Genomic DNA, 57671 nt, shown 5'->3' on the forward strand with positions numbered 1-57671 from the left:
TGGAACGCGGCGATTTCTGTCAACCTCTGGGGCGTTATCTACGGCTGCGAGACTTTTGTGCCTCGGCTCCGCAGCAATGGGCATGGCGGAGTCATCAATGTGGCGTCGGCAGCGAGCTTTGGCTCGGCCCCTCGGATGGCGGCTTACAACGTGAGCAAGGCCGGGGTGCTCGCTCTGTCGGAGACATTGGCGGCCGAACTGAGCGGTACTGACATCAACGTCACAGTGCTTTGCCCCACCTTCGTGAAGACGAACATCGTCAACAATCCTCAAATCGACGAGGCGGCTGCAAGACTCGCGGCCAACCTGATGAAATGGACCGGCATTTCGCCACAGCACGTTGCTCGAACGACGTTGAACGCGCACGATCGCGGACAAATTTATGTAGTACCCCAACTCGATGCCAAAGTCTTGTGGCAACTCAAGAGAGCCCTACCCGGCCCCTTTACTCGCACGCTGGGCCTCGTGGAGCGCATGGCCTCATGGAACGATTCAGCCGAGTAGAGGAGCAGGGAAAATGGCTTTCGCATACAGTGACATGCTCGAGACAATCAAAAACAAGCAATGGGCTCTTGCCGATATCGATTGGAACGCCCCTGGCGCGGAACTGATCACCGATGAACAGCGTCCCAAACTCAAGCAATTCATGTCCGACGTGGTGTGGATTGAGCATGTTGGAGCACGTGCCTTCGCCGCGATGGCTCCAAAGGCGCCATTCGAAGCGCTCGGAGACATTTACCGTTACTTTCACGCCGAGGAGCAGCGTCACGCCAATGCCGAACTTGCCTTGATGCGTCGCTGGGGCATGCTCGAGGAAGGCGAGAAACCGGTCCCGAACAAGAATATTCGGCTGGTCATCGAATGGCTGGACCGTTATGCGGAAGCCCTGCCCCTGACCGTCATCGGGGCCGCGATTCCGGCACTGGAGACTGCGCTCGATGGAGCGCTGCTGAAGTTTCTCCTCGATGAGGTTGACGACCCTGTGTGCGGGGAGGTGTTCAACAAGGTCAACAGCGACGAATCAAGGCATCTCGCGGTTGGCTTCCAGGTCTTGAATGACCTGGGCGCCAGCCCGATGCGAATCCACGCCATTCAAACTGCGGGTGCTCTTGTCGACCCGCGCATTCTCACCGGCGCGTTGCTGTATATCCCGCTCCTGACGCGCATGTTGATGAATCTCAACGCTATGGGTCTGTCCGAGGAGAAGTTATACAACGCAGTGACGCGGTATGCCAATGTCGGCGATCGCAGTGAGCATACGCGGAGGGTGCCCGGCTATCACATCTTGAAGGCGCACATGTCGTCGTCCATCAAGCGGTCCCAGCCTCTGCACTTCGTGTCTCAGCGCCTTGGCAATGCGATCGATGTTTTCCCTGTTCAGATTTTCGGTCGGCCGCCATCCTGGACGGACGAACTGACCTACGAACCGGTTGCCAAATGACAGGCACCACGACGACGTTGATCGTCGGCGCCGGGTTCGCAGGTATCGGTGCGGCGATCAGACTGCTTCAAGAGGGCACGGATGACTTCGTCATCCTGGAACGGTCAGATCGCGTCGGAGGCACCTGGCGAGACAATACTTATCCCGGTGCGGCCTGCGATATTCCCTCGCTTCTCTACTCCTACTCGTTCGAGCCGAATCCGGGCTGGACTCGTACCTACTCGGGGAGCGCTGAGATCCTCGAATATATCGACGATATGGTCGACAAGTACGATCTTGCCCGGTTCATCCAGTTTGATACCGACGTGACTGCCTTGGAATTCGATGAGAGTGCCGGCATCTGGATGGCCGACACGGCAGATGGAAAGCGGTATCACACCCGGTCAGTTGTGATGGCCAGTGGACCACTTGCCAACGCCAGCTTTCCCGATATTCGGGGTATTGACTCGTACGGTGGAAAAAAGATCCACAGCGCTCGATGGGACCATGGCTACGATCTCGGCGGTAAGAGGGTTGCAGTCATCGGGACAGGCGCGAGCGCGGTTCAGATCATTCCCGAGCTCGTAAAGTCGGCTGCCTCGGTCAAAGTCTTCCAGAGAACGCCCGGCTGGGTGTTGCCCAGGGTGAACTTCAGGCATCCGGCCTGGGCGCGTTCGACCTTCACACACCTGCCGGTGAGCGAACAAGCGCTCCGCGACGCGTGGTTTTGGGCCCACGAAGTGATGGCAGTGGGTATGGTCTGGAACACCGCCGCGACGTCCGCGATACAGCTGGCGGCCAAGGCTCATCTCCGTCGGCAGGTGAAAGACTCCTGGTTGAGACGTCAGTTGACGCCCCATTTCAGGCCTGGATGCAAGCGCATGCTCATGACCAGTGATTATTACCCTGCGCTACAGGCGGATAACTGCAAGCTGATCAGCTGGCCGATCGCCACATTGTCACCCAACGGTGTTCGGACCGCCGACGGTGTCGAGCACGAAGTGGACTGTATCGTATTTGCCACTGGCTTCGATGTGGCCAAACGTGGCACCCCGTTCCCGATTAGCGGCCTCGGCGGTCGGAAGCTCGGCGATGAATGGTCTCAGGGGACATTTGCCTTCAAGAGCGTGAGCGTGGCCGGGTATCCGAACTTATTCTTCACTTTCGGACCGAATTCCGGGCCAGGCCACAACTCGGCGCTCGTATATATGGAGGCTGCAATTGACTATATAGTCAAGGCGATCAAGCTCCTTCAGCAAAATGACATCGGCACTTTGGATGTGAGGGAGGATCGTCAGGACCGCTATCACTCCGAAATTCAGCGCCGCCTTCGACGAACGACTTGGAATTCGGGGTGCAGCAGTTGGTATTTGACCGAGGACGGCTACAACGGCACGATGTACCCAGGTTTCGCGACCCAGTTTATGAGAGAACTATCCCGCTTGGATCCTCATGATTACGTGATAACCCGGCGCGACGATACACACGTCGAGCTGACGCAATCACTCTGAATACAAGTTTGCAGGGCTGACCGTCAGAACGGTGAAATACAGGAATGGATCGCAAGTCCGACCGTAATTACGAGATAATTATCATAGGAGCTGGATTTTCCGGCATCGGGTCTGGCATTAGCTTGATGAAGGCGGGATTTACCGACTTCTTGATGGTTGATGACGCCGATGGCGTAGGTGGTACGTGGCACTGGAACACCTACCCGGGTATCGCTGTCGATATACCGTCGTTCAGTTATCAATTCTCATACGAAATGCGGCCCTCTTGGTCGCGCACGTACGCCCACGGCAATGAGCTCAAAGCCTATGCCGAGCGATGTGTTGAAAAGTATCGGCTCTGGGACCATATTCGTTTCAACACAACCATTACCGAGGCTTGTTTCGACGAGAACGCAACACGGTGGCATTTGACCAGTGCCAATGGTGAGGAGTTCACGGCACGCTTCGTGATAAATTGCTCCGGCGTTCTCAGTCGGCCAAAGTGGCCTGAAATCAAGGGGGTGCGAGATTTCGCCGGCGTTACGCTCCACACGGCTAGATGGGACAATGCCAAAGATCTCAGCGGGAAGAGGGTTGCAGTAATCGGTACCGGTGCATCGGCGGTGCAACTGATACCCGAAGTCGCAAAGAAAGCAGAGAGTCTGACGGTATTTCAGCGAACTCCAATTTATTGTCTGCCGAAGCCAGACTTCCCCATACCGACGTGGGGTGGAAGGCTTCTACATTTCCTGCCGGGGGCACAATTGGCGACCCGGACCGCCAGCCAGGCGTTCGTGGAAATCACTTTCCCAATCGCCGCTCACTTTCATACGGTGATACCGTTCGCCGATGTCATGGAGAGCGCCGCAAAGCGGTACATGCGGCGTGAGGTCCATGACCCGACGACGAGAGAACAACTCATTCCGCGCTACTCGTTGGGCTGTAAACGACCCAGCTTCCACAATTCCTATCTCGCAACGTACAACCGGTCCAACGTTTCGCTCGAGACGAGCGGCATAACCCATATCGACCATGCATCCGTCCATACTCGAGACGGCAAAGCTCATCCCATTGACGTCTTGATCCTGGCCACCGGCTTCAAAGTGATGGAGTCGGGCAACATGCCAACTTACGTATTGAAGGGACGCGGCGGGCTGGAGCAGGCTACATGGTGGGACGAGCATCGACTGCAGGCCTTCGAAGGGGTGAGCGTCCCGGGATTTCCGAATCATTTCAACATCTTCGGCCCGTACGGCTACAACGGTTCCTCGTACTTCACGCTCATCGAGGCGCAGAGTCGGCACATCGTCCGGTGTCTTCGTCGCGCGCGGGCGCTGGGTGCTAACTGCGTGGAGGTCAAGAAGGAGGCGAACGACCGTTATTTCGCCGAAGTGCTAAGGCGGCGTCACAGACAGGTTTTCTGGCAGCCGAGCTGTTCCAATGCCAACAGCTACTACTTCGACAGGCACGGTGACGTTCCACTCCGTCCATCAACGACTCTGGAGACCTATTGGCGGAGCCGCACCTTTCGCCTCTCGGACTACCGATTCGAGAATCGGCCCGAAGAGGTGTGTCCCCGGTGACCAGAATGGATGCCCCTGACTGGCAGCCCAGTCTTGCCAGTCATCTCGTCGCGATGTCCTCGCGAACCACGCTGCGGCCACTGGCGCAGCTGATGCCATCAAACGCCTACGGACTTGCGGTGATGGATCGCGTGCTTCGAACAGCGCTCGTAGCCTCACGGCCTCGGCGCGGCGTCACAGTGCGCAAGGTTGACACTGTATTCGCCGGAGGCCCGGTTCGTGGGGACTGGATCACCACGCCTGCCATTAATCCGCATGCCAACCCTTTGCTGTACATCCACGGCGGCGCCTATTCTATGTGCTCGCCGGAGACGCACCGCGGTCTTCTTGGTGAACTCGCCTCGGCGAGCGGGCGCCCCATCTTCGCAGTGAAGTATCGTCTTGCCCCGCGGTATCCCTATCCCGCAGCCGCGGACGATGCGCTGAATGCGTATCGCTGGCTTACCAGCGGAGGGTCCCCGGGTTCTTGTCAGCGCACCGTCGCGGTTGCCGGCGATTCAGCGGGCGGTCAGCTCACGATGGCCACGGCCTTGGGCGCACGTGCAGTTGGATTGCCGCTCCCTGATGCGATGCTGCTGATGTCTCCCGTCCTGGATCTCAGGTGCGAACTTGCCAGAGCGCGTGAAATTCGCCGCCGGGATCCTTTTGCCTCCGCTCAATCAGCGGCGCGCGCTCTTGACCTCTACGTAGGTGGCGCAGATCGCGGAGATCCGCGCCTCAGCGTGCTTGACGCGGACCTCACCTCGATGCCGCCGATCCTCATTCAGGTGGGCGGGAGAGAAATGTTGATCGATGACTCGCGCCGTCTCGCCGAGCGACTTCAATCAGCTGGATCCCACGTCGAGATCCAGGTATACCGGGGACAGATCCATGTATTCCAGGCTATGTTCCGGATTCTTCCCGAAGCCCGAGACGCGATTCATCGAGCGGGACGCTTCCTTGAAGCCTCGGAAGTCAGGTGAAAGTGTCCGAACAGGCAATGCTCCTACACCTACACCACCTCGACCGCCGCAGCGTGAAGTCAGTCGTCTCTGCCTCATGAGCAGCAACTTCGCGACGGCCTGTCGCGCATACGATCCGTCGATCGTGATCATCGGGGCCGGCTTCGCCGGGGTTGCGATGGCCCACCGGCTGAAGAAGGACGGGTTCACGAACTTCACGATCCTGGAAAAGGCTGCAGACATCGGGGGTGTTTGGCGTGACAACACCTATCCGGGAGCGGCCTGCGACGTGCCGTCAGCGTTGTACTCACTCTCGTACAAGCCCAATCCTCGTTGGTCACGGCGATATGCCGAGCAACCCGAGATACTCAAGTACCTCCAACAACTCGTGGAGAGTGGCGGACTGGCCGCGCATCTGCGTACCCAGACCGAAGTTGTCGCAATGACCTTCGATGACCAGCTAGGGCGTTGGACCCTGGTTACGAACTCGAACGAGACAATAACCTGCGATGTCGTCGTCTCGGCCGTGGGTCAGCTCTCCTTGCCCCACGTACCCGTTATTGCCGACGCAGACACCTTCCAGGGGCCGCGCTTTCATTCGGCGCGTTGGGACCGATCGGTTTCGCTTCGCGGCAAGCAAGTAGCCGTCATCGGCACAGGAGCTAGTGCCATCCAATTCGTGCCACACATCGCCCAGGAGGCGGAGCATGTCACGCTATATCAGCGCACGGCTCCGTGGATCTTGCCGAAGTGGGACAGCAGGTATGGAGTCCTTCACGACAGGGTGAGCGAGTTATTGCCGATGGCGCTGCGCCTCGAGCGTTTCGCGGTATGGCTAATTTTCGAGTTGCTCGCTGTGACGCTAGTCGACGCGAAGCCCCTCTCACGCGTCCTCGGTGCGATCGCGCGCCGCCACCTACATCGGCAGGTTGCTAGCCCATCTTTGCGCGAGCAATTGATGCCTTCGGACGCGCCAGGGTGCAAGCGAGTGCTGTTCTCGAATGATTACTATCCAGCAATCGCGAGTGATCGCGTGTCGTTGGTGCCGAAGGCTATCGCAGAGCTCTGCGACAACGGTGTCAAGACCGTGGATGGAGAGTTTCGTCCTGCAGATGTCGTGATCTACGGAACCGGGTTTCGCGCCACCGATTTTCTCGCCCCGATGTCCGTGCGCGGCTCTCGCGGAGTCTCCTTGGCCGAGGTGTGGAAGACCCAGGCGTACGCATATCTGGGCATCACTGTCCCCATGTTCCCGAACCTGTTCCTGCTTTATGGTCCCAACACGAATGTGGGCTCGGGGTCGATCCTCTACATGATCGAGTCACAAGTCCGTCACATCGCAACGCTCATCAAAGCCGTGGCTGCTCATCCGGGTCATGCGATCGATGTCAGGACGGAGAGCGCGCAACGCTACAACACGCGCTTGAGAAGGCGACTACGGAGGTCGGTGTGGGCGCTGTGTGCGAGCTGGTATCGAACCTCGAGCGGGGAAATCCCGACGAACTGGCCGGGGCCTACCTTGGTTTATCGACTCCTTACCCGGAAGCCGCACAGCGGCGATTACGTCTTGAGAAACGTCGGGCGTCTAAAGGTCGGAGACCCTGCAGAACCGAGCCTGGCCGACTAAGGGCACGAGACGCGCACTTAACCGCTAGGCCAATAATGTCTAGATATTGACATCAATGGCATCTTTGTAAAGACTGGTGGACGCCGTCAAAGCGGCCCAGCGTCCAGGAGGAACCATGACGAATCACCTTCTCGCACCTGCGCACCACGTGAAGGAGCGGTTGTCCTCTGTGATCATGGTCCCCGCGCCTCACGCCGTCGACGACAGATGGCGTCGATGGAGCCGGGACTGGCCGGTTCGTGAACTGGCACCGGCACCCGCGGGCAGTGGATTGAAAGCCGTCCGGGGGGATGCCGGACTGCCCTTCGTAGGTCACACGCTCGACTACATCCGATTCGGCTCGGATTTCAGTCGAGAGCGCTACGACCGTCTGGGTTCGGTGTCGTGGATGGGCGCGTTCGGCACCAAGATGGTGGTCATCGCCGGCCCTGACGCCACTCGAGAGGCGTTCACGAGCGAAGCGAAAGCATTCTCTCAGGATGGCTGGTCCTTCCTGATCGACGCCTTCTTCCATCGCGGTTTGATGCTCATGAGCTTCGACGAGCACTTGATGCACCGGCGCATCATGCAGGAGGCGTTTACGCGTCCGCGCCTGACCGGATACGTCGAACAGGTAACGCCATGCGTTCGCTCGGCAGTGCCTGCGTGGCCGGTGGGCCCGTCGGTTCGAATCTACCCACTGTTGAAGGAACTCACCCTCGACATCGCTACCGACGTCTTCATGGGCGGCCGCGGCAAGGACGAGAGCGATGCTGTCAACAAGGCGTTCGTCGCTACGGTCCGGGCGGCGAGTTCCCTTGTGCGTGCTCCGCTTCCGGGAACCAGATTCCGCGCTGGTGTGCAAGGGCGGCGCGTTTTGGAGGACTACTTCTTCCGGCATCTGCCGGCCGCGCGAGCCGGTGAAACGGAGGATCTGTTCGCTGCTCTCTGTCAAGCCACGACCGAAGACGGGGAGCGGTTTTCCGACGAGGATGTGGTGAATCACATGATCTTCTTGATGATGGCGGCCCACGACACCTCGACGATCACCACCACAGCGGTCACCTATTTCCTTGCCAAGTATCCGCAGTGGCAGGAGGCTGCGGCTGCGGAAGCCGCGGCCATCGGTGACGGGTTGCCGGACATCGAGGCCCTGGAGAAGATGACGGTCATCGACCTCGTGATCAAGGAAGCGCTCAGACTGCTTGCACCTGTTCCGCTGGTGATGCGCAAGACGGTTCGAGATGTCGCCATCGATGGATATCACATCCCCTCGAACACGTTATGCGCTATAACGCCTGCCGTGAATCACTTCGATCGAACGATCTGGAGTGATCCGGAGCGGTTCGATCCCTCACGTTTCGACGAGCCTCGGCGCGAAGACCAACACCACCGATTCGCCTGGGTTCCGTTCGGAGGTGGAGCGCACAAGTGCATCGGCATGCAATTCGGGACGCTCGAAGTCAAAGCAATCCTGCACAGGATGCTGCGTTCGTTCACTTGGAAGGTTCCGGAGAACTATCACGTCCGATGGGACAACACCTCGCTGCCCATTCCGGTGGACGGACTTCCGTTGGAGATGAAGCGCCGATGACCGTCGACCACAGCCCCTACCTCGAACCCACGGAGTTTCTTGACTGGCAACAAGATTCGGTACGTGACTTCGTGTCATCGGCGATCCGTGGTGCCTGCGGCGACACCGAGAAGGCCATCGCCATCTTCACCGCGGTCCGTGACTCCATTTGGTACGACCCCTACACGGTGACCGACAACCCGCACGCGTACCGCGCCAGCACCGTCGCGACCGCAGAACGGGCCTACTGCGTCCCGAAGGCCGTGCTCTTGACTGCAGCGTGCCGAGCGGCGGGAATCCCGGCGCGGCTGGGGTTCGCCGACGTCCGAAACCACCTCCAGACCAAGGCATTGCGCGAGCGGATGGGTGGTAGCGACGTTTTCGTCTACCACGGCTACAGTCTCATGTTCCTCAACGGTGCGTGGGTAAAGGCCACCCCGGCGTTCAATCGCGAGCTGTGCGCACGCTTCGGTGTCTCGCCGATCGAATTCGACGGCCGTAGCGACGCGCTACTCCATGGTTTCACCGCTGACGGCACCCAGCACATGGAGTATCTGCGCGACCGGGGAGCCTACGACGATCTACCCCTAGCAGACATCCTGCAAGCACTGAGAACGCATTACGGCACATTCATCGATCAGCCGAACAGCCGTCCCGACCTCTTCGCCTGAAAGGGCACTACACGATGCAAAGCACAATGCAAAATGTTCCGCTCACGGTGTCGGCGATCGTCCAGCATGCGGCAGCCATACACGGTGACAGCGAGGTCGTCACTCCGACCGGAAATGGATATCGGAGAACGCCTTACCGCATTGTGCTGGCGCGAGTGGCTCGCCTTGCCAATGCGCTGCGCAGTCTTGGCGTCACGGCAGACCAACGCGTGGCCACCTTCCAGTGGAGCAACCAGGAACATCTGGAGGCCTACTGTGCGATTCCCTCCATGGGCGCGGTCCTGCACACGCTCAACATTCGTTTGGCCCCAGAGCAACTGGCGTACATCGCCAATCACGCGAGCGATCAGATCGTCCTAGTCGACGCTTCGGTTGCCCCGTTGTTGGCGCGCGCGCTCCCAGCGATGGCGTCGGTGCACACCGTCATCGTCACCGGAGAGGGCGACCTTGCCCCGCTCCAGGGATGCGGGAAGACCGTTCTGCGTTACGAGGAAGTGCTTGCCGGCCAAGAAGAATCATTTGACTGGCCTGAGCTCGACGAGCTGTCCGCCGCGGCCATGTGTTATACGAGCGGTACCACCGGAGATCCCAAAGGCGTCGTCTACAGCCACCGTTCGACGTACCTTCACTCCCTGACCGCCTGCACAGCTAACGCTTTGTCAGTCAGCGAGGCCGACCGTGTGCTGGCCATCGTCCCAATGTTTCACGCCAATGCGTGGGGGCTTATTTACGCAGCGTTGATGTCCGGTGCGGATCTGGTACTGCCTGACCGGTATCTCCAAGCCGAACCGTTGGTGTCGATCATCGAAGACACCAGACCGACCTTGGCCGGTGCAGTGCCGACGATCTGGAACGATGTCGACCGATATCTGGATTCGCACCCTGAGCGGGACATTTCTTCGTTACGGCTGGTCGCGTGCGGGGGGTCTGCTGTTCCGCTTTCGTTGATGCGGGCATTCGAAGAGAAGTACGACGTGCCCATTGTGCAGGCCTGGGGTATGACCGAAACCTCTCCGTTGGCGACCGTTGCACGTCCGGCTCACAGAGCCGACGCGACGCGGCGCTGGGAGCTGCGCGCATCCCAGGGCCGACCGATCTGCGGTGTCGAAATCCGGTTGCGGGACGACGACGGGAAAGACGTGCCGTGGGACGGGCAATCAGTTGGGGAGATCCAGGCGCGCGGTCCCTGGATCACCGGGTCCTATTTCGGAAACAACGATACGGAGAAGTTCGACGAAGGATGGCTGCGTACCGGTGATGTGGGCAAGATCGACGCCGAGGGCTATCTGACACTGACCGACCGCTCGAAAGACGTCATCAAGTCAGGTGGCGAATGGATCTCCTCGGTGGAGCTGGAAAACACGCTGATCGGCCACCCTGCCGTGTACGAAGCGGCGGTAGTCGGCGTCGCGGACGATAAATGGCAGGAAAGGCCGTTGGCGCTTGTCGTCGTCCACCCCGGAACCGACGTTGACATTGACCAACTCCGATCGTTCCTTGCGGACAAAGTCGCCAAATGGTGGATTCCCGAGCGATGGAGCTTCGTGTCCGATATTCCGAGGACGAGCGTCGGAAAGTACGACAAAAAGGTCATCCGTGCGCGCCACTCTGCCGGCGAATACCTCATCGAAATCGAAACGTCATAACGTCAAATCCCTGGAATTCCAACAGTCGGAAGGTAATCATGTCCTCACCAATCTCTCCCTGGATGAATGCCGAATTACTCGAGCTTCGTGACCTCGCTGCGAAGTTCTTCTCGGCCGAATTGGCGCCGCATGCGAACCGCTTTGCAGACCAGCACCACGTCGACCGAGAACTGTGGAACCGAGCAGGCGAGCTGGGCCTGCTCTGCATGTCTATACCTGAGGAATACGGCGGAGGCGGTGGCACTTTCGCGCACGAAGCGGTCGTGCTTGAAGAGCAGGCCCGCATAGGTGACAGCTCATGGGGCGCGGGACTGCACAGCGGAATCGTCGCCCACTACATCCTGCAGTACGCGACTGAAGAGCTGCGCGCGCAGTGGCTTCCCAAGATGGCGTCCGGTGAAATGATCGGGGCGATCGCCATGACAGAACCGGGGACCGGGTCCGATCTGCAGAGCGTCAAGACAAAAGCCCTCCTGGACGGTGACGAGTACGTGATCACCGGCTCCAAGACTTTCATCACCAACGGCCAACAGGCCGACCTCATCATCGTTGTTGCCAAGACAGATCCGAGCCAGGGCGCTGCGGGCATCTCTTTGATCGTTGTCGAGGCTGACCGGGCGGGATTCCGGCGCGGCAAGGTTCTCGACAAAATCGGCCAGCGCGGCCAGGACACCTCCGAGTTGTTCTTCGATGAAGTGAGAGTTCCGCGCTCGCATCTACTGGGCCAGTCTGAGGGACAGGGCTTCATTCAGCTGATGACGCAGCTGCCACAAGAGCGACTCATCGTCGCGGTGGGGGCTGTCGCAGCGATGGAACTTGCCCTGGAGCAGACGCTCAAGTACACGCGTGAGCGGGAGGCGTTCGGTCGGCCTGTCTTTGGCTTTCAGAACACCAAGTTCACGCTGGCTGAAGCCGCGACAGAAACGCGCATCGCACGAGTGTTCCTCGACTACTGCATCGACCTGCACCTTGCGGGTCAACTCGACGTGCAGACCGTCGCCATGGCGAAGTGGTGGACCACTGAGCGAGCGATGAAGGTACTCGATGACTGTATGCAGCTTCACGGCGGATATGGCTACATGACCGAGTACCCCATCTCGAGGTTGTGGGTGGATCAGCGCGTGCAAAAAATCTATGCCGGCACGAACGAGGTGATGAAGGAAATCATCTCGCGTTCCCTATGACTCAGAGGAGTTGCCGCCCGCACGTTAGTCATCTAGAGGAGGAGGACTGATGGCATCGATGGTGGTGCCGTATCGCCACGACATGGGCGGCCACTGCGGATCGGGGGCTCTTCGGGATTTGACCGAATGGGCCGGGATCCGTTGGGGTGATGACACCCCGGACGAAGGCATCGTGTTTGCTCTCGGCGGGGCCCTCGACTTCTCGTATGTTCGCTCGGCCCACCTACGTCCACCGATCTACCTCGTTGGACGCAGCGCGGACCTCGAAGACGAATACTTGACCCGGTTGGGCGCGCGCTTCGAGTGTCGTTCGACAGACGACCCCGATCTCGGGTGGAAATGGGTGACCGAACAGATCGATGCCGGTACGCCGGTCATGGTGTGGACTGACATCGCCGAATTGCCCTATCTGAGAACGCGTCTGAGTATGAGCCGGCACGATGTCGTGATCGTAGGGTACGACGACGACGAGGAACTCGCCTTCGTGGTCGATAACGATCGCGATACACCTCAAGCCGTGCCTTACGAGAATCTACGGAAGGCGCGGGCATCGACGGGATTTCCCGTCCCCACGCGGCACACCACCTACGTAGTCGAGTGGCCCGGCGCGGCACCAGATCTCGGCAATGCTGCCCGGTCGGCCTTCCGTAGGTCCGCGGACGCGATGCAGGGTTCGTGTGTGAGCGCGCCGATCACCGAGGACTCCGATTGTGAAATTCAGGTGCGTGGGCTACCAGGGGTATCGACTTTTGTGGAGGATCTCAAGCGGTGGCCGAAGATCTTTGACGACGACACCCTCGACGGAGCCTTGTTTGCGCTGAGCGCCTTCATCGAAAAAGCCGGAACCGGAGGCGGTCTGTTCCGAGATCTGCAAGCACGTGGATGTCGGCGCGTCGCTGAAGAGTTGAGTTTCGAACCTGCGTTTAAAGCAGCGGAGGCTGCAAAGACCGCATCTGAGTTGTGGACCGCGGTTGCGCACGCCGCTTATGACCGCGGTGCAGATCCGCACCGAAGAGCGAGCGGCGCCGCGTCCGTGGCTGCGCAATTGCCGACAGCCGAACGTCGACTCGCGGAGGCGCTGAGGGAGGCAGGAGATCTACTCCTATGAGTTCTGATTGCTTCGGAGCAAGCCGAACTGGTTGCGACCCAGCAGATTTATTTGAGCGCTTTGAATTGTGTCATAGGAAGGGAGAATCACGATGGCTGTCTTCGCTGATGCGGAAGAGGTTTACCGCTACCTCGCCGGCATCTTTCGACGAGGTTTGGAGAACGAAGACCTTGCGAACAGACTTGCCGGGTCCGGGGTGGTGTTACGGATCCACTACACCGATCCGGATGCGGTAGTAACCGTGGATATGCCGGAGAAGGTCGTAGAGACCGGCGCGGACAGTGGCGTTACACCGAATGTCGAATTGTTCATGTCCGCGGATACCGGCAACAGGTTCTGGTTGGGGAAGGTGAACTTGACCATGGCGATGGCGAAAGGAACTGTACGAGCGAAAGGTCCTGTCACCAAACTGATCAAGCTCATACCGCAGGCAAAGAACCTCTTTCCGGAATACCGGGCAATCCTTGAGGCCGACAAGCGTCACGACCTGCTCAATGTGTGATGTCGGTGCGGTACCGCGCCCGGGCCCGGGTGAGCGGCGCGGGCCTCTGGGCGATGTGCCCGGAGATCATCCAGGACAGTTCGCGCGACCACCGTGCGCGGTCGGGATAACTACTCGAGAAGCGTAATTCGATAGAAGGGACTTCAACATGAAGACACGTGCGGCTGTTTTGTGGGGCTTGGAGCAGAAGTGGGAGGTCGAAGAAGTCGATTTGGATCCGCCAGGTCCCGGGGAGGTCCTCGTGCGGCTGGCGGCCACCGGCTTGTGCCATTCCGACGAACATCTGGTGACCGGCGACCTCCCGATCCCATTGCCGGTAGTGGGGGGTCATGAGGGTGCTGGCACAGTCGTGGAGTGCGGCGAAGGGGTTGAGGAACTGTCCGAAGGTGATTCTGTCATCTTGACCTTCCTTCCCTCGTGTGGGCGCTGCTCGTACTGCGCGCGCGGCATGGGCAATCTCTGTGAGTTGGGAGCGGCGCTCATGATGGGACCGCAGATCGACGGCACCTATCGCTTTCACGCACGAGGCGAGGACGTCGGGCAGATGTGTTTGCTCGGGACGTTTTCCGAGTACACAGTGGTGCCGCAGGCGTCCGTGGTCAAGATTGACGGCGGAATCCCCCTGGATCGGGCAGCCTTGATCGGTTGCGGCGTCACGACCGGTTACGGATCTGCGGTGCGGACTGGGGAGGTGCGCGCCGGGGACACCGTCGTGGTAGTGGGAGCGGGCGGAATCGGAATGAATGCGATTCAGGGCGCGCGAATCGCGGGAGCGCTGGCGATTGTGGCGGTCGATCCGGTGAAGTTCAAGCGAGAGCAAGCGAGCGGGTTCGGTGCGACGCACACCGCGGCCTCGATGGATGAAGCTTGGTCGCTGGTCAGCGATATGACGCTGGGCAAGCTGGCTGATGTCTGCATCCTCACCACCGATGTGGCTGAGGCCTCCTACACCGCGGAAGCGCTGGCCTTGGTCGGAAAGCGCGGGCGCGTCGTGGTCACGGCCATCGGGCACCCCGACGACTCATCGATCTCAGGATCACTGCTTGAAATGACGCTTTACGAGAAGCAGATTCGTGGCGCTTTGTATGGCTCATCCAATGCGCCGCACGATATTCCGCGACTGGTCGAGCTGTACTCCGCTGGGTTGTTGAAGCTCGATGAGTTGGTCACCCGCGAATACTCCCTCGACCAAATTAATGAGGGCTACCAGGATATGCGTTCAGGAAAAAATATCCGAGGGCTGGTCCGGTTCTGAAGAGCATCATGCCCACTGCTGGTCTCCATGTCCTTGCGTTGCTGCAGATCATGCGGCCGGGCCCCTTGGGTGGTTGGCGTCGGGTCCTTCTTTCCCGTCGTGAGGACGGCAAGCATCAGACACCTCATCGATCATCTATCACATTCTCTGGGAGGCTGAGATGACGGACGCTGGCACGACCACGGCAAGCAGGGATGGGGCTGCTCGTTTCGCTATCGCCCCGGAGGTGTGGACCACGCCGGAGCGACGAGCGCTGAGCCAAATGGCGCGGTCTTTCTCGGAACGTGAAATCGCGCCGAAGCTAGCGGAATGGGAGCACGTGGGTGAGATTCCGCGCGACCTGCATCTCAATGCTGCCGAGGTGGGGCTTCTCAGAATCGGGTTCCCGGAAGAAGTCGGCGGCAGCGGCGGCAATGCGATTGACTCTGCACTGGTCACTGAGGCCATCCTGGCCGCAGGCGGGTCCACTGGCGTCTGCGCCGCCTTGTTCACCCATGGCATTGCCCTTCCCCACATTGCCGCCAATGGCTCCGACGCCCTGATTCAACGATATGTCCGTCCTACGCTCGCAGGAAAGATGATCGGCTCGCTGGGCGTTACCGAGCCTGGGGCAGGCTCAGATGTCGCGAATCTGCGCACACGCGCGGTGCGCGAGGGGGACACCTACGTGGTCAACGGAGCAAAGACGTTCATCACCAGCGGAGTTCGAGCGGACTTCGTTACTACGGCGGTACGCACCGGCGGACCGGGTTACGGTGGAGTTTCATTGCTTGTGATCGACAAGAATTCGCCTGGATTCGAAGTGTCCCGCCGGTTAGACAAGATGGGGTGGCGATGTAGCGACACCGCCGAGTTGTCTTTCGTCGACGTTCGCGTACCGGCTGACAACCTGGTGGGGGCAGAGAACAGTGGGTTTTTGCAGATCATGCAGCAATTTCAGGCTGAACGGCTCGGCATCGCCGTCCAGGCGTACGCGACGGCGGGTCGGGCTCTCGACCTTGCCAAGAGTTGGGCGCGGGAACGTGAAACGTTCGGTAGACCCTTGACGGGGCGCCAGATCATTCGCCATAAGCTTGCGGAGATGGCTCGACAGGTCGACGTGGCGTGCACCTACACCCGTGCGGTCATGCAGAGGTGGCTAGCGGGGGAGGATGTCGTTGCCGAGGTGTCGATGGCCAAGAACACCGCTGTGTATGCGTGCGACTACGTGGTCAATGAGGCGGTTCAGATCTTCGGTGGGATGGGCTACATGCGTGAGTCTGAGATCGAGAGACACTATCGAGATTGCCGAATTCTCGGAATAGGCGGCGGCACCAACGAAATCATGAACGAGGTCATCGCCAAACGTATCGGACTCTAGCTACTTGATTGAATCGCCCTGACTTTCCCGGAGGCTCGGGTTATTGGATTCCGGCCAGGGGTTGGTCGGTCCCATGTGCATCGTGGAACGCGGCTTCGAACTCGGTGGGTGGGATGTCATTAAGGTAGCTGTGTAAGCGGCTGGTGTTGTGCCAGTACACCCAGCTCAGGGTCGCGAGTTCGACGTCCTCGACGGTCTTCCACGGCCTGGTGCGGACTGGCCCGTAGATCAGCTCCGCCTTGTAGTAGCCGTTCACCGTCTCCAGGGCATTATCGTAGCTGTCTCCGATCGTGCCGATCGAGCGGACCGCTCCGATCTCGGCGAGCCGTTCGCCATAGCGGATAGAGGTGAATTGCGATCCGGCATCGGAGTGACATGTCAAGCCCGGCAATGTGTTTCCGCGTGACCAACGAGCCATCTCCAACGCATCCAGCACCATGGTGGTACGCATGTGCGACGCTACCCGCCAGCCCACGATCATCGGGTCTGCTGCACCAATAGGTGACATCTGAGTTGGCTTGCCCAAAGCGGGCGGGCTGGAAGGATGTCAGTGTGCCTAGGCCCTACCCCCGTGAATTTCGCGACGACGTCGTCCGCGTTGCCCGTAACCGCGACGACGGGGTGACGATCGAGCAGATCGCCACCGATTTCGGCGTGCACCCGATGACGTTGACCAAGTGGATGCGCCAAGCCGACGTCGACGAGGGCGCCAAGCCAGGTAAGAGCACCAATGACTCCGCTGATCTGCGCGAGCTACGACGCCGAAATCGGTTGTTGGAACAAGAGAATGAAGTCTTACGGCGGGCAGCGGCGTACTTGTCGCAGGCCAATCTGCCGGGAAAAGGGTCTACCCGCTCGTAAGTGAGCTCGCCGCCGACGGGATTCCCGTCGCGGTGACGCGCCGGGTACTCAAGCTCGCCCGCCAGCCCTACTACCGCTGGCGGGCAAATCCCATCACCAATGCCGAACTCGTCGAGGCATACCGCGCCAACGCCCTGTTCGACGCGCACGGCGAGGACCCCGAGTTCGGCTACCGCTACCTCGTCGAGGAGGCCCGTGAGGCCGGCGAGCCGATGGCCGAGCGCACCGCCTGGCGCATCTGCTCACAGCAGCAGTTGTGGAGCGTGTTCGGCAAGAAGCGCGGCAAGAACGGCAAACCAGGACCGCCGGTGCACGACGATCTGGTCCAGCGCGACTTCACCGCTGAAACGCCAAACATGTTGTGGCTCAGCGACATAACTGAGCATTATACCGGCGAGGGCAAGCTCTACCTCTGCGCGATCAAGGATGCATTCTCCAACCGCATCGTGGGTTATTCGATCGACTCCCGAATGAAGTCACGCCTGGCGACCGCCGCGCTGCGCAACGCGGTCGGCCGCCGTGGGGTGGTCGCCGGCTGCGTGGTTCACACGGACAGAGGGTCGCAGTTTCGAAGTCGAAAGTTCGTCCAGGCCCTGCACCATCACGGCATGGTCGGCTCAATGGGACGTGTCGGCGCGGCCGGCGACAACGCGGCGATGGAGAGCTTCTTCAGCCTGCTGCAGAAGAACGTCCTCGACCGCCGCCGCTGGGCCACCCGAGAGGAGCTGCGGATCGCCATCGTCACTTGGATCGAACGCACCTACCACCGACGTCGCCGCCAAGGCGCCCTCGGCCGGTTGACCCCCGTCGAATACGAAGCCATCATGACCACGACGGCCAGTCAGGCCGCGTGACCGAAATTGTCACCTGATCGTGCAGCAGACCCACTTCCTGATAGAGCTTGGCACAGGCCTCTTTGGTAGGTGCACCGTCCTCGCGTGAGTCAGATGCATCGGGGTCGGGAGGCATATTAGACACGGCACGACCTTAGGACGGCGGTCTCACATGTCACGCCGACGCGCCGTTTGCTGTGGTGGGTCTGCTTCCGCAGCGCGGGGACAATATGGAGACCTTTCGGTCACATCGGTCACATCTGTCACAGGCAGCAAACACTCCGAAACGACAACAACCCTGCCTGAGCATTGCGTTTGCATGGTGCGCCGTCAGGGTTTCGAACCCCAGACCCGCTGATTAAGAGTCAGCGGCTGTCAGCGATGCCTGGGCTACCGGCGTCGCCGCGAAAACGTCAGAGTAGCTCTATCTGCTCAGGTTCCTCGACGCTAGGCCCGTTAAACTCCACCAGCGTATGACGGATCAATGGACGGTTTGTACGCCACTGGTTGGTCGAAGTCAAACAACCAGAACGCTATTTATCGACAATAGGTTGTTTGACAAGTAGTCACTGAGTAGAGTAACAGACGTGCTCTCTGCTTCGATTCCTGCCCGCTTGGTCGACGCAGGCGTGCGGATGGTGACTGGTGATGCACACAGCATCACATACCGAATCGATGGCCGCGCCGTAGTAGCGGACCTGGTTCTGGCAGAACGTGTGCCATCTCCGGCCGCAGTCCTTAGTCGTGTGCGCCGCCATCCAGGCCGCCGCGTATTCGTGGTGTGCGAGACCATCTCAGATGAGGCACGTTCAGCGCTCCTGGCTCAGGCTGACGTGGATCTCAGCGTCGGCAGCACCGGCGAACTGGTGCTCTCCGGGCGAACCTACCGAACGCCAACACCAGGACGGCCGCCCCGCGCCGCCAGCGAGCGCAGCTGGCGGCGGCGGGCGGCTGAACGGGTCTGTGTGCTTACGCGCGGTCACCTCCGCCAACGCGACATTGCCGCGGCCATCGGAGTTAGCCAGCAGGCGGTGTCCAAAATGACCGAGAAGGATCCGCTGCCGGACACGCCGATGACCGAGGCTGCGCGCCGGGAGCTCCTGGTGAAACTGGCATTGGTACCTGCGGACAGCGGACTTGTCGAAACGTACTGGTATGGAATGGATCCGGTAGTGGAGCAGGTGCGCAGTGCGACCCGACTCGGCGCCGAGCTCACCGTGCCGATCCTTGCTGGCGGCGAGGTCGCCGCCGACGTCCTGCGACCGTGGCAGGTACCAACCAGAGGTCTGGTCTATGCCAAAGAACTGGTCGACCTCTCCGAGTTCGGTTTGGTGGAGGCCACCGCCGAGGAAGCGACCTTGACTGTGCGGGTTCCCGCCGACCCGACCGTCTGGACGACCGCGGCCTGGTGGCGGCGGGTTCGTGATACGCAGCGTTCCGACATCATCACTGTGGATCCAGTGATTGCGCTTCAGGACCTCAGCGGCGGTGCCGATCTTGGCGACGGTGCACCGCAGCATCTCAGCGACTGGATCGTGCACCGGTGACCGGAACAGCATCGGTGCAAATCGCCTGCACTGCGGTGGCCGACGACAACGGAATGCGTGCACTGCGTGACGTGGCCGCAGTCACTGCCGACATCGAGTACCGCGTCATCGGCGGTCACATGGTGCGACTGCTGCGGCACGTCTACAACGTGTCGGGCATACCGCGACTGACCTCCGACGCAGACACCGGGATCGACGTCAACGTGGCGTCCACCGGGAACCTCCACGATCGACTCACCGCACTGGGGTACACCGCTGAGTGCGGCAACCGCTACGAGCGGGGTGAGCAAGCGGTCGACCTCTTAGTTCCCACCGCAGCCAAACCAGGCAAGCGGATCATCGGCGAACGAGCCTTCGACGGAGCGCCAGGGCTGCGGTTGGCGCTCGCCCTACCGCCGATCGAAGTCGCCGTCACAGCCCGACTCACCGACGGCGACACGGTTGAGTTCGAAATTCCGGTTCCCGACGTCGAGGCAGCATTCGTGTTGAAGATGCTGGCACGTACCGTTCGCGACTCCGAACGTGACCTCCAGGATATCGAGACACTACTGGAGATCGTCGCGTCACAACCCGATTACCACGCTTCGCCGTGGCGCCTGGGCGACCCCAAGATCACAAAGGCCGGCGAGCGCGGCGACGCTGCGCGTGTGGCAGCGCAGATGATCTCCAGTCCGCCGACGAGGGTGCCGGCCAGAGTGCGGGCGCTGCTCCGGCGCCATGTCGCCATCGTGTCGCGATGACGCACCAGCAGACAGTCGTTCGTTTCCGTGCGGCTACGCCGAGCGAAACGGTTTCGGTCTCGACGGAGCCGGCAAATGCTGAGCCGGAGCATTGACATGGCTGCTGGCTGCGCGGGTCCCCACGCCGGTGGCAATAACGGCTAGGTCGTTGTCGGCGGAGCGGCGTAGTCTAGTTACATGGATGTAGTTCCCGCGACGCCTGCCAACCTTGATAATGGTACGTCCTCGCCGGGACCTGGCGAATTCGCCGCGCAGGTCTATCCAGCAGCCGAGCGCGAGGCGGCTGGCCCGCGCCCCGAGCGCTTCCAGGTCCTCGCTCTCGATGGAGGGGGCGCCAAGGCGTTGTTCACTGCGCATGTGCTTGCACGTCTGGAGCAGGATCTGGGCGTTAGGATCACCGATTCCTTCGACCTCATTGCTGGCACGTCGGCGGGCGGCATCGTCGCACTGGGTCTCGGTGCGGGCCTCACGCCGAAGGAGATTGTCTCCCACTACGAAGAACTGGTCGAGAAAGTCTTTCCGGCGTCGAGGCGGCGAGGATGGCGCCGACCACGGCAGCTGAGATCGCCCATCTATGACGCAGAGGCGCTGCGGCAAGCGTTGACCGGCGTCCTCGGAGCCCGACTCCTTGGCGACAGCACGAAGCGACTCGTCATTCCCGCGTGGGATGTACAACGCGGGGCCGTGCACATCTTCAAGACTCCGCACCACACACGGCTGACCCGCGACTGGCGCATACCGATGGTGGACGTTGCACTGGCGACCTCGGCGGCGCCGCTGTACTTCCCCGCGGCGTACGTCGACGGACACAGGCTCATTGACGGCGGAGTATGGGCCAACAACCCGGCTGTCGTCGCGATCGCCGAGGCCGTCAGCATGCTCGGTGTTCCTCTCGACGCGATTACCGTCCTCAACGTCGGCACCATTGATCAGCTGACCGATCACCCCAAGCGCTTGGACCGCGGCGGACTCTTACACTGGGCAAGACCGATTGCCCCGCTGATCCTTAACGCCAGCAGCCGTGGCGGACAGGGCCTCGCCGAACACTTGATCGGCAAATCCAACTACACGCGCTTCGACGCTCTAGTGCCCGGCGGCCTCTACGCACTGGACTCGGCGGACCCAAAGGACGTGGCCGGCCTCGCTGCCTCAGTCAGCCGAGAACTCAGCCCTAGCTACACCGCGAAATTCGCTGACCACCAGGCGCCCGCATACACACCGGTGAACGGACGCCGACACCGCGACGATCCGGGCAGCATTTCACACACGGAGGCCCCCAATGCAACTCGCTGACCACTTCAACGTCTTGCTGAAAGACACGGTCAATCTCAGCCAGTTCAAACTGGACCTACTCAACCAGCGCGTCGAAGCCATCTACAAGGCACTCAAAGCCGACGTCGAAATCGGTGCGCTGATCACCGGCAAGACGCCGCAAGGCTCCTGGGCACACCGCACGATCATCAACCCCGTCGGTGACAACGAGTTCGACGCCGACTTCATGCTCGACATGAGCCAGAACCCGGACTGGGCCGACAACCCCAAGACCTACATCGATGAGGTCTACGCAGCCCTGCATCGGCACAGCACCTACGGCACCATGCCGCACTCACGTAAGTGCCGCTGCGCGCGGCTCGTCTACGCCAACTCCATGCACGTCGACATCGTCCCTCACCTCAACCTGGCCGACGGTCGAGAGGTCATCGTCAACCGCGACGACAACGAGTGGGAGCTGACGAACCCGCAGGGTTTCACCGATTGGATGAAGAAACAGGACTCTATCGCCAGCGGGAACTTACGCAAAGTGATCAGACTCATGAAATACCTTCGTGATCACAAGAATTCGTTCACCGGCACACGTTCAGTCCTGCTGACCACCATGCTGGGGGAGCAGGTAACAGACTTGCGCAAGCTCCTGGACCCGAGTTACTACAGCAACGTCCCCACAACTCTTCTTCATGTCGTGCAAGACCTCGACACCTGGTTGCAAGCGAACCCGATCAAGCCCTCCATCGCCGACCCGTCCGGTTCCGGCGTGACGTTCGACCACCGGTGGGGACCAGACCCCGAGAGCGCTCAGGCGACCTACAGCTACTTCCGTGACCGAATCCACGTGCATGCCGCCGACATCGAAGCGGCCTACGAGGAGAAAGACAAAGACCGCAGTGTCCAGCTGTGGCAGAACATCTTCGGCGACGGATTCAAGGCGCCGGCCACAACAACCGCTAGCGCGAAGTTTCCAGCAGCCACCTCTGCCGCGGACTCAACAGTGGGGCGCTCTGGTCGGGCAGGGTGACCAGACGCCACCAGCCCACGCTGACGGGCTGGCAGAAGCATCTCCTCGCCGAACTCAAAGCGCTAGCGCAACAACGTCCCAACGAAATCCAGGTCCGAGGAAGACCCACGCTCGACGCTAGCGGCGAGGCGTCGCTCCGCATCTCGCTACGCACGGCCGCCATCCCGCATCATCCGGGTGGCCTGCAACTTCAAGAGACCGAGGAGTTCATCCTTCAGCTTCGCCCCTCTTCGTACTCGCTACCGGCTATCGACGTTGATCACACTCGGTTTCTCGGCTACCCCCATGTGCTCGCGGGTCAACGACTATGCATCTATTTGGATCCTTCACGGGAATGGCAGCCGACGCTTGGTGTGGCCGGCCTACTCACCCGCCTTTGGGACTGGCTCGTCGACGCGGCCGCCGGAAACTTCGACGCCGCCACCGCCATGTACCACGCTGTTGGCGGAGTGCCGCATCAGGCACATGACACACCGACGATCGTTACCCGAGAACCCGGACCGGCGAAGCGCCACCAAACGGCTCACCTGATCGCCCGGTCAACGCACCGATACGACCTGACGTACTCGCCTGGAGCTGCCGGGCATCGCGTACCGGTAATTACCCTGGCCACCGCGCTGCCGTTCGGTGCCGCATCCACATTCGCGCTACTGCTTGCTCTCCTGGACGACCCCTACCTTGACCGCCTCGAAGGACGGGCTCCCCGGATCGCACCGCAATCGCCGGCGTTCCTCACCGCCCTCCTGGCGAGTGCGTTACGAAATCACCACGACGCCGAGCAATACTTCGTCCTCGCCGTGCCGCACCCCGCTGGAGGCCCACCCCACCTCTTGGGCGGACGGCTCCCCACCCCAACGGCGAATGCGCTCCGCGAGGTCGCGCAGCAACGGGGTGTGGGGGTTGTTCTCGACCCCGCGAAGATCAACACTGAAATCCCGATTGAGTGGTGCAGGATGTCCGACGAACGACCCGAAGTGACAACCCGCCGCGACGACGGCCGCCCCGTGAACGGATTTCAACGAAAGACTGTCCACATCTGGGGCTGCGGCGGGCTCGGATCATGGATCGCCGAATTCATCGCTCGCGCAGGAGCATCGGAGATCACCGTGTGCGACCCTGGCATCGTCACCGGCGGCTTGCTCGTCCGACAAAACTACGTCGAAGACGACATTGGCCGTTCCAAAGCCGAGGCACTCGCTGGACGGCTCCGCGCGATCCGTGATGACCTGACGGTCACCGTCGCAGAAGGGCACCTCCCAGAAGACCACACGTCATGCCTGGCAGCGGATCTCATCATCGACGCCACAGTGAACAACGGCATCACGAGCTGTCTCGATGCGTTGGCAACTGCGCCGACGCGAAAGGCATTGATCGCTCAGGTCGCCACAGACGCTCGCTCTGGCACGCTCGGCCTAGCCGTGCTGTGCGCCGCAAGCGCAACAGCGACAGTTTCCAGCATCGATCAAGACGCTGGCCGAACAATCCAGGGCGACAGCGGACTTGAGCTCTACCACACGCTGTGGCAAGAACCCAGCGATGACGAACTTATACCAACCAGGGGCTGCTCGGTCCCCACATTCCACGGCTCGGCAGCCGACCTCGTAGCGGTCGCAGCCACACTCGTCAACCTGATCGGAAGCCACCTCCAACAACCGGACTCCGCGGTTTCGGGCACACACCTCATCGCTCTGCCGCACGCGGCCAGCGGCCCCCGACACCACTTCCTCCCCGGTGTAACGCACCCCATGGATCACACAGCAGGGACAGAATGAGGGCAACGGAACGTCAACGCAATGCCCCATCAGAGGGCGTCATTGTCGAGCGTCTTCGCACCGAGGCAACCAACTGGATCAACGCCGTGGCGCTCCAATCAGGACGCATCGACCGACGCTTCAACAAGCGGCACGCCGACCACGTGGAACTCCAAACTCTTGAACGTGACCTGCACTTCTTCCTGTTAGCGGCGGTACGCCTTCGCCGCTGTATCGAGCAGGTGTCTCGATACCAGTAAAGAAAGTTCTCACATCGCAGGTCAGCGACGGTCAGGCTATTGGTCCGGCCTGCCGCTCGCGGCGTCTCGATGCGGCGAGCAGCGAGGGCAGCTGCGCCTCGTCGTGATGCCAGCGCTGTGGCCTGCGACTTAGTTCCGGCGCCGGTCGTGGGTGCATGCATGCGTGGCGGCGGACGGAGGGCGGAGCGCAGGGAGCGGCGCGGACGGGAGCGCCAGCGGACGGGAGCAGAGCGAGCGTAGCGAAGCCTGCTGGTGGCCGCCGGTTCCTGCGGGTCGCGGGTGTCCAGGATCTGCGCCATCAGCCGCGACGGGGCTGCGGCATGGTGCTGGGGCTCGTAGGCTGGCGGTTGTGAGCGTAGTTTTGGCGCAGCGTGCACGGCGCGAGGCCGAGGCGCGGCTGGCTGAGCAGCCGCGGCGGTTGGCGCATGTCCGGGGGGTCGCGACGACTGCCGAGCGGTTGAGCCGGCGTTTCGATGCTCAAACGGCGGACTGTCTGGTCGCGGCGGGGTGGTTGCACGATATCGGTTACGCACCGTCGGTGCGCCGGACCGGTTTTCATCCCCTTGATGGAGCGGAGTTCGTGCGATCGGCGGGTTTCGGGGAGCTGGTCGCTTCCTTGGTGGCCTTTCATACCGGAGCGCACGCGGAGGCTGCCGAGCGGGGCTTGTCGGGTTTGTCCGCGTTCAGCGATCCGCCCAGCAATGTCCTTGATGCGTTGACTTTTTGCGATCTGACGACTGGACCTGACGGGGCGCCGATATCACCGCGAGATCGACTACGCGACGTGTTGGCGCGTTATGGATCCGAGGACCCGGTGCACCGGGCGGTCGACGCGGGCCGCGACGAATTGTTGGCGGCGGTCCGGCGAGTACGCGACTGGCTGTAGCCCAGCGGTCAGCCGAGGTAGGGGCTGTCGCGGCGTTGCAGGTAGTGCTCGACGCGCAGTCGCATCGACGGATGCATATCCAGGCCAGCGATGTCGTCGGGGGCAGTCCAGGCGATGTCGGTGCTTTCGTGGTCGATGGCGAGGGTCCCGCCGAGCACCGTGGTGGCGAACAGTAGCGAGAATTGTTGGCGCACTTCGCCATCGGTGAACGCGACCACGTGGTGGGGGTTGGTGTAGACACCGACCAGACCCGTGACTTCGACGTCGAGCCCGGTTTCTTCTTTGACTTCCCGCACGGCGGTGTCGGCGATGGTTTCGCCGATGTCGTGTCCGCCGCCGGGTAACGCCCACAGGGTGTTGTCGCGGCGTTTGATCAGCAGAATACGACCTTGTTCGTCGGTGACGATGGCCGAGGCGGACGGAACGACACTGTTGGGCGCCGGGGCGTTGGGGTCATTGTAGTAGTCGGTGCGCATCGGGGGTCAGCCTTTCGCGGTCAGCGGTCTGGCGCGGTTCCAGACCTGGGTGAAAGCGTCTTCGAGGGTGGTCCAGAGCCTTGGCTCATGGTGACGTGACAGAACCAGCACAGGGTTGTTGCGCCCGGGTGAGCCGTAGATGTGGAAGTTGACAATCATGGCGTCATCGACCCGAAAGATCGACGTGTAGAGCGCGGTGTCGTGGGTGCGAATGTCCAGCCCCGGGGTACAAGCGTGAGGGGCGAGCAACTCCACCGACGTGCGGCAGCGGGCGATGACAGCCTCGCCGATCCCTTCCTCCTCACCGCGCAAGATCGTGGTCGCAGTGTCGGGATCCCCGACGAGAAACCGCACCGACACACCGCGGGCGGCGGCGGCGAGCAGGGTGTCGAGGAATCCGTCGAGGGTGTCGAACAGGAACGTGGCCGCGAGCACGAGGATGTCGATGCCGGTGGTGGCGTCGGCGAAATGCTGCTGCCACGTCGTGATCGGCAGCTGAGTACGGCTGGCATACAGGGTCGCGGTGAATGGCCCACCCGCAGACGCTGTTGTCACTGCACGGGGGGTAGCGGCCGGGTACTGCTTGGGCCACAGGTCATGCGGAGTGCAGTCGAGCACCTCGCTGGCGCTGCGGGCGTTGTGTTCGCGAATTCTGTAGTCGCTATCGGCCAGCCAGCGTCGCACCGACTTGATATCGACACCCACCGCGGTGGCGAACCGCTGCGAGGACAGACCTTTGGCCTGTAGCCGCTGCGCGAGGCGATCGTTGGGAGTGATGGCGGCCTCGGTGCCGTCCTGCTCGTCCATCGTGTCAGCGCACATCTTCCCGTGTCGTCCGTATCCATCCTTCAGCGCGTGGTGTCTAGTTTGCCATGCGATTGCCGCCACCCTGCGGCGATAGTGTCGGTGTGATGTCCGTGGGTATGTCCGGCCGTGTCCGAAATGCCCGTGGATGTGTCGGAAATGTCGGCACATGTCTCTCGCAACGTCCGTGATGTCCACGTGAACTGAATCCAGCGCCGGACCGGCGTCAACATCTCACGAAAGGACTAGTAGGACAATGCGTTTGAGAATCGATACGTCTGGAACTCGTTTTATCGTCACCCGCGCTCCGGAGCCACGGCTGAACTTCGAAACCGGCGCCCCGAAAGTCGACACCGCCACCGGGATGCCGATGTACGCCACCCAGGTCCTCGCGCTGGATGACTCCGGCGGCGAAGTACTCAATGTCACCGTGGCAGGAGACCCCAAAGTTACAGTCACGCAGTCTATTTCGGTGGTTGGTCTGGTGGCCATCCCGTGGGCCCAAGGTGATCGCAGCGGGGTGGCGTTCCGCGCTGATGCCCTCACCCCCGCCACCGCCAGTGGTGCTGCGCCGAGTGAGCAGACACGCCCGCAGAAGTAACCCCAAGCGGGTGTGGGGTGCGGTGAACCGATCACCGCACCCCGCCACCCCGGGCATTGCTGTTGACCACACGCTCACGGAGGGCATCTCTCATGACATCGAACAATAAGAACACCACCAACAGTGGATCAGGCGATGACGACTGGTTCGGAGAACTGGTCATGTCGCTGTTCACCGCAGCCGGGTATGTGCTCTGGTGGGCGGTGCTGTTCCCGGCGATCAACGTGCCCATCATCGCCAGCCTCGTGCTTGCCATCAGCCACGGCCCACGCGTGGGCCTGATCTGCGCGATCGTGTGCAGTGCCGGGTATGCGGGCTGGGCCTGGCTCCAACCGGGGTCATTTCGCGCCTGGGTGACCGAACCGGTACGGCGGCGCTGGCTCACGTGGTCGCGCTACACCCGCACCTGGGAATCGACCTGCACCTTGCACGGCCTGACGGCCACACTCGGCGGCCGCACCCTCACTCCCACCCTGCGCACGGTGACAATCGGTAAAACCACCGATGTGCTGGCGGTGCGCATCGTCACCGGCCAGTCCGTGGCAGATTGGCATAAACAGTCCGACGCGCTGGCCGCCGCGTGGCGCGCCGACCGCATCAGCATCACCGCCACCTCGCCTGGCGAACTGCGCATCACTTTAATGCGGGCAGACGTGCTCGCTGAACCGATCGTCCTGCCCATGCCCGCCCCGGCAACCCCGGTGGACCTGGCGCTGGTGCGGGTCGGGATCACCGAAACGCGGCATTGGTGGCAAGTGCCGCTGCTCGGTCACCATGTGCTGATCGCCGGGGCAACCGGCGCAGGTAAAGGCTCAGTGCTGTGGTCGTTGATCGCCGGCATCGCCCCCGCGGTGAAGACCGGACTGGTGCGGTTATGTGTCATCGACCCCAAAGGTGGCATGGAACTCGGTGCCGGAGCACCCCTGTTCACCGTGTTCACCCACGACGCCACCGACACCACCCTGGAGCTGCTACGCCAGCTCGTCACGGTGATGCACGCCCGGGCGAATCGTCTGCGCGGCCACACCCGACTACACACTCCCACGACGTCGGAGCCGTTGTTCGTGGTAGTGATCGATGAAATCGCAGCACTGAGTGCGTATGTGACCGACCGCAAGGTCCGCACCGAAATCGAACAACTCCTGGGCCTCCTGCTCTCGCAAGGCCGCGCAGTCGGCATCAGCGTCGTCGCCGCGGTGCAAGACCCCGCCAAAGACACCCTGCCGTTAAGGCAGCTGTTCACGGTGCGGATCGGGTTGCGCCTGACTGAAGCCACCCAAACCACTATGGTCCTGGGACAGGGAGCACGCGATGCCGGCGCCGAATGTGACCGCATCCCCGACGCGACACCGGGTGTTGGCTACATGATGGTTGACGGCACCGCCTACGCCCAGCGGGTGCGGGCCTTCCACGTCACCGACCACGACATCACCGCGCTGGCCACTCGGTTCCGCCGACCCCCGAGCCGACCGAACAAGACCCACCATCCACACAACACCGATACCGGGCACACCGTGGGTGAGGGCAGCGGTGAATAGCTCCATGACATCGGCGCAGCTTGCCCTGCCGGGTGTTCCGGATACAGTTGATACCACCCGAGTGGTCGAGCAGATGGTGCGCCGGGCCGCGTCGATGGGATACCAATCCTGGTGGCGACGAGCAGAATCCGTCGGATTCTGCGCTCACCCCATCCAGCTGATCGGTACCGATGAGTACGGGCGTCAGCGGGTGGTGTGGACGCGGTGCAACAACCGTCGCGCCCACATTTGCCCGTCGTGTTCAGATCTCTACGCCCGCGACACCTGGCAACTCGTGCACGCCGGCGCTGCGGGAGGCCACCACGGCATGCCCACCGCGGTGGGCGATCATCCGCAAGTTTTCCTCACCCTGACTGCCCCCAGCTTCGGGGCCGTCCACACCGCCACGACGTCGGGGGACAAGAAAGCGCAGGTATGCCGAGACCAGCACCGGATCGGCGGCTACCGCCGCTGCCCGCATGGAAAACAATTGTGGTGCAGCATGTCCCATGATCATGGCGACGAGCGGGTCGGTCAGCCGCTCTGTCCGGAGTGCTACGACTATGCCGGGCATGTCCTGTTCGCCTGGCATCTTCCCGAACTGTGGCGACGCTTCACCATCACCATGCGGCGCACCCTCCGCAAAGAACTGAAAGCCACCGGTGTGGATCCGGATGCGGTGCGGGTGAGCTTCATCAAAATCGTCGAACTGCAAGCCCGCGCCATCCCACACATCCACGCCCTGATCCGCCTGGACCCCCAAGACGACCCCGATCAGACCGATTGGGAATCACCCATCGGTGCAGTCGAACTCGCCACCATCATCCAACACGCCGCCCGCACCGTCACGCTCACCATCGACGATCCGACCGCTGATACCGATGCGCGGACGATGCGTTTCGGCACACAGATCGACACCCAACCCCTCGCCGCATCCGCAAAACCAGTGAAAAGTGCTCCACCAGAACCAGAACCAGAACCAGGGTCAGGCTCAGGACGGTCCATGTCTGGCCGGCTGGTGGCACGCTATCTCGCCAAGTATGTCACCAAATCCTTGGTAGACCTCGGAATCAGCGCGCGCCGCCTATCTACGGAAGCCATACCCGACCTGGACGTGTCAGAGCATGTGCGGACCATCCTGACCACCATCAGCGATCTCGCGGACAAAGGACTGTCCGGCATCGGGCGGTGGTTGCACACCCTCGGATTCCGCGGCCACATCACCAGCAAATCCCGCCGTTATTCCACTACCATGACCGTGCTGCGCGAACAGCGCGCCATTTGGACGCGTGAAGAACGCTTGAAAAGCACTGCATACCAATACGATCCCAACTGTGACTTCGCCGGTCGCGATGATCTGGTGGCGTGGGAGTTCGAACGTGCCGGCCTCGGCAGCCTCGGCGATCGCAGTCTCGTCTATTCCGCGGCCCTCCAACGCATCCACTCCCGCCTCATCGGACTGGTAGAAGCACGTCGCCAAGCCCACAACGAACAATGGGATCCGCTAGGGGCAAGCGATGGCTGAAAGATGCCCGACTACGACACATGCTCGCTCCGAGTGTGACGTTCGAGTCGATGCTCCGAACATGTCAGAGGGAGGTGTTGAAATTGACCTGCCGAACCGGTATCGGCTCCCGCGCGAGGCCAACCGCGCGCTGGTAAACGTCATACTGGCTATGCGGGACCGGACGCCTAGATCAGGGAGGGGAGTGGCATGAGCCTCAGGTTCGCCTTCTATGGCCGAGTGAGTACCGAGGACGCCCAAGATCCGGAGGCGAGCCGCAGCTGGCAGAAACGTCGTGCCATCGATCTGATCAGTCCGCATGGCGGCGTCCTCGCCGCCGACTACTTCGATATAGGCCAGAGCCGGTCGCTTCCCTGGAAACGCAGGCCGGAGGCTTCACGTCTGCTCGCAGATGTCACTTCTCGTGGCCGTGGCTTCGATGCCGTCGTGATCGGGGAACCTGCTCGCGCGTTCTACGGACCGCAATTTGCGCTCACCTTCCCGGTGCTCACGCACTACGGGGTCGGCCTATGGGTGCCTGAAGTTGGCGGAGCGGTTGATCCCGGATCCGAGGCACACGACCTCGTGATGACGCTCTTTGGCGGAATGAGCAAGGGAGAACGTGCGCGAATCCAGATGCGCGTGCGTACCGCGATGTCGGCACTCGCGCAGGACACAACCAGATACCTCGGCGGTCGCCCACCGTACGGTTATCAACTCGTCGATGCCGGCCCGCACCCAAACCCCGCCAAGGCAAGTCTTGGGCAGCGTCTTCACCGCCTGGAGCCTGACCCCGAGACCGCCCCGACCGTCGAGCGGATCTATCGCATGTATGCCGATGGTGCTGGCTTGCGCTTCATCGCACAGCAGCTCACCGACGATGGAGTGCCATCACCGAGCCAATACGACCCGGCACGGAACCGGCATCGTGACCCACGTGGATGGTCCCATTCGGCGATCCGCGCCATTCTCGACAACCCTGCGTACCGCGGTATCCGTGTCTGGGGCAAGCAGGAGAAGTATGAGGTCCTTTTGAACCCCGATGATGTCGCCGCGGGATATGAGACTCGCATGCGGTGGCGCGATCGGGCCGACTGGATCGCACCCGATCGACGCACGCACGAAGAGCTGATCCCTGATGAGCTGGCGCAGGCTGTTCGTCTCCGGATGCAGGCGCGGCGTGGTCCCGGTCGCGTGTGCAGCAGAGAATCGACAGTGCCGTATGCGCTGCGTGGGCTGCTGTTCTGCGCCGCATGTGGACGGCGAATGCAGGGCGCCGCCCGGCCGGGGAAGCAAACAACGCGGATCCTCTACCGTTGTGAGTTCGGCAAGTCACGTTCTGTACCTGTGGACCTGAGTGATCATCCGCGCACCGTCTATCTCCGCGAAGACGCAGTGACAGCGCGACTCGACGAATGGATCGCCACTCTGGCCGATCCAGAAGACCTCGCACGCGGGCAAGACGTGGACCCGGCGGCCGGACCTGGCTACGCCGCCTTGCAGCGCCAGCTGAGCGAGGCGAATGCCAAAGTGGCTGCCTTGATCACCGCCGTGGAGTCTGGCGTGGCCGTTGAGGATCTAACTGCTGCGTTGCGTCAACGTACCGCCGAGCGCGACGAGCTGAGGGCACGCGTTGAGCGAGTGGAGCGGCCCCGCGCCATGTGTGCCGCCGAGATCAGTGAGTTAGTTAAGGAGTTAGGCGGACTGTCGGTCATCCTCGGCGCGGCAACCGGAGCTGAGCGCGCCGAGGTGTACGCAAGCTTGGGCCTGCGTCTCGACTACGACCCGCATCTTCGGCGAGTCACGGCGACTGCCGACCTGAGTCGTGTCGCCGGATGTGTCCGAGGGGGGACTTGAACCCCCACGCCCGTTAATAGGGCACTAGCACCTCAAGCTAGCGCGTCTGCCATTCCGCCACTCGGACCTGCTGTGCGGCAGCTAAGGCTAGCGGATGAGCGGCCCCAGGCCCAAACCAGACGCCGGCGCTGTTACAAAGGGACATGTGAGTGGTCCTTCATCGCCGGCCGACGAGGTCGTCGACCTCGTCAGCACGCTGATCCGGTTCGACACCTCCAACACCGGCGACCCGGCCACCACCAAAGGTGAGGCCGAATGCGCGCGCTGGGTGGCCGACCAGCTCGCCGAGGTCGGCTACACAACCGAGTACATCGAGGCCGGCGCACCGGGCCGCGCCAACGTGTTCGCCCGGTTGGAGGGCGCCGACCGTTCCCGGGGCGCGCTGATGCTTCATGGCCATCTCGACGTGGTGCCAGCCGAGGCGTCCGACTGGAGCGTGCACCCGTTCTCCGGCGCCGTCGAGGACGGCTACGTGTGGGGGCGCGGCGCGGTCGACATGAAGGACATGGTCGGGATGATGCTCGCCGTCGCCCGGCACTTCAAGAGGTCGGGGACCGTGCCGCCTCGCGACCTGGTGTTCGCGTTCGTCTCCGATGAAGAGGCGGGCGGGAACTACGGGTGCAAGTGGCTCGTCGAGAACCGCCCCGATCTGTTCGAGGGCATCACCGAGGCGGTGGGTGAGGTCGGCGGGTTCTCGCTGACGGTGCCGCGCCCCGATGGCGGCGAGCGTCGGCTCTACCTCATCGAGACCGCCGAGAAAGCGATGCTGTGGATGCGGCTGACGGCGCGTGGCCGCGCCGGGCACGGATCGATGGTGCACGACGACAACGCCGTCACCCTGGTGTCGGAGGCTGTCGCGAAGCTGGGCAGGCATCGGTTCCCCATTGTGTTGACCGAGTCGGTCGAACAGTTCCTCACCGCCGTCGGCGAGGAGACCGGGTACGCGTTCGATCCCGCGTCGCCGGACGTCGAGGGCACGGTGGCCAAACTCGGCGGGATCGCCCGGATCGTGGGTGCGACGCTGCGCGACACCGCCAACCCGACGATGCTGAAGGCCGGCTACAAGGCCAACGTCATACCGGCGACGGCTGAGGCGGTGATCGACTGCCGGGTGCTGCCCGGCCGGCTCGCCGAGTTCGAGCGCGAGGTCGACGAGATCATCGGTCCGGACGTCAAGCGGGAGTGGATCACCAAGCTGCCCTCGTATGAGACGCCGTTCGACGGTGAGCTTCTCGATGCCATGAACAACGCGATCCTCGCGACCGACCCGGACGCGCGCACCGTGCCGTACATGCTGTCCGGCGGAACCGATGCAAAACACTTCGCGCGCTTGGGGATTCGTTGCTTCGGCTTCGCTCCGCTGAAGTTGCCGCCCGATCTGGACTTCGCCGCACTGTTCCACGGCGTCGATGAGCGGGTACCCGTCGATGCGTTGACCTTCGGCGCGCAGGTCCTCGAGCACTTCCTGCTGCATTCGTGATCACCGACTGAAAGGAATCATTGGCCATGGCTTTTGACTACGACCCGTACTCGTTCCTGCCCGAGCTGCCCACCTTCACCGTGACATCGCAGTCCTTCACCGATGGCGGAACCTGGGGCAATGACCAGGTCAGCGGCATCATGGGCGCCGGCGGGTCGGATGTGTCGCCGCAGCTGAGCTGGTCAGGATTCCCAGAGGAGACGCGCAGTTTCGCTGTCACCGTCTACGATCCGGACGCGCCGACGGCCTCGGGCTTCTGGCACTGGGCGGTGTTCAACCTGCCCGCGACGGTCACGGAGCTGCCGGCCGGCGTCGGCGACGGGAGCGCCAGCGGATTCCCGGGTGACGCCGTCACGCTCGCCAACGACGCAGGTCTGAAGCGGTTCATCGGCGCCGCCCCGCCCGCCGGCCACGGCGCGCACCGCTACATCGTCGCCGTGCACGCGGTCGGGGTCGAGAAGTTGGACGTTCCCGCCGACGCCACCCCCGCCTACCTCGGCTTCAACCTGTTCGGTCAGGCGATCGCCCGCGCGCTGATCACAGGAACCTACGAGCAGAACTGAGGAGCGAAGTCGCCGGTATCGCAGCGGCGGCGAACAGCACAACCGCCATCGCGATATAGAGCTGCACGCCGGATTCGGAGCTCGCCGGGACATCGCCGGGTGTCCGCGTCACCTTGAGAATTTCGTTTCCGACGAAGGTGAACAGCACCGAACCGAGCGCCATGGCCACCGACACCAGCCCGGCGGTGGTGCCCTGCCGCTGCGGTGTTTCCAGGCTCGTCGCCAGGTTGTAGCCCGAGGTGCCGATCGCACCTGCCGCGATGCCGATCGCCGCGCCGCACGCGAGGGCGATCGGGAGGATGGACATGCCGGCCAGCATCCCGAATGTCGCTGTCGCACCGAGGGTTACGCCGCCCAGCAGGGGGAGGGCGGGCCCGTGGCGTCCCGCGATCCAGCCTGCGCAGGCGCCGCCGATCACGATGCCGAGGTTGGGTGCGGCCATCAGCGCCGCGACCGACTCACCGTTGCCGAGCCCGTAACCGAGGCCGAGATCCGGCGGCACCTGGGCGATGATGCTCGTCAACTGCAGCATGCTGCGGAAGGACCCAGCGGCCAACACCACCGCCAGTAGGGTCAACACCACCGGCCGGCGCAGCGCCCCAATGTCGATGAGCGGTTCGTCGACCCGCACGGCCAGGAACGCCCAGAAGCCCAGCGCGGTCACTCCGATCGCCAGCAGTGCCACTGCGCCGCCGGATAGCCAGGCCAGCGTGGCGCCGAGCCCGCCGCCGAGTAGCAGCGCCCCGCCGATGTCGATCCGTCCGGCTTTGCGGATCGGCGATTCCGGCACCGCCAACCGCACGCCGAGCGCCGCCGTTGCGGACAGTCCGGCCGCCACGACGAAAACGCCTCGGAAGCCCATGAAGTCGATGACCGGCTGCATGAGGAACGGTTCGAGAATGCCGACGACGGACGAGCTGGATGTCAGGATGCCGACGACGCCCATCGCCGTCCGCGGGGCGCAGATCTGGAGTATCAGGGCCACCGACAGGAAGATCGTGGCCAGCGATGCGCCCTGAAAAAAGCGGCCCAGCACAAAGATCCACAGGTTGGGGGCGGACAGGCAGACCAGGGCCCCGGCGCAGGCGAGCAGCAGCCCCGTGATGAGCACGCGGCGCTTGCCGTAGAGGTCGGAACATTTCGCCAGCAGGGGCGACCAGATAGCCCCGGCGAGCATCGCGCTGGATCCCAGCCATGCCGCCTGATCGGTGTCGAAATGGTCCAGCAGCTGGGGCAGGACCATCATGGGCGATCCGATGGCCACATCAGCCAGCACATTGGCCAGCGTCAGTACCGTCACCCACAGCGCGACCTTCACACCCGCAGCGCCCTGTTGCGGTCGGCGATGGCATCCCAGGTGGCTGGCAGCATGCGGTCGAGGCCGCGGTCGATGCTGTTCTGAGCCGACGTGACGTACGGGCGCTGCCGGGTCTCGTACCGGGTGAAAGCTGACGCGTAGTCGGCGTCGACAAGTTCCTCGGCGAGGAAGCGTGCGCCGGTGAGTGCCAGCGACGTACCCCGCCCGGACAGGTAAGCCGCGCAGTATCCGGCGTCGCCGACCAACACGACGCGGCCGCGGTGCCAACATGGCATGTGGATCTGGCTGGCAGCGGTGAGGTAGAAACCGGGATCGGCCAGGGCGACCTCGAGCAACTCCGGGATCCGCCACGAGTGGTCTCCGGAGAAGGCGCCCCTCAGGATCTTCTTTTGGGCGTCGAGATCGCGATAGTCGAAAGTCAAAGGCTCGGAACGGAATTGAAAGACGACGACGGCTTTGCCCCCATAGTGGAGCAGGCCTGCCATTCGGTCGGGAATGTTGTAGATCGCATTGGGCCCCATGGGGTTCGCCTCACCGGGGTACGCGCGAGCGCGAAATAGACACCGAGGTGCTTGGTGTACCGCGAATCGGGACCGAAGACCATCCTGCGGACGGCCGAGTGCTGGCCGTCGGCGCCGATCACGACGTCGTAGTGCCCGGTGTGCCCGGAGGAGAGCTGCGCTGCTCCGTCCTCGGACAGGGCACGGATCGAGTCGCCGAAGCGAACCGTCACCGAATCCGGAACGGCGCCGGCAAGGATGTGTAACAGGTCTTCGCGGAGTAGCTCGATGTCGTCGTCCGAGTCGCCGATTTCGGTCACGGGTAGCGCTGCGACCGGCTCCCCTGAGCTGTCGACGAACTGGGTCTGTTCGGACATCCGGATCCGGCGCGCTTCGATTGAAGCGAGTAATCCCATCTTCTCGGCGATTCCGATCGCGTCGCCTCTGATGTCGATCGGAGTGCCGGCCGTCCTGAGGTGAGGGGCGCTCTCCACGACGGTGACGGCGTGGCCGCGGGTGCCGAGCTCGAGTGCGCAGGCGAGCCCGGCGATACCGGCCCCTGATACGAGGATGTCCACATAGCTCCTTAAAACGACGGTTTGTTGCTTTAAGCAAGACGCTACCAGCCGTTTGCAACAATCGACAGCTATGGACCCCGCCGATGACGGTGAGCGGACGCGGCGCCCCGGCGGCCGCAATGCGCGGGTGCGTACTCAGATCCTCGCCGCGACCGCCGAATTGGTGGCCCGCGACGGTGTCGCCGGCTTCCGGTACGAGGACGTCGCCGAGGTCGCGGGCGTGCACCGCACGAGCGTCTACCGGCACTGGCCGGATCGCGAACAGCTGGTGGTCGACGCGGTGTCCAGTTACGCCGACCAGCTGGCCTCTGTCGCTGATACCGGCGACATCCACCGAGACCTCGTCGACTTCCTGGTCGCCATGGCCGACGGCCTGCAGACGCCCTTCGGCCGCGCCCTCGAGCAGGCGATCCAGCCTGTCCGCGAACATGCGTCAGCCCAGGCGCTCGCGCAGATCCTCGAGCGGCGGGTGGCCGCGCTGCGGCGACGGGTGGACGACGCCGTCAGCCGCGGCGAACTCCCGGCGGTCGACAGCGCATTTTTAGGCGAGATGATCTCTGGGCCTGTGCATCTAATCGTCAATCGTGGGATGCGGCCGTTCTCGCGTGCCGATGCCGACCGGATCGTGCGTGTGGTGCTCGCGGGTCTTCGTGCGAGTGAGTGAGGCCGCCGAGCCCGTGGCTTTCGGCGGGTTATCCCCAAAGCCGAATTCATCCACAGCCCATGGACATCGGCTGGCTTGAGCGGCGCTAGCCGACTACTTTCGATCATATGTTCGAAGAGCTGATTCGGCAGGCGGAGCGGTCGCGAGGTGCGGCCGTCATCGGGGCGTGGGCCCGGGTGGAAAACGCCGGGGCGGCTCGTCGACTCTCGGCGATGGCCGACCTCCTGGCCGGCAAGCTCGCAGATAAGGACAGCGCCGAGCGTGACCAATGGTGCCTGGACAACTGGGATGCCGTCTCGGCGGAAGTGGCTGCCGCTCAGGGCGTCTCGATGGGCGTGGCGTCGAATGAACTTCTCGATGCGTGGGCGTTGCGCGAACGCTTGCCCCGGGTGTCGGAAGTGTTCGCATCAGGGGCGATCTCCTACCGCCACGCCAGGGCAGTGGTGAAGCGCACCAAATTGGTCAAAGACAGCAACGCCCTCGCGAAGATCGATACCGAGATTGCTGCCCAGATCGCCGGTTGGGGCACCTTGTCCAAGGCGAAGCTGGAAAGCGAGATCGACTACTGGGTCGATCGCTACGACCCTGCGGCGGTGGTCCGGGCGGAGAGTGCAGATCGCTCACACCATGTCGATGTCGTGATGGCCGAGGACGGGTCGGGAGTGTGCTTCATCGAGGCCGTCCTGTGTGCGCACGACGGTGAGGTCATGGACCGTCGCTTGGACGAGATGGCGCGAGGGGTGTGCGCGAGGGATCCACGGCCGATGGACAAACGTCGTGCGGCGGCGCTTGGCGCGGTGATGGCCAAAGCCGACCGGCTTCAGTGCCACTGCGGCGCAGAAGACTGCGCTGCCGCCGAGCGCACTCCGACCGCGGTGATCGTGCACGTGGTGGCCGAGGAGGCCAGCCTGGCCGACGACACCCCGGTGTTGGATCCCGCCCTCGCCCTCGACCCCGACCCCGACCCCGAACCCGACCCCGAGCCCGAGCCCGAGCCCGAATCCGCCCTTGCGGACCCGTCATGGGGGAGTGGCATCGCGGAGTTGCTTTCGCCGGCACCGGCGACGGGCCCGGCACAGTGCAACCCGGCCAAGATCGTCGGCGGTGCGATTCTGCCCGCACCCCAGTTCGCTGCCACGCTGGCCAAGACGGCGACGCTCAAATGGATCGTCCATCCGAGGCAGGCCCCACCCGAACCCCGCTATGTGCCCTCTGCGAAGCTGGCGGAATTCGTCCGCTGCCGGGATCTGACGTGCCGATTCCCAGGCTGCGATGTGCCTTCATTTCGTTGCGACCTCGACCATACGATCGCGTACCCGGCGGGGCCGACGCAGGCGTCGAACCTCAAGGCACTATGTCGAAAACACCACTTGCTGAAGACATTTTGGGGCTGGCGCGACGCACAGTCTCCGGACGGCACCGTGGTGTGGACCTCGCCCGAGGGTCAGACGTTCACCGATCATCCCCGCAGCAGAGTGCTGTTTCCGGCGCTGTGCCGGCCCACTGCGGCGGTGAACCTCCGGCCCAACGGCGAGGCGTCCGAGTCGAACGTCCCGTCGGGGCTGGGCATGCCGCGCCGCACGCTCACCCGTGCGCAGGCGAAGGCACGCTCGGTCGACGAGCAGCGGCGCATCAACGAAGCGCTTCTCGGCTAGCGCGCCGCCGAGCCCACCGCGTCGGTCAGGGATGTGAAACCGTTGTCGCGCAAGCGTTGTGCGATGCCGTCGTTGATCGTCTTGGCCCACAGCCCGCCGCCGTAGACGAATCCGGTGTAGCCCTGCAGCAGCGAGGCGCCCGCGGTGATGCGCTCCCAGGCGTCGTCGGCGGTCTCGATTCCGCCGACGCTGATCAGTACCAGCCGGTCGCCCACCCGGGCATACAAGCGGCGCAACACCTCTGCGGCGCGGCGCGCCACCGGGGCACCCGAGATGCCACCGGCCCCGAGGGCGTCGACACCCGGCGTCGCGAGGCCCTCCCGCGAGATCGTGGTGTTGGTGGCCACGATCCCGGCGAGGCCGAGTTCGACGGCCAAATCGGCGATGTCGTCGATATCGCTGTCGGCGAGGTCGGGTGCGATCTTGACCAGCACCGGCGTCGACGTCTCGGCGAGCACCGCCGACAGGATCGGCCGCAACGACTCGACCGACTGCAGATCCCGCAGCCCGGGGGTGTTGGGGGAGCTGACGTTGACCACCAGATACGCCGCCAGCGGACCGAGCAGCCGGGCGCTTTCGGCGTAGTCCTCAGATGCCCGCTCCGGCGGGGTCACCTTGGTCTTGCCGATGTTCACGCCGATAGGCACGTCAGAGGAACTGCCGGCCAGCTGAGCCGCCAGTGCCGCGGACCCGTGATTGTTGAAACCCATGCGATTCAACAGCGCCCGGTCGGCGGGCAGCCGGAACATCCGTGGCGCCGGGTTACCCGGCTGGGCCTGCGCGGTCACGGTGCCCACCTCGGCGTAGCCGAAGCCCAGCGCACCCCAGGTGTGTACGCCGAGGCCGTCCTTGTCGAATCCGGCGGCCAACCCCATCGGGCCCGGGAAGCGCACTCCGAAGACCGTGCTGGTCAGCGTCGGATCCTGCGGGGCCAGCCGGCGGGCCAGCCGGCGGCGCAGGGGATCCGGGGTCGTCGCCGCCCTCAGCCCGGCGAACACCCAGGTGTGGATGCGTTCGGGCGGGACGAGGAAGAGGGCCTTTCGCAGCGCCGGGTACATCACAGCGCCGGCTGGTCCGGTCCGGGTGGCCCGTCGGCGCGTTTCCTGCGCCGCAGCAGAACCCGGCGCGACCCGTCGGTGTACAGCCGCACCCGATTGAGCTCCCACCCGCGGTACTCGGCCTCGATCGACAGGCGGATCGATGCGGTCACGCGCGTCACATCCGGCGGCAGCCGCAGCGGAATCCACTCGTAGTCGGCCGAGTCCTCGGCCACCGCCTTGCTCCACGCGGCGGGCATCCGGCTGCGTGAACTCACTTGACGGCCCCCTCGATCACCTGCACTCCTGCTCCTGACCCCGACACCACGTACAGCGTGCCGGACGCGTCGTCGAAGGCCAGCGAGTTCGGTTGCTGCACGGTTCGATATCGCACCTTCTCCACGGGTATGCCGGTCGCCAGATCGTAACCAACGACCGTGTTCGTCGCCGTTTGTGCAACCCAGGTCAGGCCACGCGTGTTCCCCGAACCGGCCAGCCCGTACGGCGAATCCGGCACCGGGTAGCGCTGCCGCAGGATCAACGGATTCACGCTGTAGACCAGCAGCGCACCGCCGCGGGTGTCGGCGACCAGGACCCGCCCGGCCGCGTCGGCGACCATCGTCGTTGCGCCCTCCCCGGCGCGCAGCGCGTGTTCGGACTCGGTGCCCTCGTCGTTGAGGCTCGTCACCGACGTCTGCCCCCGATCGAGGACCACCGCCGTATTGCCTTGAGTGACAATCGCATCCACCCGGGCGAAGATCTTCAGCTGCGCACCCACCTCGGTCTCCGAGGACAGCGTGTACACCGCACCGTCGGCGCTGCCCAGCACCACCTTGCCGTCCGCGCGGCGGGCGATCGCCGTGAACTCGACACCGTCCTGTCCGGCGACGCTCCTTTTCGTGACGTCCCCGCCGGCGATGTCCAGCCGGAAATACCCGCCCCGCGTCGACACATATGCCCTGCCCTGTCCGTCACCCGCCATCGCCGTCGCGGCGCCGTCGAGTACGACAGTGGACGGCGTGCCGGTCCGGGCGAACACGGTCACCGTCGATCTGTCGCCTGGCCCGGGCCCGAGCACCAGCAGGGACCGCGTCGACGCGTCGAAGACGGCGGTCTGCGCGGGCGCAGCCAGGGGCTCGACAGTGCCGGACGGCGCCTCGGTCACCGCGGGCGAGTCGGCGGCCTGCGCCGCCGGGATGGTGCGCGGGGGCGCATCCGCTGGATTCGACGAGCACCCTGCAATAGCCACCACCGTCAATGCGGCAACCCCCAGCCGGGCCGTCTGAAGTGGTGCGTTTAGGTGGAGCAGCAAAGGGTAGGTCTCGATTCGAGTATGCGGGTTATCGACCGGGAGGCCAGTCTATGCAACGTCGTGGCGGCCAATCGGCGGTGTCCGGGCGCCTGATGACATCAACGGAGGTATGGTCCGTACCATGACCCTCGCGACGGACAGCGACGTGACCGGCCAGGGATTCACCGTGGAGGACATCACCACCGGCGTACACGCCAGTGGTTTCGGTCAGCTCGGTGATGGGCGCAGCTTCTCTTTTCGCGTGGAACGGCAGGCGCTCGTCGTCGAGGTGTACCGGCCGCGACTGCGCGGCCCGGTGCCGCAGACCGAGGACATCGTCGCCACGGCAAGCCGCCGTCTCACCGACATCGACATGACCGACGAGCGCAGCGTCATCGCCACCGTGCGCGACGCGATCGCCGACGCACAACCGGTGGCGCGCAACGGGCGCTAGGCGCCGCACGGATCTTCTCGCGGTACGGTCGTCGTCGTGACGGGGGAGATGTCGTGGCTGCAGGTCGTCGTCCTGTCCGTACTGCAAGGCCTCACCGAATTCCTGCCGGTGTCCTCGTCGGGCCACCTCGCGATCGCCTCCCGGGTCTTCTTCGAAGACGACGCGGGCGCATCGTTCACCGCGGTGAGTCAGCTGGGCACCGAGGCCGCGGTGCTGGTCTACTTCGCCCGCGACATCGTGCGGATCGTCAAGGCGTGGTTCGCCGGCCTGTTCAAGTCCGCACAGCGCAACGCCGACTACTGGCTCGGGTGGTGGGTGATCATCGGCACCATCCCGATCAGCGTGGTCGGGCTGCTGTTCAAGGATGAAATCCGCACCGGCGCACGCAATCTGTGGATCGTCGCGACCGCCATGATCGTGTTCTCGTTCGTCATCGCCGCGGCCGAGTACGCAGGCAGGCAGACCCGGCGCGTCGAACAGCTCACGTGGAAGGACAGCGTGATCGTCGGCTTCGCGCAGTGCCTCGCCCTGGTCCCCGGCGTGTCGCGCTCGGGAGCCACGATCAGCGCCGGGCTGTTCCTCGGAATGCAACGTGAGCTCGCCGCCCGGTTCGGGTTCCTGCTCGCGATCCCCGCCGTGTTCGCCTCCGGCCTTTTCTCCCTGCCCGACGCGTTCGACCCGGTCGGCGAGGGGATGAGTGCGACCGGCGCCCAGCTGTTCGTCTCGACGGTGATCGCGTTCGTGGTCGGCTACGCGGCGGTGGCCTGGTTCCTGCGATTCCTGGTCCGGCACAGCATGTACTGGTTCGTCGGTTACCGGATCATCCTGGGCACAGTGGTGTTGATCCTGCTCTCTACTGGGACGGTGGCGGCGATATGACGGTTCTCCTTCTCCGGCACGGCCGCTCCACGTCGAACACCGCGCACACGCTGGCGGGCCGCTCCGAGGGCGTCGACCTCGACGACCGCGGCCGCGAACAGGCCTCGGCGCTGGTCGACCGCCTCGCAGGTCTGCCGATCAAGGCAATCGTCCGGTCCCCGCTGCTGCGCTGCGAGCGGACCGTCGAGCCTCTGGCCGCGGCGCTGAACCTGCAACCGGTCGTCGACGAACGCATCACCGAGGTCGACTACGGCGCCTGGACCGGCCGCAAGATCGGCGAGCTGGTGAAAGAACCGTTGTGGAGCGTGGTCCAGCAGCAGCCCAGCGCTGCGGTGTTCCCCGACGGAGAGGGGCTGGCACACGTGCAGGCCCGGGCCGTCGCGGCGATCCGTGACTGCGACCGCAGGCTGGCAGACGAACACGGCAACGACGTGCTGTGGGTCGCCTGCACGCACGGCGACGTGATCAAGTCGGTGCTCGCCGACGCCCTCGGTTCTCATCTCGACAGCTTCCAGCGCATCAACGCCGACCCGGCTTCGGTGAGTGTGATCCGGTACACGCCGATGCGCCCGTTCGTCATCCACGTCAACCACACCGGCACGTCGCTCAACGCCGCGCTGTCGGCGCCTCCCCCCGCAGAAAAGCCTCAGGACGGGGACGTTCCCACCGGTGACGCCGTGGTGGGTGGCTCCACCGAATGAAGCGATCCTGACCGTTCCCGGTATTTTGGAAGTTGCCATGGCCCGCGAAATCCACGTCTTCCGCACACCCGACCGCTTCGTGGCCGGGACCGTCGGCCAACCGGGAAACCGGACGTTCTATCTGCAGGCAGTCCACGACAAGCGCGTCATCTCGGTGATCTTGGAGAAGCAGCAGGTGGCGGTGCTCGCCGAGCGGATCGCCGCGCTGTTGCTGGAGATCAACCGGCGCTTCGGCACACCGATTCCGCCGGAGACCGGTGAGGTCGAGGACCTCAGCCCGCTGGTCACCCCGGTCGACGCGGAGTTTCGGGTCGGCACCATGGGCCTGGGGTGGGACTCGGAAGCCCAGACCGTCGTCGTCGAACTGCTCGCGGTGTCGGAGACCGAGTTCGACGCGTCCGTGGTGCTCGACGATGCCGAGGACGGACCCGACGCGGTCCGGGTGTTTTTGACCCCCGAGTCCGCCCGCCAGTTCGCCACCCGGTCCAACCGGGTCATCTCGGCGGGGCGACCGCCCTGCCCGTTGTGCGAGGAGCCGCTGGACCCCGAAGGCCACATCTGCGTCCGAACCAACGGTTATCGGCGCGGTGCGCTGTCCGGGTCCGACGATGACGAAGGCTGAGGTTCTCGACCGCGGCGACCTCTCCGTGATCGGACGGATCCGCTCCGCGAGCAATGCGACGTTCCTGTGCGAGGCGACCTTGGGCGAAGACGTCGCGCACTGTGTGTACAAGCCGGTGCGCGGCGAGGCGCCGCTGTGGGACTTCCCCGACGGCACGCTGGCCGGCCGCGAGCTCGCGTCCTATCTGGTGTCGGCTGCTCTGGGCTGGAATGTGGTGCCCTACACCATCATTCGTGACGGCCCAGCCGGGCCGGGGATGCTGCAGAGCTGGGTCGACCAGCCCGGCGACGAAGACGGCGACCCCGACGAGGACGCCGGACCCGACCTGATCGACCTGGTGCCCGCGGGCAAGCTCCCGGCCGGATTCCTGCCGGTGCTGCAGGCCTACGACTATGCGGGCGACGAAGTCACCCTGGTGCACGCCGACGACGACCGGCTGCGCCGGATCGCGGTGTTCGATGTGCTGATCAACAACGCCGACCGCAAGGGCGGACACGTCCTGCACGGGGTCGACGGCGGCGTCTACGGCGTCGACCACGGCGTCACCCTGCACGTCGAGGACAAGCTGCGCACCGTGCTGTGGGGGTGGGCGGGCAAGCCCGTCGACGACGACACCCTGGCCGACGTCGAGAATCTGCGCGACGCACTGAAATCCGACCTCGGGGCCGAGCTGTGCAGCCACATCACCCCCCGCGAAGTCGCCGCATTGCGCTCCAGAGTCGTTGCCCTGCTGCGTAATCCGGTGATGCCCACAGCCGACCGGCGACGGCCCATCCCGTGGCCCGCGTTCTGACCGACGCGGCCCTGGCCGCGTCGGTGGCCGAAGAGGCCGGTGACCTGTTGCTCCAGATGCGTGAGCGGATGGGGTTCTACGATCCCTACGCCCTGGGCGACGCCGGTGACATGCGCGCCAACACCCTGATCCTGGACCGGCTGCACCAGGAACGCCCGCACGACGCGATCTTGTCCGAGGAAGCCGTCGACGATGTGTCGCGCGTCGACGCCGACAGGGTCTGGATCGTCGATCCGGTCGACGGCACCTACGAGTACTCCATGCCGGGGCGTGCCGACTGGGCGGTTCACATCGCGCTGTGGCAGCGCATCGGAGCCGATGGACGGGGCACGTTGACCGATGCCGCCGTCGCGCTGCCCGCGCGCGGCGAGGTCTATCGCAGCGACACCGTCACGCCGCCGCCACCACGCGCCGAGGGGCCGATACGGATCACCGCCAGCTCCAACCGGCCTCCCGCGATCCTGTGGCAGATCCGCGACCAGCTCGACGTCCAGCTGTTCCGAATCGGCTCGGCGGGTGCCAAGGCCATGGCGGTGGTCCGCGGCGACGTCGACGCGTACCTGCACGCAGGCGGGCAGTGGGAGTGGGACTCGGCCGCACCCGCGGGCGTGCTGTGGGCGGCCGGGCTGCACGCGACCCGGCTCGACGGATCCCCGTTGATCTACAACCGCCGTGATCCCTACCTGCCGGATCTGCTGATGTGCAGGCCGGAGGTGGCAGAGCCCTTGCTGAAGGTCATCCGGTCGGGAATGAAATAGCCGTGGACGTTGTCCCACACGTCGATGTCTAGAGTCGACGCTATGAAATCGTGGTCGGCGCCGAACGTTCCGGTGCTGCCTGGGCGCGGGCCGCAGCTGCGGCTCTTCGACAGCGCCGACCGCCAGGTGCGGCCCGTGAGTCCGGGTGCCACCGCCACGATGTACGTGTGCGGCATCACCCCGTACGACGCGACCCACCTCGGCCATGCCGCGACGTACCTGACGTTCGATCTGGTGAACCGGCTCTGGCGCGACGGCGGACACGACGTGCACTACGTGCAGAACATCACCGACGTCGACGATCCACTGTTCGAGCGCGCCCAGCGCGACGGCATCGGCTGGCGCGAGCTCGGCGACCGCGAGACGGACCTGTTCCGCGAGGACATGGCTGCCCTGCGGGTCCTGCCGCCCCGCGACTACGTCGCCGCCACCGAGGCGATCGCCGAAGTCGTCGAACTGGTGGAGAAAATGCTGGCCTCCGGTGCCGCCTACGTCGTCGACGACCCCCACTACCCGGACGTCTACTTCCATGCCGGCGCCACCGTCCAGTTCGGCTATGAATCCGGCTACGACCACGACACCATGTCGGCTCTGTTCCGGGAACGCGGAGGCGACCCTGACCGGTTGGGCAAGAGCGACCCTCTCGATGCGCTGCTGTGGCGCGCCGAGCGTCCCGACGAACCCAGCTGGCCGTCGCCGTTCGGCCCCGGCCGCCCCGGCTGGCACGTGGAGTGCGCCGCCATCGCGATGAGCCGCATCGGCACCGTGCTGGACATCCAGGGCGGCGGCAGCGATCTGATCTTCCCGCACCACGAGTATTCGGCCGCTCACGCCGAATGCGTCTCGGGCGAGCGACGTTTCGCCCGCCACTACGTCCACTCCGGGATGATCGGCTGGGACGGGCACAAGATGTCCAAGAGTCGCGGCAACCTGGTGCTGGTGTCCCGACTGCGTCGCGACGGTGTCGACCCGGCAGCGATCAGGCTCGGCCTGTTCGCCGGCCATTACCGCGAGGACCGCTTCTGGAGCCCCGCGGTGCTCGACGAGGCGCAGCAGCGCCTGCACCGGTGGCGCAGCGCGACGGCGCTGGAAGCCGCGCCCGACGCCGCGGATGTCATCGCCAGGGTGCGCCGCTACCTCGCCGACGACCTCGACACCCCGAAAGCAATTGCTGCTCTTGATGGTTGGGCCACCGACGCGTTGTCCTACGGCGGACACGACGCCGATGCGGGCCGGGCCGTTGCCACCGCGGTCGACGCGCTGCTGGGAATTCAGCTCTAACGCCGCGCCACGGGGTAGGTTTCCGCCATGCCTTCTGTGGCCGGAAAAACCGTGTTCATCACCGGTGGCGCCCGTGGTGTCGGCGCGGAGGTCGCCCGGCGTCTCCACGGCAGGGGCGCCAACCTCGTCCTCACCGACCTCGACCGGACGCCGCTGACCGAACTGCGCGACCAACTGGGTGGCGACAGGGTGCACACCGTCGCCGTCGACGTGCGCGACCTCCCCGCGATGGAGGACGCCGCGGCCGGCGCGGTCGATCGGTTCGGCGGCATCGACGTGGTGGTGGCCAATGCGGGTATCGCGTCCTACGGGTCGGTGCTCACGGTGGACCCGAAGGCATTCCAGACGTTGATGGACGTCAACGTCACAGGCGTGTTCCACACGGTGCGCGCGACCCTGCCGTCGATCCTCGACCGGCGGGGCTACGTGCTGATCGTGTCGTCGCTGGCCGCCTACGCCGCGGCGCCCGGTCTGGCCCCGTACAACGCGACCAGGGCCGCCGTCGAACAGTTCGCGAACGCGCTGCGCCTCGAGGTCAGTCACCGCGGCGTCGACGTCGGATCGGCGCACATGTCCTGGATCGACACCCCGATGGTCCGCGACACCAGAGACGACCTGTCCACCTTCGGCGAGATGATCAGCAGGCTCCCGTTCCCGCTGAACCAGACCACGTCGGTCGATAAGTGCGGTAAGGCGTTCGTGACCGGCATCGAAAAGCGCAGCCGGCAGGTCTATTGCCCCGCCTGGGTCGGAGCCCTGCGATGGCTCAAGCCCGTCCTGTCGACCCCGCTGGGCGAATTCCCCGTCCTGAAGTTCGTTCCCGATCTGCTGCCGCGGATGGATGCCGAAGTCGCCGCGCTGGGCCGGTCGATGGGCCGGCGCACCGCAGATCTGGAGGAACGCTGATGCCGAGGCTTCACCGCCTCGGCGCGCTCGTCGCCGCTCTGCTCCTGCTGGTGGCGTGTTCGTCCAGGGACACCGCGAACGACGCAGAGTCCAGCACCGCCGCGCCGCCTCCTGCCGATGCGGCCGTCACTCCGGACGAGGCGCGCGCCATCGCGAAAGAGGCCTACATCTACGGCTTCCCGATGGTCGACAACTACCGCGTGCAGTACAGCTACTTCGTCGACAGAGAAGATCCGGAGTACAAGGGCGGCTGGAACGACGTCCACAGCACCGCGCGGGTGTACACACCGGCCGACACCGCGATCCAGACCCCGAACTCGGACACGCCGTACTCGGCCGTCGGCGCCGATCTGCGCGCCGAGCCGCTGGTGCTGACCGTGCCCCCGATCCAGCAGGACCGCTACTACTCGCTCCAGTTCGTCGACGGATACACCTACAACGTCGCCTACGTGGGCAGCCGCACGACCGGCAACGGCGGCGGGAAATACTTACTGGCCGGGCCGAATTGGCAGGGGGAGAAGCCCGAAGGAATCAACGAAGTCATCCGGTCGGACACCGACCTGGCGTTCGTGCTGTACCGCACGCAGCTGTTCGGCCCCTCGGACCTCGGTGAGGTGGAGAAGATCCAGGCGGGCTACCAGGTGGCGCCGCTGTCGGTGTACCTCAACCAGCCGTCACCGGCTCCCGCGCCTGCCATCGACTTCGTGCCGCCCCTGACCCCGGACCAGCAGAGGACCTCGCCGCAGTTCTTCGAGATCCTCGACTTCGCGATGCGGTTCGCGCCGACGCTTCCCGAGGAAGAGGAGCTGCGGGCTCGGTTCGCCGAGATCGGACTCGGGGTCGAGGGTGGCTTCGACGCCGATGCGCTGACCCCCGAGATGCGCACCGCGATCGAAGGCGGGATGGCCGACGCCTGGGCGGAGTTCAACGGCTTCAAGAAGGACAAGGTCGACACCGGCGTGCTGGGTTCGGCGCAGTTCTTCGGCACTCGCGAAGATCTGAGGGGCAACTATCTGTACCGGATGGCGGGCGCAGTGCTCGGCATCTACGGCAACACCGCGGCCGAAGCCATCTACCCGGGCGCATTCAACGACTCGGCGGGCACGCCGCTCACCGGGGCCGACAGGTACGTCTACCGGTTCCCGTCGGGTCAGTTGCCGCCGGTCAACGCGTTCTGGTCGCTGACGATGTACCAGCTGCCCGCAAGCCAGCTCGTCGAGAACCCGATGCAGCGATACCTGATCAACTCGGCGATGCTGCCGAGCCTGGTCGCCGATCCCGACGGGGGTTACACCGTCTACATCCAGCACGAATCGCCCGGTATCGAGAAGGAATCGAACTGGCTGCCCGCACCGGAAGGGCCGTTCGCCCTGGTGATGCGGTTGTACTGGCCCAAACCCGACGCCCTCAACGGCACGTGGAAGGCGCCGCAACCCGAGAAGGTCTAGCGGCCGCGCCTGCGCAGGTAGCGCTCGAACTCCGCGGCGAGCGCGTCGCCGTCGATCTTGCCCAGTGCCTCGTTCATGTCGACTTCGGCGTCGCCGCGTTCCTCCAGCGACTGGACGTACTCGGCGATCTCCTCGTCCTCGGAGGTCATTTCGGTGACCGCCTGTTCCCACTCCTCGGCCTGAGCGGGCAGGTCGGCCAGCGGCACCTCGATGTCGAGGACGTCCTCGACACGGCGCAGCAGCGCCACCGTCGCCTTCGGGTTCGGGGGCTGCGACACGTAATGCGGCACGGCGGCCCAGAATGTCACTGCCGGGATACCTGCCTGCACGCACGCGTCCTGAAACACGCCCGCGATGCCGGTCGGGCCCTCGTAGCGGGTCTCCTCCAGGCCGAACGTCTTCGCCGAGTCGGGGGAGTACGCCGCGCCCGACACCGGAACAGGGCGGGTGTGCGGCGTGTCGGCCAGCAGCGCGCCCAGGATGACGACGGTCTGCACGTTGAGTTTGTCGGCGATGGCCAGCAGCTCGGCACAGAAGGTCCGCCAGCGCATGTTGGGTTCCACGCCGTGCATCAGCACGATGTCGCGGTCACTGCCGGGCGGGCGGCAGTGTGAGATCCGCATCGACGGCCAGACAAGCTCGCGTGTCACGCCGTCGACCTGCCGGATCACCGGCCGGTTGACCTGGTAGTCGTAGTACGACTCGTCGTCGATCTCGACGATGGTCTCGGCCTCCCAGATGGCGTCCAGGTGCTCCAGGGCATCGCTGGCGGCGTCACCGGCGTCATTCCAGCCCTCGAAGGCGGCGACGATGATCGTGCCGCGCAGGTCAGGCAGGTCGGATCGCTTCGGACCGCCGAAATCCGAGGGAGTCACCAGGCCAGCGTAAGCCCTGGGCTGGCTCGATGACGGGCATCATCGCCGGTGGCGCACCGCAGGAGCGAAATACGTTCGGCGGCAGCCTGGTTAATCTGGTTACGCACGTCATTGCCGCCGAAGAAGTGGGCGTCCGGACGTCGATCTTCTGACGACGTAGACTTTTCACCGTCGAGAGGCGTTGCAACGGCTGTCGGGGCAGATCTCCCCGGTATCCGCCACGCTCGGCAGAGTCAAGGACGCCTTCCGTTACGGAAGGAGTGTTGGTGACCGACTTTGCACCGAACGTCCGCCCGGACTGCACCGAGGAACTCACGGCTGCGCTGCGTCAGCGGATCGTCGTGATCGACGGCGCCATGGGCACCGCGATCCAGCGTGACCGGCCCGACGAGGAGGGCTACCGCGGCGACCGGTTCACCGAATGGCCGACCGCGCTACAGGGCAACAACGACCTGCTCACCCTGACGCAGCCGCAGATCATCGAGGGCATCCACCGCGAGTACCTCGAGGCCGGCGCCGACATCCTCGAGACCAACACGTTCAACGCGAACGCGATCTCGCTGTCCGACTACGACATGGCGGACCTGAGCTACGAGCTCAACTACGCCGGAGCCGCTCTGGCCCGCAAGGCCGCCGACGAGTACAGCACCCCCGACAGGCCCCGCTACGTCGCGGGAGCGATCGGGCCGACGACGCGGACCGCGTCGATCTCACCGGACGTCAACGACCCCGGAGCCCGCAACGTCTCCTATGACCAACTGGTCGCCGCCTACCTGGAGGCCGCCAACGGACTCGTCGACGGCGGCGCCGACCTCATCATCATCGAGACGATCTTCGACTCGCTGAACGCCAAAGCGGCGGTCTTCGCCGTCGAGACGCTGTTCGAGGAACGCGGACGGCGTTGGCCGGTGATCATCTCGGGCACGATCACCGACGCTTCTGGGCGGACGCTGTCCGGTCAGGTCACCGAGGCGTTCTGGAATGCCATCAGGCACGCCAAGCCACTCGCTGTCGGGCTCAACTGCGCGCTGGGCGCGCCGGAGATGAGGCCCTATATCGCCGAGATGGCGCGGATCGCCGACACGTTCGTCTCCTGCTATCCCAACGCGGGGTTGCCGAACGCGTTCGGTGAATACGACGAATCCCCGGAACGTCAGGCCTCCTACATCGCAGACTTCGCCGAGGCCGGCCTCGTGAACCTGGTGGGCGGCTGCTGCGGAACGGCGCCGCCGCACATCGCCGAGATCGCCAAGGCCGTCGACGGCAAGGCGCCTCGCGAGCTGCCGACGATCGACCTGGCCACCCGGTTGTCGGGCCTGGAGCCGCTCAACATCACCTCCGACTCGCTGTTCGTCAACATCGGCGAGCGCACGAACATCACCGGCTCAGCGCGGTTCCGCAATCTGATCAAGGCCGAGGACTACGACACCGCGCTGTCGGTGGCCCTGCAGCAGGTCGAGGTCGGTGCGCAGGTCATCGACATCAACATGGACGAGGGCATGATCGACGGCATCGCCGCGATGGACCGGTTCACCAAGCTGATCGCGGCCGAACCCGACATCAGCCGGGTGCCGGTGATGATCGACTCCTCGAAGTGGGAAGTGATCGAGGCGGGCCTGAAGAACGTGCAGGGCAAGCCGATCGTCAACTCGATCTCGCTGAAGGAGGGCGAGGAGAAGTTCGTCCGCGAGGCGAGGCTCTGCCGCAAGTACGGCGCGGCGGTCGTGGTGATGGCATTCGACGAGCAGGGCCAGGCCGACAACCTCGAGCGCCGCAAGGAGATCTGCGGACGGGCCTACCGGGTTCTGACCGAGGAGGTCGGCTTCCCCCCCGAGGACATCATCTTCGACCCGAACTGCTTTGCGCTGGCGACCGGTATCGAGGAGCACGCCACCTACGGCATCGACTTCATCGAGGCCTGCGCCTGGATCAAGGAGAACCTGCCCGGCGTGCACATCTCCGGCGGTATCTCCAACGTGTCGTTCTCGTTCCGCGGCAACAACCCGGTCCGCGAGGCGATCCACGCGGTGTTCCTGTTCCACGCCATCAAGGCCGGCCTGGACATGGGCATCGTGAACGCCGGCGCGCTGGTGCCCTACGACTCGATCGACCCCGAACTGCGGGACCGCATCGAGGACGTGGTGCTCAACCGCCGCGAGGACGCCGCCGAGCGGCTGCTGGAGATCGCGGAGCGGTTCAACAAAACCGAGAAATCCGAGGACCCGGCTGCGGCGGAGTGGCGCAGCCTCCCGGTTCGCGAGCGCATCACCCACGCCCTGGTGAAGGGCATCGACGCGCACGTCGACGACGACACCGAGGAACTTCGCGCCGAGATCGCCGCCGCGGGAGGGCGGCCCATCGAGGTGATCGAGGGCCCGCTGATGGACGGCATGAACGTCGTCGGCGACCTGTTCGGTTCGGGCAAGATGTTCCTGCCCCAGGTGGTGAAGTCGGCGCGCGTGATGAAGAAGGCCGTCGCGTACCTGCTGCCGTTCATCGAGGAGGAGAAGGTCACTTCCGGGGCCGCGAGCGCGAAAGACACCAACGGCACCATCGTGATGGCGACCGTGAAGGGCGACGTCCACGACATCGGCAAGAACATCGTCGGCGTCGTGCTGCAGTGCAACAACTACGAGGTGATCGACCTCGGCGTGATGGTGCCTGCTCAGAAGATCCTGGACGCGGCCAAGGAGCACAGCGCCGACATCATCGGACTGTCCGGCCTGATCACCCCGTCCCTGGACGAGATGGTCAACTTCGCGGTCGAGATGGAACGCGAGGGTCTGCAGATCCCACTGCTGATCGGCGGCGCGACGACGTCGCGGGCCCACACCGCGGTCAAGGTGTCACCCCGCCGGTCGGGTCCCGTGGTCTGGGTCAAGGACGCGTCGCGCTCGGTGCCGGTCGCGGCGGCACTGCTCGACGACAAGCAGCGGCCGGCCCTGCTGGAGGCGACCGAGAAGGACTACGCGGCGCTGCGGGAACGGCACAACCAGAAGAACGAACGGCCGATGCTGACGCTGGAGAAGGCGCGGGCCAACCGCACGCCGATCGACTGGGACGGCTACACCCCGCCGGTACCCGCCATCGGTCTGGGAGTGCGGGATTTCCAGGACTACGACCTCGCGGAACTCCGCGAGTACATCGACTGGCAGCCGTTCTTCAACGCCTGGGAGATGAAGGGCCGGTTCCCGGACATCCTGAACAACCCGGCGTCGGGCGAAGCGGCCCGCAAGCTCTACGACGACGCGCAGGAGATGCTCGACACCCTGATCAAGGAGAAGTGGCTCAGGGCCAACGGGGTCATCGGCTTCTTCCCTGCGAACGCGGTCGGGGATGACATCGAGGTCTACACGGACGAGTCCCGCTCCGAAGTACTGACCACGTTGTACAACCTGCGCCAGCAGGGTGAGCACCGCGACGGCATCCCGAACCGGTCGCAGGGCGATTTCATCGCGCCCAAAGACACCGGCCTGCAGGATTACGTCGGGGCGTTCGCCGTCACCGCGGGACTCGGCAGCCAGGAAAAGATCGCCGAGTTCAAAGCCGACAACGACGACTACAGCGCGATCCTGCTGGAGTCTCTCGCCGACCGGCTGGCCGAGGCGTTCGCCGAGCGGATGCATCAGCGGGTGCGCACGGAGTTCTGGGCATACCAGCCTGAGGAGCACCTCGACAACGACGCGCTCATCGCGGAGAAGTACGTGGGAATCCGGCCCGCGCCGGGCTACCCGTCCTGCCCGGAGCACACCGAGAAGGTGACGCTGTTCAAGCTGATGGACGTTAAGGAACGCACCGGCATCGAGCTCACCGAGTCGATGGCGATGTGGCCTGGCGCCGCGGTCAGCGGATGGTATTTCTCGCACCCGCAGTCGCAGTATTTCGTGGTCGGTCGGCTGGCGCAGGACCAGGTCGCCGACTACGCACGGCGCAAGGGCTGGACGTTGCAGGAGGCCGAGCGTTGGCTCGCCCCCAACCTGGGCTACAACCCGGAGGACTGAGTTCCGCCGGATTGGGTCGAGGTGGCCTCCGCGTGCCAGAATGTCGGCGTGCGAGCGGTGCTGTGGGACATGGACGGAACGCTCGTCGATTCCGAAAAGCTGTGGGACGTGTCACTTTCCGCGCTCTATGCGTCTCACGGCGCATCGATGAGCCGGGACACCAGGACCGCACTGGTCGGGGCCTCAGCCGAGGAGACCATGCTCACGGTGTACACCGAACTGGGGCTCGACCTCGACCCGGTGGCGATGGCGGAATCGATCCGCTGGCTGCACGACCACACCGCGGGGTTGTTCGACGACGGCCTTCCGTGGTGCCCCGGGGCTCGCGAAATGCTGGAAGCCCTTGTGGCAGAAAGCGTTCCGATGGCTCTGGTCACCAACACCGCCCGTCCGCTCGCTGAGCGGGCGCTCAACAGCATTGGCCGCCACTACTTCTCGATCACGGTGTGCGGTGACGAGGTGCCCAGCGGCAAGCCGGCCCCCGATCCGTACCTGCGGGCGGCCGAGCTGCTCGACCTCGAGCCGTCGGACTGCCTCGCCGTCGAGGACTCGGTGACGGGCACTGCGGCGGCAGAGAAGGCAGGCTGCGCTGTGCTCGTGGTGCCCAATGACGTTCCGGTGCCCGGAGGCCTGCGCCGGCGCCACATCGGGACGCTGGCCGATCTCGATGTCGAAGACCTGCGCCGGATCTACGCCGAGATCGACCGGGAACTGCGCGAACGAACCGCCTGACAGGCGCATAGATGAGCTCACTTCCGGGAACACCCCCGGCGGTAAGTCTCGAGTGCTTGAATGTGATTCGTATCACGCAAACGTGCGGGAAAGGTCGTCGCATGGCCGGTCAGGGTGGTCCAGTCGGGGAGAGCCCGGAGATTTACGAACAAGGCCAGGACTTCTCGTCCGGCAAGACCGCGGTCAGGATCGCATCGGTGGCCGCCCTCGGCGGTCTGCTCTTCGGCTACGACAGCGCGGTGATCAACGGCGCTGTGTCGTCGATAGAGAAGACGTTCGAGATCGGCAACGCCGAGCTGGGGTTCGCGGTCGCGTCCGCCCTTCTCGGTGCAGCACTGGGAGCCATGACCGCCGGCCGTATCGCCGACAGGATCGGCCGCATCGCGGTGATGAAGATCGCCGCCGTGCTGTTCCTGATCAGCGCGATCGGGACGGGCTTCGCCCACGAGGTGTGGACGGTGGTGCTGTTCCGCATCGTCGGCGGGATCGGGGTGGGTGTCGCCTCGGTGATCGCGCCGGCCTACATCGCCGAGACGTCGCCCCCCGGCATCCGCGGGCGCCTCGGCTCGCTGCAACAGCTGGCCATCGTGTCGGGCATCTTCGCGTCTTTCGCGGTCAACTGGGTTCTGCAGAACCTCGCCGCCGACAACGACCCGATGAACGACCTCTGGCTCGGCATCGAAGCCTGGCGATGGATGTTCCTGGCCATGGCGCTGCCGGCGATCCTGTATGGCGCCCTGGCGTTCACGATCCCCGAGTCGCCTCGTTATCTCGTTGCCAGCCACCAGATTCCGGAAGCCCGCCGAGTGCTGACCAAGCTGCTCGGCCAGAAGAACCTCGAGATCACCATCAACCGCATCCGCGAGACGTTGGAGCGTGAGGACAAGCCGTCCTGGAAGGACATGCGCAAACCGACGGGTGGCATCTACGGCATCGTGTGGGTCGGCCTGGGGTTGTCGATCTTCCAGCAGTTCGTCGGAATCAACGTGATCTTCTACTACAGCAACGTGCTGTGGCAGGCCGTCGGCTTCAGCGCCGACGACTCGGCGAAATACACGTTGATCACCTCGGTGATCAACGTGCTGACCACGCTGATCGCGATCGCGCTGATCGACAAGATCGGCCGAAAGCCGCTGCTGCTCATCGGCTCCTCGGGGATGGCCGTCACGCTGATCACCATGGCGGTGATCTTCGCCAATGCCACGGTGAACCCCGACGGCAGCCCGAGCCTGCCGGGTGCATCCGGTGTGATCGCGCTGATCGCGGCGAACCTCTTCGTCGTCGCGTTCGGCATGTCGTGGGGTCCGGTCGTGTGGGTGCTGCTCGGCGAGATGTTCCCGAACCGGATCCGCGCTGCGGCGCTCGGCCTGGCCGCGGCCGGGCAGTGGGCGGCCAACTGGCTGATCACGGTCACGTTCCCCGGATTGCGCGAAAACCTCGGCCTGGCCTACGGCTTCTACGGGCTGTGCGCCGTCCTGTCCGGCCTGTTCGTCTGGAAGTGGGTCATGGAGACCAAGGGCGTGTCACTGGAGGACATGCACGGCGAGATCCTGCGCGAGAACAAAGCCTCCGCCAACTAGGACTGTTCGCGTTCAGCCCACGTTCGTGACCGCCGTGGAGCTCACGTCGAAGACGGCATTCACCCGTTATCCGTCGGCCTGCGATGCCGGATCGCGGCTTTTTCGTTCGGCGTGACAGAATCGCCAAACGTGAAGACCTTCGATGCGCTGTTCGCCGAGCTGAGCGAACGGGCACGCACACGTCCTGCCGGTAGCGGAACCGTCGCCGCCCTCGACGGCGGTGTGCACGGCATCGGCAAGAAGATCCTGGAAGAGGCCGGCGAGGTGTGGCTGGCCGCCGAGCACGAGAGCGATGACGCCCTCGCCGAGGAAATCAGCCAACTCCTCTATTGGACGCAGGTGCTGATGCTCTCGCGCGGCCTGACGCTCGACGACGTGTACGGGAAGCTCTGACATGTTGCGAGTGGCCGTCCCCAACAAAGGGGCGCTCAGCGAATCGGCCTCGGAGATCCTGTCGGAAGCCGGCTACCGGCGCCGCACCGATCCCAAGGACCTCACCGTCGTCGACCCGGCGAACAACGTCGAATTCTTCTTCTTGCGGCCCAAGGATATTGCGATCTACGTGGGATCCGGCGAACTGGATCTCGGCATCACGGGCCGCGACCTCGCCGCCGACGCCGACGCCCCGGTGCGGGAACGGCTGGCGCTGGGGTTCGGTTCGTCGACCTTCCGCTACGCCGCCCCGGCCGGTCAGGACTGGCAGATTGCCGACCTCGCCGGCAAGCGCATCGCCACCGCCTACCCGAACCTGGTTCGTAAAGACTTGTCGGACAAAGGGATCGAGGCCACCGTCATCCGTCTGGACGGCGCCGTGGAGATCTCCATCCAGCTCGGCGTCGCCGACGTCATCGCCGATATCGTCGGTTCGGGACGCACCCTCGGGCTGCACAATCTCGTGGCGTTCGGTGAGTCGCTGTGCGACTCCGAGGCCATCCTGATCGAGCGCGCGGACTCCGGTGCCGATCCCGCCCGCGACCAACTGGCGGCCCGTGTGCAGGGCGTCGTGTTCGGGCAGCAGTACCTGATGCTCGACTACGACTGCCCGCGCACGGTGTTGGAAAAGGCCACCGCCGTCACGCCGGGCCTGGAATCGCCGACCATCGCGCCGCTGGCCGACCCCGACTGGGTGGCGGTGCGCGCGCTGGTTCCACGCCGCGACGTCAACGCCATCATGGACGAGCTCGCCGCGATCGGCGCAAAGGCGATTCTGGCCTCCGACATCCGGTTTTGCCGCTTCTGATCTAGATCTCTCGTCGCGCCGTTCGGCGTGTTAGCGTCCGGATGTC

At 64.2% G+C, this 57671-nt stretch carries 54 protein-coding genes, 1 tRNA gene and 1 pseudogene (1 of these 56 only partly in view); 45 read left to right on the forward strand and 11 right to left on the reverse strand.

The genetic code is table 11. The features are described from left to right. From ACAG24_RS21685 to ACAG24_RS21750, 14 genes are all read left to right on the forward strand, one after another. A protein-coding gene (locus ACAG24_RS21685) for an SDR family NAD(P)-dependent oxidoreductase (RefSeq protein ID WP_011560581.1) crosses the window boundary here: on the forward strand, positions 1 to 504 show its 3' portion. Its footprint begins 351 nt before the window's first position; 504 of the gene's 855 nt are visible here — the last part of the coding sequence; its start codon lies beyond the left edge, outside the window; its stop codon occupies positions 502 to 504. Positions 505 to 517: 13 nt separating this feature from the next. Then, a complete protein-coding gene (locus tag ACAG24_RS21690) occupies positions 518 to 1441 on the forward strand; it encodes a hypothetical protein (RefSeq protein ID WP_005086594.1) in 924 nt (307 codons plus the stop codon). After that, positions 1438 to 2931 (forward strand): flavin-containing monooxygenase, encoded by a 1494-nt coding sequence (locus ACAG24_RS21695; protein WP_011560580.1) that lies wholly within the window; start codon positions 1438 to 1440, stop codon positions 2929 to 2931. The genes ACAG24_RS21690 and ACAG24_RS21695 overlap by 4 nt, the downstream gene beginning before the upstream one ends. Before the next feature lie 44 nt (positions 2932 to 2975). Continuing rightward, complete coding sequence (locus tag ACAG24_RS21700) at positions 2976 to 4493, forward strand: flavin-containing monooxygenase (protein ID WP_011560579.1); 1518 nt, start codon at positions 2976 to 2978, stop codon at positions 4491 to 4493. Next, positions 4490 to 5455, forward strand: coding sequence for an alpha/beta hydrolase (locus ACAG24_RS21705; protein WP_012296509.1), 966 nt, complete (start codon positions 4490 to 4492; stop codon positions 5453 to 5455). Before ACAG24_RS21700 ends, ACAG24_RS21705 begins: the two co-directional genes overlap by 4 nt. Before the next feature lie 76 nt (positions 5456 to 5531). Next, the gene (locus ACAG24_RS21710) at positions 5532 to 7061 is read left to right on the forward strand and encodes a flavin-containing monooxygenase (RefSeq protein ID WP_011856019.1); all 1530 of its coding nucleotides are present in this window, start codon (positions 5532 to 5534) and stop codon (positions 7059 to 7061) included. A 115-nt stretch (positions 7062 to 7176) separates the two neighbouring features. Next, entirely contained in the window at positions 7177 to 8634 is a 1458-nt protein-coding gene (locus ACAG24_RS21715; RefSeq protein ID WP_011560575.1) for a cytochrome P450, read from the forward strand. After that, positions 8631 to 9284 (forward strand): transglutaminase-like domain-containing protein, encoded by a 654-nt coding sequence (locus tag ACAG24_RS21720; RefSeq protein ID WP_011560574.1) that lies wholly within the window; start codon positions 8631 to 8633, stop codon positions 9282 to 9284. Before ACAG24_RS21715 ends, ACAG24_RS21720 begins: the two co-directional genes overlap by 4 nt. Positions 9285 to 9310: 26 nt before the next feature. Further along, on the forward strand, positions 9311 to 10930 hold the full coding sequence (locus ACAG24_RS21725; RefSeq protein ID WP_017205326.1) for a fatty acid--CoA ligase: 1620 nt from the start codon (positions 9311 to 9313) through the stop codon (positions 10928 to 10930). Between the two features lie 38 nt (positions 10931 to 10968). Next, positions 10969 to 12114 (forward strand): acyl-CoA dehydrogenase family protein, encoded by a 1146-nt coding sequence (locus tag ACAG24_RS21730; RefSeq protein ID WP_005086582.1) that lies wholly within the window; start codon positions 10969 to 10971, stop codon positions 12112 to 12114. A 49-nt stretch (positions 12115 to 12163) separates the two neighbouring features. After that, positions 12164 to 13222: a BtrH N-terminal domain-containing protein gene (locus ACAG24_RS21735; protein ID WP_005086581.1), complete on the forward strand. Its 1059-nt coding sequence runs from the start codon at positions 12164 to 12166 to the stop codon at positions 13220 to 13222. Positions 13223 to 13313: 91 nt separating this feature from the next. Beyond that, complete coding sequence (locus ACAG24_RS21740) at positions 13314 to 13724, forward strand: SCP2 sterol-binding domain-containing protein (protein WP_005110592.1); 411 nt, start codon at positions 13314 to 13316, stop codon at positions 13722 to 13724. Between the two features lie 148 nt (positions 13725 to 13872). Further along, the gene (locus ACAG24_RS21745) at positions 13873 to 14979 is read left to right on the forward strand and encodes an NDMA-dependent alcohol dehydrogenase (RefSeq protein WP_011560572.1); all 1107 of its coding nucleotides are present in this window, start codon (positions 13873 to 13875) and stop codon (positions 14977 to 14979) included. A 160-nt stretch (positions 14980 to 15139) separates the two neighbouring features. Further along, entirely contained in the window at positions 15140 to 16339 is a 1200-nt protein-coding gene (locus tag ACAG24_RS21750; RefSeq protein ID WP_011856018.1) for an acyl-CoA dehydrogenase family protein, read from the forward strand. A 40-nt stretch (positions 16340 to 16379) separates the two neighbouring features. Here ACAG24_RS21750 and ACAG24_RS21755 read toward each other — a convergent pair. After that, a pseudogene (locus ACAG24_RS21755) lies at positions 16380 to 16823 on the reverse strand (DDE-type integrase/transposase/recombinase); the annotation flags it as partial. A gap of 68 nt (positions 16824 to 16891) precedes the next feature. Here ACAG24_RS21755 and ACAG24_RS21760 point away from each other — a divergent pair. The 8 genes from ACAG24_RS21760 to ACAG24_RS21795 all read left to right on the forward strand — a co-directional run bounded on the left by ACAG24_RS21760 (position 16892) and on the right by ACAG24_RS21795 (position 25510). Beyond that, positions 16892 to 18054, forward strand: a protein-coding gene (locus ACAG24_RS21760; RefSeq protein ID WP_225323256.1) for an IS3 family transposase whose coding sequence is annotated in 2 segments (ribosomal slippage) — positions 16892 to 17176 and positions 17179 to 18054 — 1161 coding nt in all. Because the reading frame shifts where the segments join, the coding sequence is not laid out codon by codon here. Positions 18055 to 18668: 614 nt separating this feature from the next. After that, positions 18669 to 19580: a hypothetical protein gene (locus tag ACAG24_RS21765; RefSeq protein ID WP_017205323.1), complete on the forward strand. Its 912-nt coding sequence runs from the start codon at positions 18669 to 18671 to the stop codon at positions 19578 to 19580. Then, the gene (locus ACAG24_RS21770; protein ID WP_011560566.1) at positions 19577 to 20320 is read left to right on the forward strand and encodes a nucleotidyl transferase AbiEii/AbiGii toxin family protein; all 744 of its coding nucleotides are present in this window, start codon (positions 19577 to 19579) and stop codon (positions 20318 to 20320) included. Before ACAG24_RS21765 ends, ACAG24_RS21770 begins: the two co-directional genes overlap by 4 nt. Positions 20321 to 20497: 177 nt before the next feature. Continuing rightward, positions 20498 to 21613, forward strand: a complete 1116-nt coding sequence (locus tag ACAG24_RS21775) for a CBASS cGAMP-activated phospholipase (protein WP_011560565.1) — start codon at positions 20498 to 20500, stop codon at positions 21611 to 21613. After that, a complete protein-coding gene (locus tag ACAG24_RS21780) occupies positions 21600 to 22613 on the forward strand; it encodes an SMODS domain-containing nucleotidyltransferase (protein ID WP_005110610.1) in 1014 nt (337 codons plus the stop codon). The genes ACAG24_RS21775 and ACAG24_RS21780 overlap by 14 nt, the downstream gene beginning before the upstream one ends. Next, complete coding sequence (locus ACAG24_RS21785; RefSeq protein ID WP_011768281.1) at positions 22610 to 24385, forward strand: ThiF family adenylyltransferase; 1776 nt, start codon at positions 22610 to 22612, stop codon at positions 24383 to 24385. The genes ACAG24_RS21780 and ACAG24_RS21785 overlap by 4 nt, the downstream gene beginning before the upstream one ends. Then, complete coding sequence (locus ACAG24_RS21790; protein WP_005110614.1) at positions 24382 to 24624, forward strand: hypothetical protein; 243 nt, start codon at positions 24382 to 24384, stop codon at positions 24622 to 24624. The genes ACAG24_RS21785 and ACAG24_RS21790 overlap by 4 nt, the downstream gene beginning before the upstream one ends. 349 nt (positions 24625 to 24973) lie before the next feature. Further along, on the forward strand, positions 24974 to 25510 hold the full coding sequence (locus ACAG24_RS21795) for an HD domain-containing protein (protein WP_005110615.1): 537 nt from the start codon (positions 24974 to 24976) through the stop codon (positions 25508 to 25510). 8 nt (positions 25511 to 25518) lie between these two features. Here ACAG24_RS21795 and ACAG24_RS21800 read toward each other — a convergent pair whose 3' ends face one another. Both ACAG24_RS21800 and ACAG24_RS21805 read right to left on the reverse strand, forming a co-directional pair. Then, positions 25519 to 25986 (reverse strand): NUDIX hydrolase, encoded by a 468-nt coding sequence (locus ACAG24_RS21800; protein WP_005110618.1) that lies wholly within the window; start codon positions 25984 to 25986, stop codon positions 25519 to 25521. Between the two features lie 6 nt (positions 25987 to 25992). After that, positions 25993 to 26793: a hypothetical protein gene (locus ACAG24_RS21805; RefSeq protein WP_011560562.1), complete on the reverse strand. Its 801-nt coding sequence runs from the start codon at positions 26791 to 26793 to the stop codon at positions 25993 to 25995. Positions 26794 to 27046: 253 nt separating this feature from the next. Here ACAG24_RS21805 and ACAG24_RS21810 point away from each other — a divergent pair, with 253 nt between their 5' ends. The 4 genes from ACAG24_RS21810 to ACAG24_RS21825 all read left to right on the forward strand — a co-directional run bounded on the left by ACAG24_RS21810 (position 27047) and on the right by ACAG24_RS21825 (position 32269). Continuing rightward, entirely contained in the window at positions 27047 to 27391 is a 345-nt protein-coding gene (locus ACAG24_RS21810) for an SCO3933 family regulatory protein (RefSeq protein ID WP_011560561.1), read from the forward strand. A 92-nt stretch (positions 27392 to 27483) separates the two neighbouring features. Continuing rightward, positions 27484 to 28929: an FtsK/SpoIIIE domain-containing protein gene (locus tag ACAG24_RS21815; RefSeq protein WP_011560560.1), complete on the forward strand. Its 1446-nt coding sequence runs from the start codon at positions 27484 to 27486 to the stop codon at positions 28927 to 28929. 4 nt (positions 28930 to 28933) lie between these two features. After that, positions 28934 to 30433 (forward strand): replication initiator, encoded by a 1500-nt coding sequence (locus ACAG24_RS21820; protein ID WP_011560559.1) that lies wholly within the window; start codon positions 28934 to 28936, stop codon positions 30431 to 30433. Positions 30434 to 30622: 189 nt separating this feature from the next. After that, positions 30623 to 32269, forward strand: coding sequence for a recombinase family protein (locus ACAG24_RS21825; RefSeq protein WP_011560558.1), 1647 nt, complete (start codon positions 30623 to 30625; stop codon positions 32267 to 32269). Here the strand turns inward: ACAG24_RS21825 and ACAG24_RS21830 are convergent. Beyond that, a tRNA-Leu gene (locus ACAG24_RS21830) sits at positions 32251 to 32336 on the reverse strand. The two genes, ACAG24_RS21825 and ACAG24_RS21830, sit on opposite strands and share 19 nt — an antisense overlap. 27 nt (positions 32337 to 32363) lie before the next feature. Between ACAG24_RS21830 and ACAG24_RS21835 the strand changes: the two genes are divergently transcribed. Further along, on the forward strand, positions 32364 to 33749 hold the full coding sequence (locus tag ACAG24_RS21835) for a M20/M25/M40 family metallo-hydrolase (RefSeq protein WP_370474582.1): 1386 nt from the start codon (positions 32364 to 32366) through the stop codon (positions 33747 to 33749). Between the two features lie 26 nt (positions 33750 to 33775). Beyond that, positions 33776 to 34312 (forward strand): YbhB/YbcL family Raf kinase inhibitor-like protein, encoded by a 537-nt coding sequence (locus ACAG24_RS21840; RefSeq protein WP_370474581.1) that lies wholly within the window; start codon positions 33776 to 33778, stop codon positions 34310 to 34312. Here the strand turns inward: ACAG24_RS21840 and ACAG24_RS21845 are convergent. Genes ACAG24_RS21845 through ACAG24_RS21855 form a run of 3 tightly spaced genes read right to left on the reverse strand, consistent with a single transcriptional unit; the run spans position 34287 to position 36708 of the window. Further along, positions 34287 to 35630, reverse strand: a complete 1344-nt coding sequence (locus ACAG24_RS21845) for an MFS transporter (RefSeq protein WP_370474580.1) — start codon at positions 35628 to 35630, stop codon at positions 34287 to 34289. The genes ACAG24_RS21840 and ACAG24_RS21845 overlap by 26 nt on opposite strands. After that, complete coding sequence (locus ACAG24_RS21850) at positions 35627 to 36052, reverse strand: Rossmann-fold NAD(P)-binding domain-containing protein (protein WP_370474579.1); 426 nt, start codon at positions 36050 to 36052, stop codon at positions 35627 to 35629. Before ACAG24_RS21850 ends, ACAG24_RS21845 begins: the two co-directional genes overlap by 4 nt. Further along, positions 36049 to 36708, reverse strand: coding sequence for an FAD-dependent monooxygenase (locus ACAG24_RS21855; protein ID WP_370474578.1), 660 nt, complete (start codon positions 36706 to 36708; stop codon positions 36049 to 36051). The genes ACAG24_RS21850 and ACAG24_RS21855 overlap by 4 nt, the downstream gene beginning before the upstream one ends. A gap of 70 nt (positions 36709 to 36778) precedes the next feature. Here ACAG24_RS21855 and ACAG24_RS21860 point away from each other — a divergent pair, with 70 nt between their 5' ends. Together ACAG24_RS21860 and ACAG24_RS21865 are read left to right on the forward strand one after the other, a co-directional pair. Further along, a complete protein-coding gene (locus ACAG24_RS21860; RefSeq protein WP_370474577.1) occupies positions 36779 to 37372 on the forward strand; it encodes a TetR/AcrR family transcriptional regulator in 594 nt (197 codons plus the stop codon). Between the two features lie 107 nt (positions 37373 to 37479). Next, positions 37480 to 39027 carry an HNH endonuclease signature motif containing protein gene (locus ACAG24_RS21865; RefSeq protein ID WP_370474576.1) on the forward strand — a complete coding sequence of 516 codons (1548 nt, stop codon included), beginning with the start codon at positions 37480 to 37482 and terminating at the stop codon, positions 39025 to 39027. Here ACAG24_RS21865 and ACAG24_RS21870 read toward each other — a convergent pair. Genes ACAG24_RS21870 through ACAG24_RS21880 form a run of 3 tightly spaced genes read right to left on the reverse strand, consistent with a single transcriptional unit; the run spans position 39024 to position 41376 of the window. Further along, on the reverse strand, positions 39024 to 40085 hold the full coding sequence (locus ACAG24_RS21870; protein WP_370474615.1) for a quinone-dependent dihydroorotate dehydrogenase: 1062 nt from the start codon (positions 40083 to 40085) through the stop codon (positions 39024 to 39026). The genes ACAG24_RS21865 and ACAG24_RS21870 overlap by 4 nt on opposite strands. Beyond that, entirely contained in the window at positions 40085 to 40324 is a 240-nt protein-coding gene (locus ACAG24_RS21875; RefSeq protein WP_370474614.1) for a DUF5703 family protein, read from the reverse strand. Before ACAG24_RS21875 ends, ACAG24_RS21870 begins: the two co-directional genes overlap by 1 nt. Positions 40325 to 40338: 14 nt before the next feature. Continuing rightward, the gene (locus ACAG24_RS21880) at positions 40339 to 41376 is read right to left on the reverse strand and encodes a YncE family protein (RefSeq protein ID WP_370474575.1); all 1038 of its coding nucleotides are present in this window, start codon (positions 41374 to 41376) and stop codon (positions 40339 to 40341) included. A 121-nt stretch (positions 41377 to 41497) separates the two neighbouring features. Between ACAG24_RS21880 and ACAG24_RS21885 the strand changes: the two genes are divergently transcribed. The 9 genes from ACAG24_RS21885 to ACAG24_RS21925 are packed head-to-tail and all read left to right on the forward strand — an operon-like array spanning position 41498 to position 49197. Then, entirely contained in the window at positions 41498 to 41809 is a 312-nt protein-coding gene (locus tag ACAG24_RS21885) for a hypothetical protein (RefSeq protein WP_370474574.1), read from the forward strand. 48 nt (positions 41810 to 41857) lie between these two features. After that, complete coding sequence (locus ACAG24_RS21890; RefSeq protein ID WP_370474613.1) at positions 41858 to 42688, forward strand: undecaprenyl-diphosphate phosphatase; 831 nt, start codon at positions 41858 to 41860, stop codon at positions 42686 to 42688. Continuing rightward, positions 42685 to 43389, forward strand: a complete 705-nt coding sequence (locus ACAG24_RS21895) for a histidine phosphatase family protein (protein WP_370474573.1) — start codon at positions 42685 to 42687, stop codon at positions 43387 to 43389. The genes ACAG24_RS21890 and ACAG24_RS21895 overlap by 4 nt, the downstream gene beginning before the upstream one ends. Positions 43390 to 43426: 37 nt before the next feature. After that, on the forward strand, positions 43427 to 44011 hold the full coding sequence (locus tag ACAG24_RS21900; protein ID WP_370474572.1) for an Rv2134c family protein: 585 nt from the start codon (positions 43427 to 43429) through the stop codon (positions 44009 to 44011). Next, the gene (locus tag ACAG24_RS21905; protein WP_370474571.1) at positions 43998 to 44804 is read left to right on the forward strand and encodes an Rv2133c family protein; all 807 of its coding nucleotides are present in this window, start codon (positions 43998 to 44000) and stop codon (positions 44802 to 44804) included. Before ACAG24_RS21900 ends, ACAG24_RS21905 begins: the two co-directional genes overlap by 14 nt. Then, positions 44789 to 45562: a 3'(2'),5'-bisphosphate nucleotidase CysQ gene (locus tag ACAG24_RS21910; protein WP_370474570.1), complete on the forward strand. Its 774-nt coding sequence runs from the start codon at positions 44789 to 44791 to the stop codon at positions 45560 to 45562. The genes ACAG24_RS21905 and ACAG24_RS21910 overlap by 16 nt, the downstream gene beginning before the upstream one ends. A gap of 42 nt (positions 45563 to 45604) precedes the next feature. Then, on the forward strand, positions 45605 to 46843 hold the full coding sequence (mshC, locus tag ACAG24_RS21915; protein WP_370474569.1) for a cysteine--1-D-myo-inosityl 2-amino-2-deoxy-alpha-D-glucopyranoside ligase: 1239 nt from the start codon (positions 45605 to 45607) through the stop codon (positions 46841 to 46843). A 27-nt stretch (positions 46844 to 46870) separates the two neighbouring features. Next, positions 46871 to 47749, forward strand: coding sequence for an SDR family oxidoreductase (locus ACAG24_RS21920; protein ID WP_370474568.1), 879 nt, complete (start codon positions 46871 to 46873; stop codon positions 47747 to 47749). Next, a complete protein-coding gene (locus ACAG24_RS21925) occupies positions 47749 to 49197 on the forward strand; it encodes a DUF1254 domain-containing protein (protein WP_370474567.1) in 1449 nt (482 codons plus the stop codon). The genes ACAG24_RS21920 and ACAG24_RS21925 overlap by 1 nt, the downstream gene beginning before the upstream one ends. On the opposite strand, the gene ACAG24_RS21930 is transcribed toward ACAG24_RS21925, so the two are convergent. Then, positions 49194 to 50072 carry a PAC2 family protein gene (locus ACAG24_RS21930; RefSeq protein ID WP_445206223.1) on the reverse strand — a complete coding sequence of 293 codons (879 nt, stop codon included), beginning with the start codon at positions 50070 to 50072 and terminating at the stop codon, positions 49194 to 49196. The two genes, ACAG24_RS21925 and ACAG24_RS21930, sit on opposite strands and share 4 nt — an antisense overlap. 29 nt (positions 50073 to 50101) lie before the next feature. Here ACAG24_RS21930 and ACAG24_RS21935 point away from each other — a divergent pair, with 29 nt between their 5' ends. The 6 genes from ACAG24_RS21935 (at position 50102) to hisG (ending at position 57625) form a co-directional block, all read left to right on the forward strand. Further along, the gene (locus ACAG24_RS21935) at positions 50102 to 50224 is read left to right on the forward strand and encodes a hypothetical protein (protein ID WP_370474566.1); all 123 of its coding nucleotides are present in this window, start codon (positions 50102 to 50104) and stop codon (positions 50222 to 50224) included. 108 nt (positions 50225 to 50332) lie between these two features. Beyond that, on the forward strand, positions 50333 to 54073 hold the full coding sequence (gene metH, locus ACAG24_RS21940) for a methionine synthase (RefSeq protein ID WP_370474565.1): 3741 nt from the start codon (positions 50333 to 50335) through the stop codon (positions 54071 to 54073). A 48-nt stretch (positions 54074 to 54121) separates the two neighbouring features. Continuing rightward, positions 54122 to 54805 (forward strand): HAD family hydrolase, encoded by a 684-nt coding sequence (locus tag ACAG24_RS21945; protein WP_370474564.1) that lies wholly within the window; start codon positions 54122 to 54124, stop codon positions 54803 to 54805. Positions 54806 to 54906: 101 nt separating this feature from the next. Then, on the forward strand, positions 54907 to 56385 hold the full coding sequence (locus tag ACAG24_RS21950; RefSeq protein ID WP_370474563.1) for a sugar porter family MFS transporter: 1479 nt from the start codon (positions 54907 to 54909) through the stop codon (positions 56383 to 56385). Positions 56386 to 56496: 111 nt separating this feature from the next. Next, a complete protein-coding gene (locus ACAG24_RS21955) occupies positions 56497 to 56778 on the forward strand; it encodes a phosphoribosyl-ATP diphosphatase (RefSeq protein ID WP_370474562.1) in 282 nt (93 codons plus the stop codon). Between the two features lies 1 nt (position 56779). After that, positions 56780 to 57625 (forward strand): ATP phosphoribosyltransferase, encoded by an 846-nt coding sequence (hisG, locus tag ACAG24_RS21960; protein ID WP_370474561.1) that lies wholly within the window; start codon positions 56780 to 56782, stop codon positions 57623 to 57625. The last annotated feature ends 46 nt before the right edge of the window (positions 57626 to 57671 follow it).

It is taken from the genome of Mycobacterium bulgaricum (assembly GCF_041287165.2).
Lineage (GTDB): Bacteria > Actinomycetota > Actinomycetes > Mycobacteriales > Mycobacteriaceae > Mycobacterium > Mycobacterium bulgaricum.

Coding starts and splice junctions, on each gene's coding strand:
- ACAG24_RS21920 (WP_370474568.1), top strand. CDS start 46,871: ATGCCTTCTGTGGCCGGAAAAACCGTGTTCATCACCGGTGGCGCCCGT.
- ACAG24_RS21885 (WP_370474574.1), top strand. CDS start 41,498: ATGACCCTCGCGACGGACAGCGACGTGACCGGCCAGGGATTCACCGTG.
- ACAG24_RS21710 (WP_011856019.1), top strand. CDS start 5,532: ATGAGCAGCAACTTCGCGACGGCCTGTCGCGCATACGATCCGTCGATC.
- ACAG24_RS21750 (WP_011856018.1), top strand. CDS start 15,140: ATGACGGACGCTGGCACGACCACGGCAAGCAGGGATGGGGCTGCTCGT.
- mshC (WP_370474569.1), top strand. CDS start 45,605: ATGAAATCGTGGTCGGCGCCGAACGTTCCGGTGCTGCCTGGGCGCGGG.
- ACAG24_RS21925 (WP_370474567.1), top strand. CDS start 47,749: ATGCCGAGGCTTCACCGCCTCGGCGCGCTCGTCGCCGCTCTGCTCCTG.
- ACAG24_RS21745 (WP_011560572.1), top strand. CDS start 13,873: ATGAAGACACGTGCGGCTGTTTTGTGGGGCTTGGAGCAGAAGTGGGAG.
- ACAG24_RS21820 (WP_011560559.1), top strand. CDS start 28,934: ATGACATCGGCGCAGCTTGCCCTGCCGGGTGTTCCGGATACAGTTGAT.
- ACAG24_RS21730 (WP_005086582.1), top strand. CDS start 10,969: ATGTCCTCACCAATCTCTCCCTGGATGAATGCCGAATTACTCGAGCTT.
- ACAG24_RS21825 (WP_011560558.1), top strand. CDS start 30,623: ATGAGCCTCAGGTTCGCCTTCTATGGCCGAGTGAGTACCGAGGACGCC.
- ACAG24_RS21835 (WP_370474582.1), top strand. CDS start 32,364: ATGAGCGGCCCCAGGCCCAAACCAGACGCCGGCGCTGTTACAAAGGGA.
- ACAG24_RS21740 (WP_005110592.1), top strand. CDS start 13,314: ATGGCTGTCTTCGCTGATGCGGAAGAGGTTTACCGCTACCTCGCCGGC.
- ACAG24_RS21805 (WP_011560562.1), bottom strand. CDS start 26,793: ATGGACGAGCAGGACGGCACCGAGGCCGCCATCACTCCCAACGATCGC.
- ACAG24_RS21895 (WP_370474573.1), top strand. CDS start 42,685: ATGACGGTTCTCCTTCTCCGGCACGGCCGCTCCACGTCGAACACCGCG.
- ACAG24_RS21725 (WP_017205326.1), top strand. CDS start 9,311: ATGCAAAATGTTCCGCTCACGGTGTCGGCGATCGTCCAGCATGCGGCA.
- ACAG24_RS21735 (WP_005086581.1), top strand. CDS start 12,164: ATGGCATCGATGGTGGTGCCGTATCGCCACGACATGGGCGGCCACTGC.
- ACAG24_RS21875 (WP_370474614.1), bottom strand. CDS start 40,324: ATGCCCGCCGCGTGGAGCAAGGCGGTGGCCGAGGACTCGGCCGACTAC.
- ACAG24_RS21890 (WP_370474613.1), top strand. CDS start 41,858: ATGTCGTGGCTGCAGGTCGTCGTCCTGTCCGTACTGCAAGGCCTCACC.
- ACAG24_RS21715 (WP_011560575.1), top strand. CDS start 7,177: ATGACGAATCACCTTCTCGCACCTGCGCACCACGTGAAGGAGCGGTTG.
- ACAG24_RS21815 (WP_011560560.1), top strand. CDS start 27,484: ATGACATCGAACAATAAGAACACCACCAACAGTGGATCAGGCGATGAC.
- ACAG24_RS21935 (WP_370474566.1), top strand. CDS start 50,102: ATGACGGGCATCATCGCCGGTGGCGCACCGCAGGAGCGAAATACGTTC.
- ACAG24_RS21775 (WP_011560565.1), top strand. CDS start 20,498: ATGGATGTAGTTCCCGCGACGCCTGCCAACCTTGATAATGGTACGTCC.
- ACAG24_RS21905 (WP_370474571.1), top strand. CDS start 43,998: ATGACGAAGGCTGAGGTTCTCGACCGCGGCGACCTCTCCGTGATCGGA.
- ACAG24_RS21860 (WP_370474577.1), top strand. CDS start 36,779: ATGGACCCCGCCGATGACGGTGAGCGGACGCGGCGCCCCGGCGGCCGC.
- ACAG24_RS21800 (WP_005110618.1), bottom strand. CDS start 25,986: ATGCGCACCGACTACTACAATGACCCCAACGCCCCGGCGCCCAACAGT.
- ACAG24_RS21810 (WP_011560561.1), top strand. CDS start 27,047: ATGCGTTTGAGAATCGATACGTCTGGAACTCGTTTTATCGTCACCCGC.
- hisG (WP_370474561.1), top strand. CDS start 56,780: ATGTTGCGAGTGGCCGTCCCCAACAAAGGGGCGCTCAGCGAATCGGCC.
- ACAG24_RS21700 (WP_011560579.1), top strand. CDS start 2,976: ATGGATCGCAAGTCCGACCGTAATTACGAGATAATTATCATAGGAGCT.
- ACAG24_RS21690 (WP_005086594.1), top strand. CDS start 518: ATGGCTTTCGCATACAGTGACATGCTCGAGACAATCAAAAACAAGCAA.
- ACAG24_RS21900 (WP_370474572.1), top strand. CDS start 43,427: ATGGCCCGCGAAATCCACGTCTTCCGCACACCCGACCGCTTCGTGGCC.
- ACAG24_RS21870 (WP_370474615.1), bottom strand. CDS start 40,085: ATGTACCCGGCGCTGCGAAAGGCCCTCTTCCTCGTCCCGCCCGAACGC.
- ACAG24_RS21720 (WP_011560574.1), top strand. CDS start 8,631: ATGACCGTCGACCACAGCCCCTACCTCGAACCCACGGAGTTTCTTGAC.
- ACAG24_RS21950 (WP_370474563.1), top strand. CDS start 54,907: ATGGCCGGTCAGGGTGGTCCAGTCGGGGAGAGCCCGGAGATTTACGAA.
- ACAG24_RS21695 (WP_011560580.1), top strand. CDS start 1,438: ATGACAGGCACCACGACGACGTTGATCGTCGGCGCCGGGTTCGCAGGT.
- ACAG24_RS21865 (WP_370474576.1), top strand. CDS start 37,480: ATGTTCGAAGAGCTGATTCGGCAGGCGGAGCGGTCGCGAGGTGCGGCC.
- ACAG24_RS21765 (WP_017205323.1), top strand. CDS start 18,669: ATGGTGACTGGTGATGCACACAGCATCACATACCGAATCGATGGCCGC.
- ACAG24_RS21840 (WP_370474581.1), top strand. CDS start 33,776: ATGGCTTTTGACTACGACCCGTACTCGTTCCTGCCCGAGCTGCCCACC.
- ACAG24_RS21790 (WP_005110614.1), top strand. CDS start 24,382: ATGAGGGCAACGGAACGTCAACGCAATGCCCCATCAGAGGGCGTCATT.
- ACAG24_RS21780 (WP_005110610.1), top strand. CDS start 21,600: ATGCAACTCGCTGACCACTTCAACGTCTTGCTGAAAGACACGGTCAAT.